59 protein-coding genes and 5 pseudogenes (2 of these 64 cut by a window edge) are annotated in these 54,319 nt (G+C 63.1%); 19 read left to right on the plus strand and 45 right to left on the minus strand.

What is annotated here, in order from left to right; genetic code table 11:
• Both CAG00_RS16765 and CAG00_RS16770 read left to right on the plus strand, forming a co-directional pair.
• Positions 1-158: the 3' portion of an SDR family oxidoreductase gene (locus tag CAG00_RS16765; RefSeq protein ID WP_075045213.1), read on the plus strand. Its footprint begins 748 nt before the window's first position; only the last 158 of its 906 coding nucleotides appear in the window; the start codon falls outside the window, past its left edge; it ends in the stop codon at positions 156-158.
• Between the two features lie 72 nt (positions 159-230).
• Positions 231-1,052 carry a Ku protein gene (locus tag CAG00_RS16770; RefSeq protein ID WP_046614175.1) on the plus strand — a complete coding sequence of 274 codons (822 nt, stop codon included), beginning with the start codon at positions 231-233 and terminating at the stop codon, positions 1,050-1,052.
• Positions 1,053-1,217: 165 nt separating this feature from the next.
• On the opposite strand, the gene CAG00_RS16775 is transcribed toward CAG00_RS16770, so the two are convergent.
• From CAG00_RS16775 to ligD, 5 genes are read right to left on the minus strand one after another with little or no spacing between them, the layout of a single operon-like run.
• Positions 1,218-1,877, minus strand: a complete 660-nt coding sequence (locus CAG00_RS16775) for a glycosyltransferase family 2 protein (protein ID WP_085664833.1) — start codon at positions 1,875-1,877, stop codon at positions 1,218-1,220.
• Positions 1,874-2,473, minus strand: a complete 600-nt coding sequence (locus CAG00_RS16780; RefSeq protein WP_025339086.1) for a bifunctional 2-polyprenyl-6-hydroxyphenol methylase/3-demethylubiquinol 3-O-methyltransferase UbiG — start codon at positions 2,471-2,473, stop codon at positions 1,874-1,876. The genes CAG00_RS16775 and CAG00_RS16780 overlap by 4 nt, the downstream gene beginning before the upstream one ends.
• 11 nt (positions 2,474-2,484) lie before the next feature.
• Complete coding sequence (locus tag CAG00_RS16785; protein WP_085664834.1) at positions 2,485-3,240, minus strand: PIG-L deacetylase family protein; 756 nt, start codon at positions 3,238-3,240, stop codon at positions 2,485-2,487.
• Entirely contained in the window at positions 3,237-4,280 is a 1,044-nt protein-coding gene (locus CAG00_RS16790; RefSeq protein ID WP_085664835.1) for an acyl-CoA dehydrogenase family protein, read from the minus strand. Before CAG00_RS16790 ends, CAG00_RS16785 begins: the two co-directional genes overlap by 4 nt.
• Positions 4,281-4,340: 60 nt before the next feature.
• Positions 4,341-6,833, minus strand: a complete 2,493-nt coding sequence (gene ligD, locus CAG00_RS16795) for a DNA ligase D (RefSeq protein ID WP_085664836.1) — start codon at positions 6,831-6,833, stop codon at positions 4,341-4,343.
• Positions 6,834-6,961: 128 nt separating this feature from the next.
• Here ligD and CAG00_RS16800 point away from each other — a divergent pair, with 128 nt between their 5' ends.
• A complete protein-coding gene (locus CAG00_RS16800) occupies positions 6,962-7,426 on the plus strand; it encodes a phosphotransferase system, HPr-related protein (protein ID WP_085589667.1) in 465 nt (154 codons plus the stop codon).
• Entirely contained in the window at positions 7,423-7,647 is a 225-nt protein-coding gene (locus tag CAG00_RS16805) for a metallothionein (protein WP_085664837.1), read from the plus strand. Before CAG00_RS16800 ends, CAG00_RS16805 begins: the two co-directional genes overlap by 4 nt.
• Before the next feature lie 193 nt (positions 7,648-7,840).
• Here CAG00_RS16805 and CAG00_RS16810 read toward each other — a convergent pair whose 3' ends face one another.
• Genes CAG00_RS16810 through CAG00_RS16830 form a run of 5 tightly spaced genes read right to left on the minus strand, consistent with a single transcriptional unit; the run spans position 7,841 to position 12,149 of the window.
• Positions 7,841-8,269 (minus strand): hypothetical protein, encoded by a 429-nt coding sequence (locus tag CAG00_RS16810; RefSeq protein ID WP_085664838.1) that lies wholly within the window; start codon positions 8,267-8,269, stop codon positions 7,841-7,843.
• A 34-nt stretch (positions 8,270-8,303) separates the two neighbouring features.
• The gene (locus CAG00_RS16815; RefSeq protein ID WP_085664839.1) at positions 8,304-9,251 is read right to left on the minus strand and encodes a lysylphosphatidylglycerol synthase domain-containing protein; all 948 of its coding nucleotides are present in this window, start codon (positions 9,249-9,251) and stop codon (positions 8,304-8,306) included.
• Complete coding sequence (clsB, locus tag CAG00_RS16820) at positions 9,251-10,453, minus strand: cardiolipin synthase ClsB (protein WP_085664840.1); 1,203 nt, start codon at positions 10,451-10,453, stop codon at positions 9,251-9,253. Before clsB ends, CAG00_RS16815 begins: the two co-directional genes overlap by 1 nt.
• Positions 10,450-11,235: an endonuclease/exonuclease/phosphatase family protein gene (locus tag CAG00_RS16825; protein ID WP_085615733.1), complete on the minus strand. Its 786-nt coding sequence runs from the start codon at positions 11,233-11,235 to the stop codon at positions 10,450-10,452. Before CAG00_RS16825 ends, clsB begins: the two co-directional genes overlap by 4 nt.
• Positions 11,232-12,149 carry a DUF72 domain-containing protein gene (locus CAG00_RS16830; RefSeq protein WP_085664841.1) on the minus strand — a complete coding sequence of 306 codons (918 nt, stop codon included), beginning with the start codon at positions 12,147-12,149 and terminating at the stop codon, positions 11,232-11,234. Before CAG00_RS16830 ends, CAG00_RS16825 begins: the two co-directional genes overlap by 4 nt.
• 166 nt (positions 12,150-12,315) lie before the next feature.
• Here CAG00_RS16830 and CAG00_RS16835 point away from each other — a divergent pair, with 166 nt between their 5' ends.
• Both CAG00_RS16835 and CAG00_RS16840 read left to right on the plus strand, forming a co-directional pair.
• Positions 12,316-12,690 (plus strand): low affinity iron permease family protein, encoded by a 375-nt coding sequence (locus CAG00_RS16835; protein ID WP_025339097.1) that lies wholly within the window; start codon positions 12,316-12,318, stop codon positions 12,688-12,690.
• 22 nt (positions 12,691-12,712) lie between these two features.
• A complete protein-coding gene (locus tag CAG00_RS16840; RefSeq protein WP_025339098.1) occupies positions 12,713-13,264 on the plus strand; it encodes an ATP-dependent Clp protease proteolytic subunit in 552 nt (183 codons plus the stop codon).
• Between the two features lie 108 nt (positions 13,265-13,372).
• On the opposite strand, the gene CAG00_RS16845 is transcribed toward CAG00_RS16840, so the two are convergent.
• Complete coding sequence (locus tag CAG00_RS16845) at positions 13,373-13,771, minus strand: NUDIX hydrolase (protein ID WP_085664842.1); 399 nt, start codon at positions 13,769-13,771, stop codon at positions 13,373-13,375.
• A gap of 81 nt (positions 13,772-13,852) precedes the next feature.
• Positions 13,853-17,635 carry a CheR family methyltransferase gene (locus tag CAG00_RS16850; protein WP_085664889.1) on the minus strand — a complete coding sequence of 1,261 codons (3,783 nt, stop codon included), beginning with the start codon at positions 17,633-17,635 and terminating at the stop codon, positions 13,853-13,855.
• Positions 17,636-17,910: 275 nt separating this feature from the next.
• Here CAG00_RS16850 and CAG00_RS16855 point away from each other — a divergent pair, with 275 nt between their 5' ends.
• Together CAG00_RS16855 and CAG00_RS16860 are read left to right on the plus strand one after the other, a co-directional pair.
• Entirely contained in the window at positions 17,911-18,120 is a 210-nt protein-coding gene (locus CAG00_RS16855; protein WP_003259459.1) for a general stress protein, read from the plus strand.
• A 168-nt stretch (positions 18,121-18,288) separates the two neighbouring features.
• A complete protein-coding gene (locus CAG00_RS16860; RefSeq protein WP_025339101.1) occupies positions 18,289-18,546 on the plus strand; it encodes a DUF6555 family protein in 258 nt (85 codons plus the stop codon).
• Positions 18,547-18,802: 256 nt separating this feature from the next.
• Here the strand turns inward: CAG00_RS16860 and CAG00_RS28840 are convergent, their stop codons facing one another.
• The 16 genes and pseudogenes from CAG00_RS28840 to paaF all read right to left on the minus strand — a co-directional run bounded on the left by CAG00_RS28840 (position 18,803) and on the right by paaF (position 34,721).
• Positions 18,803-18,973, minus strand: a complete 171-nt coding sequence (locus tag CAG00_RS28840) for a hypothetical protein (protein WP_158090796.1) — start codon at positions 18,971-18,973, stop codon at positions 18,803-18,805.
• Positions 18,974-19,129: 156 nt separating this feature from the next.
• Complete coding sequence (paaZ, locus tag CAG00_RS16870) at positions 19,130-21,181, minus strand: phenylacetic acid degradation bifunctional protein PaaZ (protein ID WP_085664844.1); 2,052 nt, start codon at positions 21,179-21,181, stop codon at positions 19,130-19,132.
• Between the two features lie 29 nt (positions 21,182-21,210).
• A complete protein-coding gene (locus tag CAG00_RS16875) occupies positions 21,211-22,443 on the minus strand; it encodes an OprD family porin (RefSeq protein WP_085664845.1) in 1,233 nt (410 codons plus the stop codon).
• 40 nt (positions 22,444-22,483) lie between these two features.
• Positions 22,484-24,052, minus strand: a pseudogene (locus CAG00_RS16880) (cation acetate symporter); the annotation flags it as partial.
• Complete coding sequence (locus CAG00_RS16885) at positions 24,043-24,351, minus strand: DUF485 domain-containing protein (RefSeq protein WP_004376242.1); 309 nt, start codon at positions 24,349-24,351, stop codon at positions 24,043-24,045. The gene CAG00_RS16885 and the pseudogene CAG00_RS16880, both read right to left, overlap by 10 nt.
• A 229-nt stretch (positions 24,352-24,580) precedes the next feature.
• Positions 24,581-25,657, minus strand: coding sequence for a 1,2-phenylacetyl-CoA epoxidase subunit PaaE (gene paaE / locus CAG00_RS16890; protein ID WP_085664846.1), 1,077 nt, complete (start codon positions 25,655-25,657; stop codon positions 24,581-24,583).
• A gap of 15 nt (positions 25,658-25,672) precedes the next feature.
• A complete protein-coding gene (paaD, locus tag CAG00_RS16895; protein WP_085664847.1) occupies positions 25,673-26,206 on the minus strand; it encodes a 1,2-phenylacetyl-CoA epoxidase subunit PaaD in 534 nt (177 codons plus the stop codon).
• A complete protein-coding gene (gene paaC / locus CAG00_RS16900) occupies positions 26,193-26,951 on the minus strand; it encodes a 1,2-phenylacetyl-CoA epoxidase subunit PaaC (RefSeq protein WP_085664848.1) in 759 nt (252 codons plus the stop codon). The genes paaD and paaC overlap by 14 nt, the downstream gene beginning before the upstream one ends.
• An 8-nt stretch (positions 26,952-26,959) precedes the next feature.
• Complete coding sequence (gene paaB / locus CAG00_RS16905; protein ID WP_013972614.1) at positions 26,960-27,241, minus strand: 1,2-phenylacetyl-CoA epoxidase subunit PaaB; 282 nt, start codon at positions 27,239-27,241, stop codon at positions 26,960-26,962.
• 25 nt (positions 27,242-27,266) lie between these two features.
• On the minus strand, positions 27,267-28,256 hold the full coding sequence (gene paaA, locus CAG00_RS16910) for a 1,2-phenylacetyl-CoA epoxidase subunit PaaA (RefSeq protein ID WP_025339109.1): 990 nt from the start codon (positions 28,254-28,256) through the stop codon (positions 27,267-27,269).
• A gap of 258 nt (positions 28,257-28,514) precedes the next feature.
• Entirely contained in the window at positions 28,515-29,834 is a 1,320-nt protein-coding gene (gene paaK / locus CAG00_RS16915) for a phenylacetate--CoA ligase PaaK (RefSeq protein ID WP_075045233.1), read from the minus strand.
• Positions 29,835-29,955: 121 nt separating this feature from the next.
• On the minus strand, positions 29,956-31,176 hold the full coding sequence (pcaF, locus tag CAG00_RS16920; RefSeq protein WP_085664849.1) for a 3-oxoadipyl-CoA thiolase: 1,221 nt from the start codon (positions 31,174-31,176) through the stop codon (positions 29,956-29,958).
• Positions 31,169-31,609, minus strand: coding sequence for a hydroxyphenylacetyl-CoA thioesterase PaaI (gene paaI / locus CAG00_RS16925; protein WP_013972610.1), 441 nt, complete (start codon positions 31,607-31,609; stop codon positions 31,169-31,171). Before paaI ends, pcaF begins: the two co-directional genes overlap by 8 nt.
• On the minus strand, positions 31,602-33,119 hold the full coding sequence (gene paaH, locus CAG00_RS16930) for a 3-hydroxyacyl-CoA dehydrogenase PaaH (RefSeq protein ID WP_085664850.1): 1,518 nt from the start codon (positions 33,117-33,119) through the stop codon (positions 31,602-31,604). The genes paaI and paaH overlap by 8 nt, the downstream gene beginning before the upstream one ends.
• 2 nt (positions 33,120-33,121) lie before the next feature.
• Positions 33,122-33,913, minus strand: coding sequence for a 2-(1,2-epoxy-1,2-dihydrophenyl)acetyl-CoA isomerase PaaG (gene paaG, locus CAG00_RS16935; RefSeq protein WP_085664851.1), 792 nt, complete (start codon positions 33,911-33,913; stop codon positions 33,122-33,124).
• A 34-nt stretch (positions 33,914-33,947) separates the two neighbouring features.
• Positions 33,948-34,721: a 2,3-dehydroadipyl-CoA hydratase PaaF gene (paaF, locus tag CAG00_RS16940; RefSeq protein ID WP_085664852.1), complete on the minus strand. Its 774-nt coding sequence runs from the start codon at positions 34,719-34,721 to the stop codon at positions 33,948-33,950.
• Positions 34,722-35,075: 354 nt separating this feature from the next.
• Between paaF and paaY the strand changes: the two genes are divergently transcribed.
• Both paaY and paaX read left to right on the plus strand, forming a co-directional pair.
• Entirely contained in the window at positions 35,076-35,675 is a 600-nt protein-coding gene (gene paaY / locus CAG00_RS16945; protein ID WP_038409635.1) for a phenylacetic acid degradation protein PaaY, read from the plus strand.
• 77 nt (positions 35,676-35,752) lie between these two features.
• Positions 35,753-36,676 carry a phenylacetic acid degradation operon negative regulatory protein PaaX gene (gene paaX, locus CAG00_RS16950; protein WP_075045237.1) on the plus strand — a complete coding sequence of 308 codons (924 nt, stop codon included), beginning with the start codon at positions 35,753-35,755 and terminating at the stop codon, positions 36,674-36,676.
• A gap of 871 nt (positions 36,677-37,547) precedes the next feature.
• On the opposite strand, the gene arfB is transcribed toward paaX, so the two are convergent.
• The 3 genes from arfB to CAG00_RS16965 all read right to left on the minus strand — a co-directional run bounded on the left by arfB (position 37,548) and on the right by CAG00_RS16965 (position 39,344).
• Positions 37,548-37,961 (minus strand): alternative ribosome rescue aminoacyl-tRNA hydrolase ArfB, encoded by a 414-nt coding sequence (gene arfB / locus CAG00_RS16955; protein WP_085664890.1) that lies wholly within the window; start codon positions 37,959-37,961, stop codon positions 37,548-37,550.
• A gap of 154 nt (positions 37,962-38,115) precedes the next feature.
• On the minus strand, positions 38,116-38,385 hold the full coding sequence (locus CAG00_RS16960; protein WP_063914697.1) for a DUF3077 domain-containing protein: 270 nt from the start codon (positions 38,383-38,385) through the stop codon (positions 38,116-38,118).
• Between the two features lie 536 nt (positions 38,386-38,921).
• Positions 38,922-39,344: a hypothetical protein gene (locus CAG00_RS16965; protein ID WP_085664854.1), complete on the minus strand. Its 423-nt coding sequence runs from the start codon at positions 39,342-39,344 to the stop codon at positions 38,922-38,924.
• 218 nt (positions 39,345-39,562) lie between these two features.
• Between CAG00_RS16965 and CAG00_RS16970 the strand changes: the two genes are divergently transcribed.
• Positions 39,563-40,489, plus strand: a complete 927-nt coding sequence (locus CAG00_RS16970; RefSeq protein WP_023663224.1) for a LysR family transcriptional regulator — start codon at positions 39,563-39,565, stop codon at positions 40,487-40,489.
• 20 nt (positions 40,490-40,509) lie between these two features.
• Here CAG00_RS16970 and CAG00_RS16975 read toward each other — a convergent pair whose 3' ends face one another.
• Positions 40,510-40,971: a Rid family hydrolase gene (locus tag CAG00_RS16975; protein ID WP_085664855.1), complete on the minus strand. Its 462-nt coding sequence runs from the start codon at positions 40,969-40,971 to the stop codon at positions 40,510-40,512.
• 263 nt (positions 40,972-41,234) lie between these two features.
• Between CAG00_RS16975 and CAG00_RS16980 the strand changes: the two genes are divergently transcribed.
• Entirely contained in the window at positions 41,235-41,921 is a 687-nt protein-coding gene (locus tag CAG00_RS16980; protein WP_003258732.1) for a hydrolase, read from the plus strand.
• A gap of 173 nt (positions 41,922-42,094) precedes the next feature.
• On the plus strand, positions 42,095-42,499 hold the full coding sequence (locus CAG00_RS16985; protein ID WP_085664856.1) for a helix-turn-helix domain-containing protein: 405 nt from the start codon (positions 42,095-42,097) through the stop codon (positions 42,497-42,499).
• 16 nt (positions 42,500-42,515) lie between these two features.
• Here CAG00_RS16985 and CAG00_RS29105 read toward each other — a convergent pair.
• Positions 42,516-42,872 (minus strand): annotated as a pseudogene (locus CAG00_RS29105) (MFS transporter); the annotation flags it as partial.
• Between CAG00_RS29105 and CAG00_RS16995 the strand changes: the two are divergent.
• Positions 42,869-43,744 (plus strand): annotated as a pseudogene (locus CAG00_RS16995) (AraC family transcriptional regulator N-terminal domain-containing protein); the annotation flags it as partial. The pseudogenes CAG00_RS29105 and CAG00_RS16995 overlap by 4 nt on opposite strands.
• A gap of 260 nt (positions 43,745-44,004) precedes the next feature.
• On the opposite strand, the pseudogene CAG00_RS29110 reads toward CAG00_RS16995, so the two are convergent.
• Positions 44,005-44,194 (minus strand): annotated as a pseudogene (locus CAG00_RS29110) (Lrp/AsnC family transcriptional regulator); the annotation flags it as partial.
• A gap of 145 nt (positions 44,195-44,339) precedes the next feature.
• On the opposite strand from CAG00_RS29110, the gene CAG00_RS17010 reads away from it, so the two are divergent.
• From CAG00_RS17010 to CAG00_RS17020, 3 genes are all read left to right on the plus strand, one after another.
• Positions 44,340-44,654, plus strand: coding sequence for a hypothetical protein (locus tag CAG00_RS17010; protein WP_075045255.1), 315 nt, complete (start codon positions 44,340-44,342; stop codon positions 44,652-44,654).
• A gap of 66 nt (positions 44,655-44,720) precedes the next feature.
• The gene (locus CAG00_RS17015) at positions 44,721-45,098 is read left to right on the plus strand and encodes an NUDIX domain-containing protein (protein WP_085664858.1); all 378 of its coding nucleotides are present in this window, start codon (positions 44,721-44,723) and stop codon (positions 45,096-45,098) included.
• A gap of 112 nt (positions 45,099-45,210) precedes the next feature.
• Complete coding sequence (locus tag CAG00_RS17020) at positions 45,211-46,218, plus strand: zinc-binding alcohol dehydrogenase family protein (RefSeq protein ID WP_085664859.1); 1,008 nt, start codon at positions 45,211-45,213, stop codon at positions 46,216-46,218.
• A 49-nt stretch (positions 46,219-46,267) separates the two neighbouring features.
• Here CAG00_RS17020 and CAG00_RS17025 read toward each other — a convergent pair whose 3' ends face one another.
• Complete coding sequence (locus CAG00_RS17025) at positions 46,268-47,251, minus strand: LysR family transcriptional regulator (protein WP_085664860.1); 984 nt, start codon at positions 47,249-47,251, stop codon at positions 46,268-46,270.
• Positions 47,252-47,365: 114 nt separating this feature from the next.
• Between CAG00_RS17025 and CAG00_RS17030 the strand changes: the two genes are divergently transcribed.
• On the plus strand, positions 47,366-47,782 hold the full coding sequence (locus tag CAG00_RS17030) for a low affinity iron permease family protein (protein ID WP_085664891.1): 417 nt from the start codon (positions 47,366-47,368) through the stop codon (positions 47,780-47,782).
• Between the two features lie 156 nt (positions 47,783-47,938).
• On the opposite strand, the pseudogene CAG00_RS28845 reads toward CAG00_RS17030, so the two are convergent.
• The 10 genes and pseudogenes from CAG00_RS28845 to CAG00_RS17080 all read right to left on the minus strand — a co-directional run.
• Positions 47,939-48,088: pseudogene (locus CAG00_RS28845) on the minus strand (M42 family peptidase); the annotation flags it as partial.
• Positions 48,089-48,190: 102 nt separating this feature from the next.
• A complete protein-coding gene (locus CAG00_RS17040; protein ID WP_085664862.1) occupies positions 48,191-48,997 on the minus strand; it encodes a DUF3618 domain-containing protein in 807 nt (268 codons plus the stop codon).
• Positions 48,994-49,422, minus strand: coding sequence for a phage holin family protein (locus tag CAG00_RS17045; protein WP_085664863.1), 429 nt, complete (start codon positions 49,420-49,422; stop codon positions 48,994-48,996). Before CAG00_RS17045 ends, CAG00_RS17040 begins: the two co-directional genes overlap by 4 nt.
• Positions 49,422-50,009, minus strand: a complete 588-nt coding sequence (locus tag CAG00_RS17050) for a hypothetical protein (RefSeq protein ID WP_085664864.1) — start codon at positions 50,007-50,009, stop codon at positions 49,422-49,424. Before CAG00_RS17050 ends, CAG00_RS17045 begins: the two co-directional genes overlap by 1 nt.
• A gap of 240 nt (positions 50,010-50,249) precedes the next feature.
• Positions 50,250-50,774 carry a hypothetical protein gene (locus CAG00_RS17055; protein WP_025339189.1) on the minus strand — a complete coding sequence of 175 codons (525 nt, stop codon included), beginning with the start codon at positions 50,772-50,774 and terminating at the stop codon, positions 50,250-50,252.
• A gap of 107 nt (positions 50,775-50,881) precedes the next feature.
• Positions 50,882-51,178 (minus strand): DUF6555 family protein, encoded by a 297-nt coding sequence (locus CAG00_RS17060; RefSeq protein ID WP_025339190.1) that lies wholly within the window; start codon positions 51,176-51,178, stop codon positions 50,882-50,884.
• Between the two features lie 112 nt (positions 51,179-51,290).
• The gene (locus CAG00_RS17065; RefSeq protein ID WP_085664865.1) at positions 51,291-52,004 is read right to left on the minus strand and encodes a DUF72 domain-containing protein; all 714 of its coding nucleotides are present in this window, start codon (positions 52,002-52,004) and stop codon (positions 51,291-51,293) included.
• A complete protein-coding gene (locus CAG00_RS17070; protein WP_085664866.1) occupies positions 52,005-52,301 on the minus strand; it encodes a hypothetical protein in 297 nt (98 codons plus the stop codon).
• 18 nt (positions 52,302-52,319) lie between these two features.
• Positions 52,320-52,538: a hypothetical protein gene (locus CAG00_RS17075; protein ID WP_003258752.1), complete on the minus strand. Its 219-nt coding sequence runs from the start codon at positions 52,536-52,538 to the stop codon at positions 52,320-52,322.
• Between the two features lie 117 nt (positions 52,539-52,655).
• Positions 52,656-52,898 (minus strand): hypothetical protein, encoded by a 243-nt coding sequence (locus tag CAG00_RS17080; RefSeq protein ID WP_371915768.1) that lies wholly within the window; start codon positions 52,896-52,898, stop codon positions 52,656-52,658.
• Between the two features lie 148 nt (positions 52,899-53,046).
• On the opposite strand from CAG00_RS17080, the gene CAG00_RS17085 reads away from it, so the two are divergent.
• Positions 53,047-54,319, plus strand: the 5' portion of a protein-coding gene (locus CAG00_RS17085; protein ID WP_085664867.1) for a thiamine pyrophosphate-requiring protein. It continues 515 nt past the right edge of the window; 1,273 of the gene's 1,788 nt are visible here — the first part of the coding sequence; its start codon is at positions 53,047-53,049; its stop codon lies beyond the right edge, outside the window.

The following is a 54,319-nucleotide window of genomic DNA, read 5'->3' on the forward strand; positions in this document are numbered from 1 at the left end:
CACCGGAGAAAATCCCCGACTTCGGCGCGCATACACCGATGAAGCGACCGGGGCAGCCCGCCGAATGTGCGCCGGTGTATGTGTTGCTGGCCAGCCAGGAGTCCAGCTACATCACCGGCGAGGTGTTCGGCGTGACCGGCGGCAACCCGCTGCCGTAGGGCGGGGCGGCTAAACCTTCGCCGCCCGTTGCAGTCGATTCAGGTATTGGCAGGCAACCTGGGAGCACCTCAATGGCTAGGGCAATCTGGAAAGGCGCCATCAGTTTCGGCCTCGTGCACATCCCCGTGGCCCTCAACACCGCGGTGCGCACCGAGCGGGTCGATTTCGACTGGCTCGACAAGCGCAGCATGGAACCGGTCGGCTACAAGCGGGTGAACAAGGTCACCGGCAAGGAAATCGACAAGGACAACATCGTCAAGGGCGTCGAGTTCGAGAAGGGCCGCTACGTGGTGATCAGCGAGGAGGAAATCCGCAAGGCCCGGCCCGAGGCGACCCAGACGATCGATATCTTTTCCTTCGTGGAGGCTGGCGAGATCCCGCTGCAGCACTTCGACACGCCGTACTACCTTACCCCCGACCGCCGTGGCGGCAAGGTGTACGCCTTGCTGCGCGAAACCCTGGCAAAAACCGGCAAGGTGGCGCTGGCCACGGTGGTGCTGCACACCCGACAGCACCTGGCGCTGTTGCGCCCGCTGGATGATGCGCTGGTGATGATCACCCTGCGCTGGCCCGAAGAAGTGCGCGGGCTGGAAACGCTGGAACTGGACAGCAGCGTCACCGAGGCCAAGGTGGACAAGCGCGAACTGGACATGGCCAAGCGGTTGGTGGAAGACATGAGCGGGCCCTGGAAGCCCGCGGATTACCACGATGCCTTCCGCCAGACCATCATGGACCTGGTGGAAGAGAAGGCCAGCAAGGGCAAGATCGAGACTGTGGAGAAGGGCGAGGCGACGGAAGCGGGGAAAAGCGCGGACATCCTCGACCTCACCGAACTGCTCAAGCGCAGCCTCGGTGGCAAGAAGCCGGCGAAGAAGACACGCAAGGCGTCGTGAAAGGAATCGTCACCGCAAGCCAGCTCGCATGGAACTGAACATAACGCGGCCCCCTGTGGGAGCGGCTTTAGCCGCGAACACCGGCGCAGCCGGTGCCATGCACCGCGTTGAATTCTTCGCGGCTAAAGCCGCTCCCACAGGGATCGCGCCGCTTGGGAACCAGGATCAGACCTGTGTCTGCAACCCCGCCAGATAATCACCAAACCCTTCGCGCGCGCGGCTGTCGCGCCGGCTGCTGGTGGCCACGCTATGCCTGGCGGTCCATACGATCTGCGCCCCACTGGCCTGCAGGTCGTTGACCAGTCGCACATCCTCATGTGCCGCCAGGGGCTGGAAGCCGCCCACCCGATCATAGGCGTCGGCACACACACCCAGATTGGCCCCATGCACATGCCGATGCCCCTCACGTGCCTGGTAACGGCTGTGGTACAGCTTGCGCAAGGCCGCTGTCTGCCAGGGTTGCCAGTACTCGACATGCACCGTGCCGCACACCACCTCGGCCCTGCAGGCCAGTTGCGACAGCAGCCAGTGCTCTGGCACCCGGCTGTCGGCATCGGTGCAGGCCAGCCACTGCGCGCCGCGCTCGACCATGTATGCCGCGCCCACCCGGCGGGCCATACCGACGTTGCCGGCATCCACCGTCAGCACCTGTACACCGAAACGCCTTGCCACGGCGGCGCTGCCATCGCTGCAGCGGTCCAGCACCACCAGCACCTCCACCTGGTGCCCCGCCTGCTGCGCCTGCAGGGCGGCAGCCAGTACTGCCCGCAGGCAGCGCCCAAGGCGCCGGGCCTCGTTGTGGGCCGGGATCACCACGGCAATCATGGGCAGGTCTCGTCGAGGTCGACCACGCTGGGCTGAGAGGCCCAGTACTCCAGCACGAAGTCCGCCTCGTCATGCTGGAACTGCAGATACAGCGGCAGGTGCCGGGCCAGCATGCGGTGCACTTCACGCCCGTCCTGCGGGCAGCCGGCGATGGGATGCTTCCAGTGGCAGGCCAGCAGCCCACCGTCGTAGGTCAGGCTGGCCACCGACTGTTCGATCACCTGCAACCAGTCGGTCGGGTCGAGGTAGTAACCCACCTCGCTCAGCACGATCAGGTCGAAATGCCCATGCGGCCAGTCCGAGGGCAGCCGCGCCAGTTCCACCGAGACATTGCTCAGTCCAGCCAAGCGTTCACCGGCCAGCGCTACCGCAGTAGGGTCCAGGTCCTGGCACAACAGGTTGGCACAACGCTCGGCCAGCAACGCGCTCAGCTCTCCATTGGCACAAGCCGGCTCGAACACGCGCTGGTAGCACTGGCGCGGCAGGCTGGCCATGACCAGCTCGCGCTTGCGCTTTTCGTACCAGCGGGTGCGAAAGGCCCAAGGGTCTTCACTGGTGGCGTACAGGTCGGCGAAATACTGTGGGTCGAGGCTCATGACAACTCCATTTACAGGAACACCAGTTCGAAAGGTTGCAGCAGGCAATCCAGCAAGTTCGGCGGCAGTACGGGCGGGCGCTGGCCATCCGGCTCCAGCTGGCTGACATGGGCGGCCAGGGCCTTGCGCTTGCGGGCCAGGCTGGCCTCGTCCAGCTGGATGCGGTGGGCCCGCGGCCAAGGCAGGCGCGGGTCGTCCGGTTGCGCCCAGTGCCAGGCCCACACGGGTACCTCCAGGCATTGCACCTTGCGCATCCGGGCCGCCTGCGCCGCAGCCCGGCCCACTGCCTCGTGGTCACAGTGACCATCGCCGCTCCAGGTGGCCATCAGCAGGTCGTCAGGCCTGAGCAACTGGCTCAGGTGGTTGAGCAGAAATGCCTCGTCACGTGGCAACGCGCCGTCCTTGAGGTGGAGCCGCCGCCAGTCCATGCGGCCGAGGTCGAGGTCAAGCTGTTGCAGCGCATGGCGGCTTTCCAGCGGCCTTTGCCGGCGCAGGCGGTGTTCGCTCCAGTGGGTAGAACCGGGGTGGCTGGCTTCACCATCGGTGGCGGAGATCAGCACCAGGTCGTCTTCCCGGCCATGAAAGCCCGCCAGCAGCCCGCCGGCCATGAGAATTTCATCATCGGGGTGCGGAGCCAGCAGTACCAGGCGGCGGCCTGGCGGGCACAGCTGCTGCGGGGTGATCCAGGTGGCCCTGGCCAGGTGCGCGGCCTGCTGCCAGGCCGCCCACGGCGTACCGCTGTTCGCCTGGATCAGGTTCTGCCTCATAGCTGCCAGACTCCCGCCGGCCGTTGTGCCAACTGCTCGCCGAGCGCCGCCAGGTCGCGCTCGGCATGGCTCTGGCGCAGGAACACCGGCAAGTCGGCGCTCAGCCGGGCAAAGTGGTTGTCGCGGCAGAAAGGCGTGGCGCCCAGCGCCCGGCCAACGTGGTGGATCACCTGCTCCACGGCCTGTTCCACCTGGGCGCGGGTGCGGCGCACTTCGAAGCTGGCGTCCGCGCCTGGCTGGCGGTCGATCCACGCCGCGCATTCGCGCAGTGCCGCCCTGGCGCCGTACAAGGCTGCATCGACCGCGCCCAGGTGAGCATCGGCATGTGGGTCGGGGCGGGGGTTGCGGCAGTGTTCGCGCAGGTAGTCTGCCAGGGCTTCGGCGGCGCCGTACCAGCAGGCCGCAATGCCAGCGCCGCCGTGCCAGAACCCGGGGCGTGACAGGTATTGCCCAGGGCGGCCGATGGCGATGCCGGGGGTATGGTTGAATTCGACTTCGACACTGGCGGTGGTGGCCATGCCGATGGCCTGCCAGCGGTCTATGGCAAGGCCCTGGCTGGGATGGGACAGTTCGATGGCCACCAGCTGGGGCTGGTCGTGCTGGTCCCAGGCCGTGACCAGCGCCCGGTCGATCTGCAGTGCGCCCGAACACCAGGCCTTGCGACCCTCCAGGCGGACCTGGTCGCCATCACGGGCCACGATGCAGGCGCGGGCATCCGGCGGTTCGGCGGCCCACACGCCCCATATACCCTCGGCAGCGTGGTGTGCCGCAGCGCATTCGGCAAGGATCGCCAACGCGTCGGTGTGGCCCTCGTACAGCTTGGCCAAGGCCAGGTCACAGCCTGCCACCCGAGCCAGGGTTTGCCAGCGCCGTAGCGTATTGCCCTGGCCGGGCAGGGGCAGCAGGTCGAGGTGGTCGGCTTGCAGTGCCTGGATCAGCTGCGGCAACTGGGTATCCAGATTGAGCGGTTGCTGCCGCTCGCTGAAGGCTCGCAGCAGGCGATCGAGGTTGGTCAGGTCAAAATCCTGGACGATGCTCATGGGCTTGGCTCCTTGGTGAGGCACTGCGGGCGTAGGCGTAGCGCTGGAGGCAAGCCGCCATCAGGCCAGCCCCAGCTGCTTGCGCATGCCCACGGTGATCGATTGCCTTGTCTTGCCATACTCCGCCCAGGGGTCGTCCACCTCGCCCAGGCGTTCAAGCACGTTGCCGATGTTCCACTGGTTGGCGCCCTTGAGTTGCGGCAGTTCCTCGCGCCAGATCGGCACGGATACCGGCAGGCCTTCGCGGGCGCGCAGGGTATAGGCGCAGGCGGTGGTCGCGCCCTTGCCGTTGCGCAGGTAGTCGATGAAGATGCGCCCGATGCGATTCTTGGGCCCGGATACGGCACTGAGCCTGTCGGGGAACAGCCTGGCCAGGTAATCGACGATGCCGTGGCTGAACGCCTTGACTTCATCCCAGCTGGCCCGCCGGGTCAGGGGTACGACCAGGTGCATGCCTTTGCCGCCACTGGTCTTGAGAAACACCTTCAAGCCCAGTTCATCCAGCAGCGTCAGGGCCAGCTGGGTCGCTTCGAGCATGGCCTTCCAGGGCAGCGCCGGGTCCGGGTCGAGGTCGAGGACGAAGCGGTCGGGCTTGTCGAAGTCCTTGTCGGTGGCGTTCCAGGTGTGCAGCTCGATCATGTTCATCTGCACGGCACCCAGCAAGGTGTCGGCGCGGTTGACGACCATCGCCGCCTGGCCGGCCTCGGCCTTGTCGTAGCTGAGCACGTTGGGCAGATGCAGTTGGCCGGCGTTCTTCTGGAAGAACAGCTCCCCGGCCAGGCCATCCGGCGCGCGCACCAGCGCCACCGGGCGGTGCTCGAGCTGGGGCAGTATCCATTGGCTGACAGCGGCGTAGTACTCGGCGACCTCACGCTTGGTAACGCCGCTGGTGGCGTCGACAACCCGCTCGGGGTGGGTCAGGCGCAGCTCGCCCAAGGCCTCGGGGGCCTTGGCCTGCTTGCGCTTGGGCAGGGTCTTGGCGGGCATGCTGCGCTCCAGGTCGATGGCGGTAGCCGGTTTGTCATCACGCAGGCCGTGAAACACCGAGTGGCGCACGATGCCGTCACGGGTCATCTGGGCGTAGGCGACTTCGGCCAGCAGTTGCGGTTTCAGCCAGTGCACGCCCCGGGCTTCGGCCCCGGTGGGCGGGTTGGGCAGGGCCGGCCTGGCGGTTTCCAACGGTTTCAGCCGGGCATGAATGCTGGCCAGCGTGGTTGCACTGAAGCCGGTGCCAACCTTGCCGGCATAGCGCAACTCGCCGCTGTCGTTGTCGTGCAAGGCCAGCAGCAGGGCGCCGAAACCGCTGCGGCTGCCTTTGGGGTCGGTGTAGCCGACGATCACGAACTCCTGGCGCTGCTTGCACTTGAGCTTGATCCAGTCGGGGCTGCGGCGGCCGCTGTAGGGGCTGTCGACGCGCTTGCCGATCAGGCCTTCGAGTTGCAGCCGGCAGGCGCTGTCGAGCAGGGATTCGACGGGCTGGTCAAAGTCGGCGGAGTACTTGAGTACGTCCGATTCGTTGTGTTCCAGCAACTGCTGCAAAGTGTTGCGCCGGTCCTGCAGCGGTAACTGACGCAGGTCCTGGCCGCCCAGGAAGGGCAGGTCGAACAGGTAATAGGTGATGTGCTCGTCATGCTCGGTGTCGAAAGCGTTCTGCAGCGCCTGGAAGTCCGCCGCGCCGTCTTCGCCGGCCACCACCACCTCGCCATCGAACCAGGCCGAATCGAGGCCCAGCGCACGCAAGGCGGCAACCTGCCTGGGCATCTTGCCGCTCCAGTCATGGCCATTGCGGGTGAACAGGCGCACGTCATCACCGTCGATGCGGGCAAGGATGCGGTAACCGTCGAACTTGACCTCGTAGCGCCAGTCGCCACTGGGCGGGGAGTCGACCAAGGTCGCCAGTTGTGGCTGCAGCTGTGCCGGCAACGGCACCTTCCGGCCTTTGCTGGCGGTTTTGCGACGTGGCGCGGCGGCCTTTTTTGCTGCCGGCTTGCGCGGCACCAGCGTGCGGTCGCTGAGCACGCTGTCGGGCTGGGCGTCGACGATGCTGTAGTCGGCTTCGCTGCGCGCCTGGCTGTCGTGCGACTTGACCAGCATCCACTGCTCCTTCTTGCCGGCCAGGTGGGTGCGGAACAGGTTCCATACACCGCCGAGCTTTTCGCCTTGCAGGCGAAAACGCAGCTTGCCCTTGGCATAGGCCTCACGCGCATCGCCTTCGGGCTCCCAGATGCCCCGGTCCCACACGATCACGTCGCCCGCGCCGTAATGGCCTTCGGGGATATGGCCTTCGAAGTCGGCGTAGTCCAGCGGGTGGTCCTCCACGTGCACGGCCAGGCGGCGCACCTTGGGGTCCAGCGACGGCCCTTTGGGGATGGCCCAGCTTTTCAGCGTGCCATCGAGCTCCAGGCGGAAGTCGTAGTGCAGGTGGCTGGCATCGTGCTTCTGGATGCAGAACTGCAGCGCGTGGGCCCGCTTGCCACGGCTGCGCTTGCCGCTGGGCTCGGGCGTGGCATTGAAGTCGCGCTTGCGCGCATATTCCTGCAGGGGCTTGGCCATGGCGGGCTCCGGGCGGTTCGCAGTCTCTAATCTGGGAGGCAGCGGCCCGGGCGGGAGTTCAAAAAAACTCTGAATCTTCCAGCAGCTGGTGCAGTCGACCGAATGAAGCCACCTGACGGAGAACGCACATGGCCCGAGCAGATGAACCGAAGCCGTATACCCCCACTGAAATCGACGACACCGAAGACCGCATGGGCAGCGTGCATGAACTGGACTTCGACGAGCGCCTGGATGAACGCGAGGGGCGTGTGGGTGACGAGCGACCGGCCGCGGACGTGGCCCGCGAGTTCCCACCGCGGCGCGTGGCCGAAAGCGGCATGACCGGCGGCGAGGCGTTGAGCGACAGCCTGCACGAGGACAACGTCACTTACGACGACCTGAGCCCGGACACCTTGCTGGATGAAACCGGTGCCCGCGACCCGCATGAACCGGGCGGCAGCGGCGGCCCTGCAGACAAGACCCTGAGGCGGGTAGAGGCCAACGAGATTGGCGGCGGCATAGGCCTGGACGAAGCCGAACTGGCCCGCTCCGCGCCGCTGGATGGAGAGCCCTGGGCCGATGATGTGATCGATGACGAGGAGAGCAAGCCATGAACGAGGTACGTTGTGCCTGTGCGCATTGTTCCTGCACCGTGGATGCCAATGCCTTGCAGCTCGAAGGCAAGGTGTATTGCTGCGAGGCCTGTGCCAGCGGGCATCACAATGGCGAGCGGTGCCGGATGCCTGATTGCCACTGTGGTGAAAAGACCGGGGAAAGCGCGGTGGACAATGCGCTGGACGAAACTTTTCCGGCGAGTGACCCGATTTCACCCTGAAACATCGCCGTCTCATAGGTTCTGCATAGGTCTATGGGGCTGTGATGATCCTGTAGGAGCGGCCTTGCGTCGCGAAAGGGCCGCAAAGCGGCCCCGGCAAATTTCCGTGCGAAGCTGAAATCTTGGGGCCGCGCTGCGGCCCTTTCGCGACACAAGGCCGCTCCTACACAAAGCAGCGCGCAGGCCCGCAGAATCAGTGAGTCTGCCAGATGCCGTTGCTACGCTCGCAATCGGTGCGGGCCTGGCCCAGGCTGGGGGTGTCGTAGTAGTAGGTGATCACCCGTGCATCCTTGGGCAACGCCGGCTTGTCACCGCCAGCTGCCTTGGGGTTGGCCAATGCCTCCTGGGTCAACGGCGCGATGCAACTGCCGACGCTGCCATCCGCACAACGCGCGACCTTGTGCTTTTCGCTGTTGAGCATGTCCTTGCTCTCGTTGCTGCATGACCAGTTGATCGCTTCGGCGGGCAGGTTGCTGTAGCTGTAGCAGCTGTGCCGCTCCACCGGCGTTACCGCCTCGCTGGAGGAGCGGGTGAGCACATTGCAGGCTTCGGCCAGGACTTGGCCGCTGGCCAGGCTCGCCACCATCAGTATCAACATCGGCTTCAAGACAGCGCCACGCATTTGCCACCTCCCGGGCCACTGGCCCTCGATAGGTCTAGGCAGGCTTGTCGCGCCGGCGCATGGCCTTGGCGCGTTTCTCCAGGATCAGGTAGGTCAGCACCGCCAGCAACAGCGGCACCAGGTAGTACAGCGTGCGGTAACCCAGCAGGGCCGCCACCAGTGTGCCTTGGGCAAGCTGCCCATGCAGCAGGGCCAGGAACACCGTTTCCAGCACACCCAGCCCGGCCGGGATATGCGCGACCACACCAGCCACGCAACTGATCAGCAGGATGCCAAGTATCGACGGGTAGAAGGCGTCGCCAGGCAGCAACCAGAAGATCAGCAGTGCCATCAGCGCCCAGTTGCTGGCACCCAGTACCACCTGGCACAGCGCCAGGCGCAGCGACGGCAGCGTTACCTCATGGTCGCGCCAGCGCCAGGTGCGTTTTTTGGCGAAACCACAGGCCAGCAGGTAGCCTGCGGCAATCGCCAGCAATACCAGGCCGATCAGTTGCAGGCCGCTGGCGCCGACCGCCCAGTTGGCGGGCAGCTCGACCAGGCGCAAGGCGAACACCGTGCCTGCCAGCAGCATGTAGCCCATCCAGTTGGTCAGCAGGCCCAGGGTGAGGATGCGCGTGATGGTTGCCGTGTCCAGGCCCAGGCGGCTGTAGAGCCGGTAGCGCAAGGCAACGCCACCCACCCAGGTTGTGAAATTGAGGTTGAAGGCATAGCACACGAAGGCAACCGGCAACACTTGGCGGGCCGGCAGGTGGTGGCCGGTGTAGGCCCGGGCCAGCAGGTCGTAGCTGGCGAACGTCAGGTAGCTGCACCCGGCCAGCACCAGGCCGATGGCCAGGGTGCCAGGCTTGTAGGCCAGCAACGACTGGCGCACTTCGTTCCAGTCCAGGTTGCGCGCCAGCAGGTACAACAGCGCAGGGATCAGGATCAGGAATGCCAGGGTGAACAGCCGCTTGCCCCAGATTTGCCAGTGTTTTCGCGCCATCAGGTCTTGCCCTCGTGATAGTCAACCTGTGCCTCGGCCTCCGGCTGCACCGAGCGCAGGTGCTGACGGTGCGCCGGGAACCAACCGGCAATCCGCGGGAAATGGCGGATCACGTGGAAACACACGAATATCAGCGGTGCCCGCCACCAGTAGCCGCGAACCATGCGTTCCAGGGTGACCGGCTTGCATTGTTCGCGGGCCAGCGCCTGCAGGTGCTGGTTGAGCTGCTGGTTGAAGGCGCGGTCACGGATGAACAGGTTGGCTTCAAGGTTGAAGGACAGGCTGAGCGGGTCCAGGTTGCTGGAGCCGACCGTGGCCCACTCATCATCCACCAGCGCCACCTTGCCGTGCAGCGGCCGTTGGCAATACTCGTGAATGGCCACACCGTCGCGCAGCAGGTAGTTGTACAGCAGTCGCGACAGCGCCCGTACCCAGCGCATGTCTGGCTGGCCCTGCAGGATCAGCCGGACCTCCACGCCGCGCCGGGACGCATTGCGCAATTCACGCATCAGCCGGTAGCCCGGGAAGAAATACGCATTGGCCACCACGATGCGCCGCCGGGCACTGCGAAACGCCTGCAGGTAGTGGGCCTCGATATCGGTGCTGCGCACCTTGTTGTCGCGCTCGACCAGCACGGCGGTGCAGGTACCGGCAGGCTCGGTCAATGGCCTTACCGCGCTGGGCGGCTGCAGCACCGGTGACATCAGGCGCTTGCTGGCGGCATGAACCTGTGCCACCACCGGGCCGACGACCTCCACGGCATAGTCCTGCTTGGCCATGGGACCAAAGTCGCCCAAATGGTCGGCGCTGTAGTTGATGCCGCCAATGAAGGCCCGCTCGCCATCGACCACCACGATCTTGCGGTGCAGGCGCCGGAACAGGTTGGTGCGCATGCCCACCAGCCGCGGCTGCGGGTCGAAGGCGTGGAAACTGACTCCGGCATCGGTCATGGCCGCAATGAAAGAGTCGGGCAGGTCGGCCGTGCCGTACCCATCCACGGCCACTTCGACACGCACGCCGCGGCGGGCGGCATCTATCAGCACCTGCTGCAATTGCTGGCCAACCTTGTCATCGAAGATGATGAAGGTCTCCAGCAGGATTTCCTCCCGTGCCTGGCTCATGGCCTCGAACACGCGGGGGTAGTATTGCTCGCCATTGATCAGCAACTGCACGCAGTTGCCGTCTACCCAGGGTCGGTTCACAGTTTGATCTCCGAAGCCAGAGGGGCGTGGTCGGAAAGGTGCGACCACGGGTACTTCGACAGCACCTGGGCCGTGCCGGGCATGGCGTTGCGCAGGTAGATGCGGTCCAGGCGCAACAACGGCAGGCGCGCCGGGAAACTGCGTGCCGGGGTGCCGAAATGCTCGCCGAACGCTTCCACCAGGTGTTCGCACAGCACCGCATCGGCCTTCAGCCGCCAATCGTTGAAATCGCCGGCAACGATCACCGGGGCCTTGGGCGGCAGGCTGCCTAGCAGGTCCAGCAGCAGCTTCACCTGGCGTTGCCGGTGGGCCTCGCGCAAGCCCAGGTGCACGCACACCGCATGCACCTGGTCATGGCCAGGCACTTCCAGCTGGCAATGCAACAGGCCGCGCTGCTCGTTGCCCTGCACCGAGACGTCCAGGTTGTCGAAGCGGCTGATGGGGAATTTCGACAGCAGCGCGTTGCCGTGGTCGCCATGGGGGTATACGGCATTGCGGCCGTAGGCGAACTGCGGCCACATGCTGTCGGCCAGGAACTCGTACTGTGGCGTATCCGGCCAGGCCGGGTGGCGCAGGGCATGCTGCTGGTGGCTGCCGTGCACTTCCTGCAGGAACACCAGGTCGGCGCCGGTGGCGCGCACGGCTTCGCGCAACTCGGGCAGGATGAAGCGCCGGTTGAAGAAGGTGAAGCCCTTGTGCACGTTCAACGTCAGTACATTCAGACTACGTACGGCGGTGATCTTGTCGATGATGCAGTGCGGGGCAGGCAGGGTCCTGTTCACAGGGTCACCTCCGGCACCACGCCAGGCTCGGTCATCAGCTCATGGTCCAGCGACAGCTTCTGCAACAGGCGCCGGGCGTCATAAGGCGCATGGACTTTCTGGTCGTTGTCGAAATAGCAGTAGACGTCACGGGCGGCGCGCCGCGGTGGCGGCCCTGGCACCACCAGCTGGGCATCGTCGGCCTGGCGGCCCTGGCTCCAGTGCTGGATGCGCTGCTTCCAGCGCCGCAGCGCCTGGGCGGTATAGCCACTGCTGTACAGCTCGACATCGCCATGCAGGCGCATGTACACGAAGTCGGCGGTAAGGTCCTCGACATAGGGCCATTTACCGGCACTGTCGGCCACTACCAGCGCTACCCGGTGCTTGCGCAGCAGCTTGATGAAGGCTTCGCACAAAAAGCTTTCGTTGCGGATTTCCACCGCGTGACGCAGCCGTGCGTTGCCCTTGATATCGGTGCTGCCGTTGTCCTTCAGGCGTGGTGCACACCCCTGTGCGCATTCGCGGGCATCCTTGCGGCTGTGCGGCAGCAGTTCGAGAAAGCGGGCGAAGCGGGCCTCGTCGAACTTCATGTTCGGCGGAAACTGCCACAGGAACGGGCCCAGCTTCTTGCCGAGCAGCAGCGGCCCGGAGGCGAAGAAATTGGCCACGGCCTCTTCGATGTCCTCGAGCCGCCGTACATGGGTGATGTAGCGCGGGGCTTTCACCGCGAACACGAACCCAGGCGGCGTTTCGTCATGCCAGCCCTGGTAGCGTTCGGGTGTTTGCAGGCTGTAGAACGAGCCGTTGATTTCAATGCTGTTGACCGCTCGCGAAGCGAACGCCAGTTCGTTGTCCTGGGGCAGGCCCTTCGGGTAGAAATCCTTGCGCCACGGGCCGTAGCGCCAACCGGAGATGCCGATGCGGATATCGCTCACGCTGCCTTCCTCATTGCCGGGTCCTTGTTCGGTCACTCTGAAAGTGCGACCGGTCAACAGCGGCCAGGGTTCAGCACGGTTGACCAACGGAAAAGGCTGATGCCGCGTGGAACTTTGCGGCCCGCGGCGTTTCCACCGCATACCTGCTATGAGGAAGGGCGCCAGGATGAAATTCGACCGTTTCGCCCAATGGCTGGCCAATTGGGCCGGCCGCCCGCTGACTTTTGGCATCGCCTGCCTGCTTATCCTGATCTGGGCAGTGACCGGGCCGCTGTTCGGCTTCAACGACACCTGGCAACTGGTGATCAACACCTCGACCACCATCATCACCTTCCTCATGGTGTTCCTGATCCAGAACACCCAGAACCGCGACAACGACGAACTGCACATCAAGATCGATGAGCTGTTGCGCACCACCCAACAGGCGCACAAGGCGCTGCTGGACCTTGAAGACATGGACCCGGCCGAGCTGCATGCCCTGCGCAAGCAGTACCGGCAGATGGCCGGGCAGGGTGACGATGCGCAGAAACCCAAGGAATGACCTGCCAACCCTGGAGGCAAGCATGGCCAGACATATCGTCCACTTCACCGGGCCTATCAATTCATCCACCTGCGGCAACCTGATCAACACCTGTTCGCGGGCGTTGCAGCAGGGGGCCGAAGTCCTGCAACTGAACATCGCCACCATGGGCGGCGAGTGCAGCTACGGGTTTACCTTGTACAACTTCCTGCGGGCGTTACCGGTCGAGGTGCATACCCACAACCTCGGCACGGTGGAATCCATGGGCAACATCCTGTTCCTGGCCGGGGATCGGCGCACGGCATGCAGTTACAGCAAGTTCCTGTTTCATCCGTTCCACTGGACCTTGCATGGCTCGGTCGACCACTCCCGCATGGCCGAGTATGCGATGAGCCTGGACTATGACCTGCGGCTGTATGCACAGATCGTCGCCGAGCGGACTGAAGGGGCGGACGAGGTGCTGGATGTACCGCGGTATCTGATGGCCTACCCGCGGATACTCGGGCCCCGGGAGGCATTGGCGAACGGGATGATCCATGCCATTGACGAAATGCCGATCGAGGCAGAGGCGTGTCAGTGGAGTGTGCATGCCTAGCGGATTCCTGTGCCGGCCTCTTCGCGGGTGAACCCGCTCCCACAGGTTCGGTGGAATGCCTGTGGGAGCGGGTTCACCCGCGAAAGGGCCGGCACAGGTGAAGAAGGTCTACCTCACTGACGCCGCCGTAGCCCGGTCACAGGCCAGCAACGAGCGGATCAGCAGCTTGATCTCGTCCTTGAGCATGGGCACCTGGTCCGGGTGGGCGAACCGGCAATCGACAATTTCATGCTGCGCCTTGGGATGCGGGGCATCGACGAACTCCGCCTCGAACACATAATGCATGCGCTCTGCCGCTTCATGACGCATCAACAGGGTCAGCGATTCTGCCTGCAACCCGGTTTCCTCAAGCAATTCACGCTCCGCTGCCTGTACCGGCGTCTCGCCGGGCTCTATCTTGCCGCCGGGCAGGGTCCAGGCGGCGTTGGGCTTTCTCACCCACAACCATTTATGGGTTTGTTTGCCATGCCGGCAGATGATGGTGGCGCGATGCTTGACTGGCTTCATTCAGGCTCCTGGGCGAATCCCTAATTCCATGTAGATTCGGCCCCCGGCAGCAATGAACGTTGCGTCTGAAGCGACCAACGGTCAGTAAGGCACCGAGCCGCTCAGCGCCTCGATGGCCTCCACCAGCTCGTCATAGCCCACCGGCTTGCTCAGGTGCCGGTCGAAGCCCGACTGGCGCGACTTGTACTGGTCGGCGCTGGCGCCATAACCGGTCAGGGCGATGGCCGGGGTATGGCGCAGGTGCACGTAGCCACGCAGGGCCTTGATCAACGCATGGCCGTCCATAATCGGCATGCCGATATCGGACAGGATGATGTCGTATTCCTCACCCGCAGCGGCGTCCAGGGCCTCACGTGGCTTGCTGAAGGCATTGACAGTGGCGCTCTCCATTTCCAGCAGCTCCTGCATCACCGCCAGCACCTCTACGGAGTCATCCACCAGCAACACGCGAATTCCGTTCAGGCGGCCCTCGCTCGGCGGCTCCGAGCCCTGCGTATGCTGCTGGGGCTGCGTTTCGCAAAGGGGCAGGGTGACCGTGAAGGTGCAGCCCAGGCCAAGCCCCGCTGATGTGGCGCGGACGGTACCGCCATGGGCCTCGACCAGTTGCCGTACCAGCGACAGGCCGATGCCCAGGCCTTCGCGGCTGTGGCTGGCATGTTGCGGCGCAGCCTGGCTGAACAGGTCGAAGATATGCTCGAGGCTGTCGTGGCTCAGGCCCACTCCATGGTCGATCACCTGCAGGCGGGCGTGGTCCTCGTCGTGGCTCAGCACCAGGCGTATGTCATTGCCCGCCGGGCTGAACTTCAGCGCGTTGTTGAGCAGGTTCCAGATGATCTGCTCCAGGCGGGTAACGTCACCCTCGATCATCACCGGCAGGTTGTCGGCGGGCAGCTCCAGGCGAACTGTGCAGGGGTGTTGCTCGCTGACTACCACGCCATGGATGCCCTGCAGGACGGCAAGCAGGTCCACAGGCTCGGTCTTGAGTTTGAGCTTGCCGGTGCGAATGCGCGCCACATCCAGCAGGTCGTCGATGATCCGCGCCTGGCTGGTTACCGCATCGCAGATAGTACCGACGGCCTTGCTCGCTGCACTGATGTTCCGTAGCGACGGCAGGCGGCGCAGGATTTCGGCATTGAGCTGGATCAGGTTGAGTGGGTGTTTGAGTTCATGAGACATGACGGCGAAGAACTCGTCCTTCATGTGGCTGGTGCTCTGCGTTTCGGCCAGCTGCTTGCTCAGGCGCTCTTCGCCCAGGCGCACGCGCTCCTCGGCGGCATGGCTGCTGCTGATGTCGATGAAGGTCAGCACCGTGCCGTCGATTTTCTGCTCGCTGGAGCGGTAGGGCAGCAGGCGCGCCAGGTACCAGTGATCGCCCTGGCCGCCGATTTCACGCTCGATGATGGCCTCGCCCTGGGCCACGGCGCGGGCATCGTCGGCCAGCGCCGGGTAATCCAGGCGGTGGGTGATGTCGAGCAGGGAACGGCCGGTATCGACCGGCAGCATATTGAACAGGTCGGTGGCGCGCGGGGTGAACCAGCGGATATGCAGGTTGCGGTCGACGAACACCGTGGCGATCTCGGTGCAGGCGATCAGGTTGCTGAGGTAGTCGTTGACCTTGTCGGTTTCCTCGACCTTGTTCTTCAGCTCGTAGTTGACCGTGAGCAGTTCCTCGTTGATCGACTGCAGCTCTTCCTTGCTGGTTTCCAGTTCTTCGCTGGCCGAACGCAACTCCTCGTTGATGGCCTGCATCTCTTCGTTGGAGGCCGTCAGCTCCTCGCTGGAGACCTCTGACTGCTCGATGGTTTCCTGCAGTTGCAGGCGGGTACGCTGCAGTTCGCGCTCGAGGTTGTGCAAGACCATACTGTCGGTCTGGCGGATGACACCAGGCATCGGCAGGGACGGATCAGGCGCGCGCTCCTCGAATACCACCAGCAGGCAATCGCTGGCGCTGAGGTCGTCCTTGTACGGCTGCACGGTGATCTCCACCTGCAGTTTGCCCATGGTTTCCGCCAGGTCGACAGGGCGCGAGGTCACCGCCTCGGTCCCCTGACGCGCCTGGAACAAGGTGCTGCGCAGGGCCAGGCGCAGGGGCGGTAGCACCAGGTTGAGCAGGCTGCGGCTCGGTTCGCCACCGGCCACTTGCAGGAAACGCCCCACGCCTTCGCTCATGTGCAGGATATTGCCGTCGATATCGACGATCAGGCTGGGCGGCATGCGGCGCGCCAGGGCGCGGTAGTGCAGGTCGGCGAACGATGGCTTGCGCCCCGGCTTGGCCTTGGCCAGCGTCTCCAGGGGCATGCTGGTGGCAGATGTGCCGGCCAGCTGACGGCCGGAACGGCGGCCGGTATTGCTGGCATCGAGTGCGCGGAAAATGCGGTTGCGCTTGTCCACCGGGGCGAACAGTTCACTGGCCATGTCGGCCGACTCGGACGACCCGAGGAACAGGTAGCCACCCGGGCGCAGGGCGAAGTGGAACATCTGCAGGATGTCACGCTGCACCTCGCGGTCCAGGTAGATCAGCAGGTTGCGGCAGACAATCAGGTCGATCTGCGAGAACGGTGGGTCCGACAGCAGGTTATGCCGGGCGAACAGCACCTTCTCGCGAACCTCTTTGCGCACCCGGTAATGCTGGTCTTCCTTGAGAAAGAACTGGCGCAGCCGGCTGGGCGGCACGTCGGTGACGATCGCTTCGGGGTAGGAGCCACTGCGGGCGATGCCGATGGCGCGTTCGTCCAGGTCGGTGGCGAACACCTGTACCTTGTGCGAGCGCTGCTCCAGTGCCAGCTGCTCGCAAACCAGCATGGCCAGGCTGTACGCCTCTTCGCCGGTGGAGCAGCCGGCCGACCACACGCGTATCTCGTCCGCGCCCTCGGCCGGGTCGCGTTCGCAGGCCAGTTGCGGCAGCACATGGCGCTCCAGGGCTTCGAAGGCTTCGCGGTCGCGGAAGAAATTGGTCACGCCAATCAGCATGTCGGCCAGCAACGCCCGGGATTCCGCGGGGTGCTGTTCCAGGTAATGCAGGTAGGCCGCCAGGTCTGCCTGGCCGGTCACATGCAGGCGGCGCTCGATGCGCCGCAGCACCGTGGCGCGCTTGTAGTGCTGGAAGTCGTGGCCGGTATTGCTGCGCAATTGCAACAGGATCTCTTCGAGCATCGGCTCGCTGGCCTGGGCATCGCCGGCACGGGTGCCCAAGGCCGGTGGCAGGGTGTCGTCCTCGATTTCCGGGAGCCGGACCTGGCGGGCATTGCGCCATAGCTCCAGCAGCTTCTGCGGCATTTCTGCCGCCGGCAGCACCAGGTCGACCATGCCGGTCTCGATGGCGGCGCGGGGCATGCTGTCGTACTGGGCGTCGTCCGGGTTTTGCGCCAAGGTCACGCCGCCTTGCTCCTTGATCCGCGAAAGGCCCACGGCGCCGTCGGCACCGGTACCGGACAACACCACGCAGAAGGCGTGGTCCTTGTGCACGTCAGCCAGGTCACGGAAGAACAGGTCGATGGCCACGTGGTCGCCACGGCGCCGGTTGGCCGGGGTCACGCGCAGGTAGCCATCGTTGGTGGACAGGCGATTGGCCGGTGAAATTACGTAGATGTGGTTGCGCTCGATGGGCACCGGCTCGGTCACCTGGCGCACCGGCATTTGCGTGGTCTCCTGGATGATGCGGTCGGCGACGCTCTGGTGGTCGGGGGACAGGTGCAGGACCACGACGAAGGCCATGCCGCAGTCGCTGGGCATTTGCCGGAACAGCGTACAGATCGCTTCCAGGCCGCCTGCCGATGCACCGATGCCCACCACCGGGAAATCCAGGTGGCTGGGGCTGAGCGCCGGGTTCTGGGGCGAGGCAGGTTGCTTGGGGGACGACTTCATGGACGGAGCCTTGTGCAGACCGGAACGTTCCGCCCGCAGCAGCATCATCGGGCGTGTGTGTGGCGGGATTATAGGCCGTCGCCATGTTGTTGAGACCTCCGCAGGCACAGGAAAGTGCGACCCGCTTGCTTCCGTCACGCAAACCTTTTGCCGACCCATGTTTGGTGCCACTGGTCAGTTGCCGGCAAAACCATTGAGCAGACTGTGTGATCGGCGGTTCGGAACCAAGGCATGGCAAACATCCATGCGACCCATCCATCGCAAGGAGAAACCACATGGCGCAGGATCAAGAGCGCACCAGCCAGCGCGGCGGCACCAAGGAAACCAACCCAGGCAATTTCGCCAACGACCGGGAACGGGCCTCCCGTGCGGGGCACAAAGGCGGGCAGGCTTCTGGCGGCAACTTCGCCAATGACCGCCAACGGGCATCGGAGGCCGGTCGCAAGGGCGGCCAGAACAGCCACGGCGGGGGCCGCCAGCAGTAAGTTGAAGGGGTTGCTGGACACCCGGTACCTCAGGTGCCGGGTGGTGGCCAGACCTTGCGTACCGAGGCATCAATAGCCGTTGATACTTCTTGTTCGACAATTTTTTGAATCTTCCGGCCGTGCCCCGATCAATCAGGTGTCATCCATGGAGAAGAGGAGGCCCCTGCGATGCCTAGCCCACAGCTGTACATCATCGATTACCAACTGCATGGCCAGCCGCGCAGTTTCATCATCCGTCTGGAGACGCTGGACAATGCCGAGGCCTGGCATTGGGCAAGTTGCGATGCGGGCATCGGCATCATTCCCAAGTTCGGCCGGGAGAAGATCAGGAAAGTCAGCAGGCCGATGGCCGAGCGCTATGGGATTACCGCGGTGAGCTGGCGGGTATCCGGCGGCAAGCCGAACCAGTCTGCGGCGACAATGTGATACCCCCGACTGCACAATCCGTGCGGGAACAGATGTCCTGCTCAAATTCTAAAAGTTGGCACGATCCTCTGTGGGAGCGGCTTTAGCCGCGAACACCGGCGCAGCCGGTGCCATGCACCGCGTTGGATTCTTCGCGGCTAAAGCCGCTCCCACAGGGTACGAGGATCGCTTGCGAATTCCGTTATCTGTGCGACAGCGCGGCCCAAGGGGTTGGCCAATCTCCCACACGGGATCGCGCAGACCGTCTGCATGACGGTCAGGCACCGGACTCGGGGTCGCTGGCCGGTACGCCCGGGCGGTTCTCTTCGTCATCTGTCACATTGGGGTCGGCATCCGGGTCATCTGCCCGGTCATTGCGCCGGTCCGGCTCGAGCTCTGGCCAGTCATCCTGTGCGCTACCGCCACCCATCGCAGTAAAGTCTTTCATCTCGCAACCCTCGCTCTCGATGAAAAAAGGGCCCGCGATCAGGCGGGCCCAATACAGGAGTGAGAGGCGAAGCCATTGACCACCCCTCATTGAATGAGAGCGGTAACAGCCAGGGGAGGTCGGTTGGATATCCACCGCCCCTGACCAACGGCACTGTCAGGGCTGTTTCAGCACCAGGGTGAGAATGTCGTAGCTGGCGACCAGCTCGCCCAGCTGGTTGGTCACCTCCACATCCCACGCCACCACGCCCTGGGGCTGGCCCAGCGGGCTGGTCTTGCCCTGGTCGATCTTGCGCTTGCAGGTCAGGCGCGCCTGGATGGTGTCGCCGATGCCCACCGGGTTGATGAAGCGCAGGGTATCCAGGCCGTAGTTGGCCAGTACCGGGCCTGCACCCGGGGAGACGAACAGCCCGGCCGCTGCCGACAACACGAAATAGCCGTGGGCGATGCGCTTGCCGAACTGCGATTGCTTGGCGGCGATCTCGTCGAAGTGCATGTAGAAATGGTCACCCGACAGGCAGCCGAAGTTGACCAGGTCGGCTTCGGTCACGGTGCGCCGGTGGGTGAGCAGCGACTCGCCGATGCGCAACTGCTCGAAATAGCGGCGGAACGGGTGCACTTCGGTTTCGATCACTTCGCCACCGCGCACGTATTCGCCGGTTACCGCCGTGAGCATGCTCGGCGAACCCTGTACAGCGGCACGTTGCAGGTAGTGCTTGACGGCACGCAGGCCACCCAGCTCTTCACCACCACCAGCGCGGCCCGGGCCGCCATGCTTGAGCTGCGGCAATGGCGAGCCATGGCCCGTGGATTCCTTGGCTGCCTCGCTGTCGAGTACCAGCAGGCGGCCATGCCAGGCGGCAGCCACCGGGATGGCCTTGGCTGCCACGCTGCGGTCGGCGGTGACCAAGGTCGCCACCAGGCTGCCTTTGCCCCGAGCGGCCAGCGCCAGGGCTTCATCGAGGTCGTCATAGGCCATCAGCGTGCTGACCGGGCCGAACGCTTCGATATCGTGGGCACCGCCTTCGGCATGCGGGTCACGGGCCTGCAGCAGGGTCGGGGCAAAGAACGCGCCCTCGGCCACGCCCTCGCCACGCGGCGCAAAGCCATCGCTGGCGCCGAACAGCTGGTCGCAGCTCTGCAGCAGGCTGCGCACCCGCTCGGCCACATCGTGCTGCTGGTCGTGGGAGGCCAGGGCGCCCATGCGCACACCCTCCACCGACGGGTCACCGACCACCACCTTGGCCAGCCGCTCGCGCAGGCGCGTGGCAACGGCGTCGATGTGCCTGGCCGGTACGATGGCGCGGCGGATGGCGGTGCATTTCTGCCCGGCCTTGGTGGTCATTTCGCGGGCCACCTCCTTGATGTACAGGTCGAACTCTTCGCTGTCCGGGGTCACGTCCGGGCCGAGGATGGCGCAGTTCAGCGAATCGGCTTCGGCGGTGAACGGCACCGAGTTGCGTACCAGGTTCGGCGTGACGCGCAACTTGGCGGCGGTGTCGGCGGAACCTGTGAAGGTCACCACGTCCTGGCCTTGCAGGCGGTCGAGCAGGTCGCCGGTGCTGCCGATCACCAGTTGCAGGCTGCCTTCGGGCAACAGGCCGGATGCATTCATCAGGCGCACCACGGCCTCGGTCAGGTAGCTGGTCGAGGTCGCCGGCTTGACGATGCATGGCATGCCGGCCAGGAAGGTCGGGGCGAACTTCTCCAGCATGCCCCAGATGGGGAAGTTGAAGGCGTTGATGTGCACCGCCACGCCGGCGCGCGGCACCAGGATGTGGCTGCCGGCGAAATGGCCTTGCTTGCCCAGCGGGATGGCCGGGCCTTCGTGCACCAGGTTGCCCGACGGCAGCTCACGGCTGCCGATACCCGCATAGGAGAACAGCGTGGCGTTGCCGCCTTCGATGTCGATCCAGCTGTCGGCACGGGTGGCGCCGCTGTGGTGGGACAGGGCGTAGAGCTGCTCCTTGCGTTCGGCCAGGTACAGGGCCAGTGCCTTCAGGCGGGCAGCGCGTTGCTGGAAGTCCATGGCCATCAGCGCGGCCAGGCCACGGGCGCGGGCAAAGTCCACGGCTTCGGCGAAGTCCGGACGCTCTTCGTGGCTGTAGGCCAAGACGTGGCCGTCCAGGGCGCTACGCAGGGCCTGGGCGCCGTGCTGGCCAAGCCAGCGGCCGGCGATGAAGCTTTGCAAGGTAGGGGCGGCAGACATGCTGTTCTCCAATGTAGAGGGTGGCGCTGTTACCACAGCGCCACGGTGTAGCCGATGATCAGGCGGTTTTCGTCCACGGCGTTGGTCAGGCCATTGCCGGAACGGAAGGTGACGTTGCGCCAGCGCAGGCTGACGTCCTTGAACGGGCCGCTCTGGATGACATAGGTGATGTCGGTGTCGCGCTCACGCTCACGGCCATTGCTGACGGTGGCGGTTTCGGCGTGGCGGCCATCGGTGTAGCGGGTCATGAAGCTCAGGCCGGGGATACCCATGGCGACGAAGTCGTAGTCGTAGCGCACCTGCCACGAGTCCAGCCCGGCGCGGGTGAAGGTGTTGTAGGTGACCAGGTTGACGGTGAACGGGTCGCCGCCGTTCACGAACGGGAAGGCACTGTCGCCGGACATCTGCTGCCAGGCGGCGGTGAACTTGTGGGCCCGTACGCCGAGGGTGACCATGGCGTTGAAGTTGCGGTTGTCGATGTTGCCGGCACGCTCGGCGCCGTCGTTGCGGCTGTCGAAGTAGCGCAGGTCGGTGCGCAGGCTCAGGCCTTCGCCCAGTGGGCGGGTATCGATCAGGCCGACGAACTGCTGGCGGTAGATGTCCTCGAGCTTGGCGTAGTAGTAGCTGACGCTGGTTTGCGGGGTGATGGCGTAGCTACCGCCGCCGAAGTCCAGGTGGTCGCTGCTGGCGACGCCGTAGCCGATGTCGTCGCGGCCCGAGGAATCACGCAGGTTGGCCTTGGTCAGGCGGCCGGCGTTGAAGGTCAGGCCGGCCAGGTCCTGGCTGGTGAGCAGGCCACCCTGGAAGGTGGAGGCCAGCAGGCGGGTATCGTTGTACACCACCACCGGCAGGATCGGTTGCAAGGTCCCCAGGCGCAGGGTGCTCTTGGCCACCCGCACCTTGCCGGTCAGGCCCAGTTCGCTGTAGTCATCGACCGGTTCATGGCTGTTCGGGCCGAAAGGCAGCAGGCCGGTATTGCGGCGGTCGCGGCTGGAGTCGAGCTTGATGCCCAGTTGGCCCATGGCGTCGACACCAAAGCCGACCGGGCCTTCGGTGAAGCCCGACTCCAGCTTGGCGGTAAAGCCCTGGCCCCATTCCTCGGCCTTGGCCTGCGGTGCGTTGCTCTGGCGGAAGTCGCGGTTGAGGTAGTGGTTGCGCAGCTCCAGCCGGGCGTGGCTGTCGCCGATGAAGTCTGCCATCGCCGGCATCGGCAGGGCGAGGGTCGCCAGCCAGGCGGCCGAAATGAAGTGCGTACGGTTCATTGTTGTTGTTTTACCCGACATGGTTGTTCTTCCCTGAGAGTCAGTGCTTGCTGGCGCCGGCAGCGCCGATTCCGGTCATGGAACGGATGAACTGCGCCAGGTAGCGGCCACGTTCCTGGCTGGCGCGTTCGGAACTGTCAGTGACCGAGAACACCCAGGCGCCGAGGAAGGCCAGGCTCATGGAGAACAGCGCCGGGTTGCTGTAGGGGAACAGCGCCTTTTCGTGATGCAGTACGTTGACCCACACCGCCGGGCCCAGCACCACCAGCAGCACCGCCGAAACCAGGCCGGCCATGCTGCCGCACACCGCGCCGCGGGTGGTCAGGCCTTTCCAGAACATCGAAAGCAGCAGCACTGGGAAGTTGACCGAGGCGGCCACCGCCAGCACCAGGCCGGAGAGGAAGGCGATGTTCTGCGACTCGAACATCAGGCCGAGGATGACCGCCAGCAAGCCGATCAGCAGGGTGGCGATACGCGACACGCGCATTTCCTCCTGCTCGCTGGCCTTGCCCTGGCGCACCACGCAGGCATACAGGTCGTGGGAAACGGCCGATGCACCGGACAGCGCCAGGCCGGCGACCACCGCCAGGATGGTGGCGAAGGCCACGGCGGAGATGAAACCGAGGAACAGGTTGCCACCCACGGCCTGGGCCAGGTGCACGGCGACCATGTTGCCGCCGCCGATGATCGCGCCGGTGGCGTCACGGTAGGACGGCTCGGTGCCGACCATGACGATGGCACCAAAGCCGATGACGATCAGCAGCAGGTAGAAGTAGCCGATGAACCCGGTGGCATAGAACACGCTCTTGCGCGCTTCCTTGGCATCGCTGACGGTGAAGAAGCGCATCAGGATATGCGGCAGGCCGGCGGTACCGAACATCATGCCCAGGCCCAGGGAAATGGCGTCCACCGGGTTGGACAGCAAGCCGCCCGGGGCCATGATCGCCTGGCCCTTGGCATGCACGGCCACGGCGCTGGCAAACATCGCCTCGGTGCTGAAGCCGAAATGCTTGAGCACCATGAAGGCCATGAAGCTGGTGCCCGACAGCAGCATCACCGCCTTGATGATCTGCACCCAGGTGGTGGCGAGCATGCCGCCGAAGGTGACGTAGGCGACCATCAGCACGCCGACCAGCATCACCGCGTACAGGTAGCTGATGCCGAACAGCAGTTCGATCAGCTTGCCGGCACCGACCATCTGCGCCACCAGGTACATCAGCGCCACCACCAGGGTGCCGAAGGCCGAGGTCAGGCGCACCGGGGTTTGTGCCAGGCGGTAGCTGACCACGTCGGCGAAGGTGTACTTGCCCAGGTTGCGCAGGCGTTCGGCGATCAGGAACAGGATGATCGGCCAGCCGGCCAGTACGCCCAGGGCATACAGCAGGCCGTCGTAGCCGTTCATGAACATCATTGCCGAAATGCCCAGGAACGACGCGGCGCTGATCATGTCGCCGGCGATCGCCAGGCCGTTCTGCATGCCGGTCAGGCCCCCGCCGGCGGTGTAGAAGTCGCTGGCCGAGCGGGTGCGCATGGCAGCCCAGCGGGTGACCAGCAGGGTGAAGCAGACGAACACCATGAACATCGAGATGGCGGTCCAGTTCATTGTGCGCACTCCTGCTTGACCTTGTCGTTGAGCGGGTCGAGCACGTTGTTGGCGCGGTGCACGTAGATACCGGTCAGGGCGAAGGACAGCAGCACCATCAGCACGCCCACCAGCATGCCGACGGTGGTGACGCCACCACTGAGGGACTGGCCGAGGGTGCTGGGGGAGAACGCCACCAGCAGGACGAAGCCGTAGTAGATCACCAGCATGGCCAGGGTCAGGCTGCCGTTGAGGCGGCGTTTGCGCTGCACCAGGTGCTGGAAGTCGGGGTGGTTGGCGATGCTTTCGATGCGTTCGGGTGTCATGGGTTGCGATCTCTGGGTGTTGTAATTGTTTTGTTGAGGTCACGCGGGTGTTGCATTGCAATGCTGTTGGTGCGGCCTTTGTAGGAGCGGCCTTGTGTCGCGAAAGGGCTGCGCAGCAGCCCCGGCAATCCATGATCAGGGCCAGGATCCTGGGGCCGCGTTGCGGCCCTTTCGCGACACAAGGCCGCTCCTACAGAGACCGCGTCAGCAGCCCGAGAGGGGCTTGGGCCTACAGCTGGTCGAAATCGAGCACTACCTTGTCGCTCACCGGGTAGGTCTGGCATGACAGCACGTACCCGGCCGCCACTTCGTAGTCCTCCAGGGCATGGTTGCTGTCCATCTCCACTTCGCCCTCGATTACCCGGCACTTGCAGGTCGAGCACACGCCGGCCTTGCACGAGTACGGCAGTTCGGCGCCGATGGCGTTGCCGGCGTCCAGCACGTTCTGGGTGTTGCGTGGCAGGTCGAAGGTGAGGGCGCGGCCGTCGCTGATCACGGTGATGTGGCTGAGCGCCGAGTCCACCTGGCGCGCCGCCTCGCGGGCTTCACGACGGGCTTCGCTGCCGGCGGCGGCGAACAGCTCGAAATGGATGCGTTCCTTGGCCAGGCCATTGGCCCGCAGGCTGTCGCGCACCGTCTCGGTCATCGCCTGCGGGCCGCAGATGAATGCGGCATCCAGGCTGGCAACGTCCATCCAGCGCGAGAACAGCTGGCCGCACTTGTCGGCATCGATGCGGCCGTTGTACAGGTCGACATCCTGCTGCTCGCGGCTGAACACGAAAATCAGGTTCAGGCGGTCGAGGTAACGGTTCTTCAGGTCTTCCAGCTTGTCGCGGAACAGCGCGCCAGAGCTGGAGCGGTTGCCGTACAGCAGGGTGAAGCGGCTGTGTGGCTCGCTGGCCAGGGTAGTGGCGATGATCGACAGGATCGGGGTGATGCCGCTGCCGGCAGCCACGCCCAGGTAGTTGCCCTGGCGGGCCGGTTCCAGTGGTACGAAGAAGCTGCCCGACGGCGGCATCACTTCCAGTTGCTGGCCGGCCTTGAGCACGTCATTGGCAAATGCCGAGAAGCGCCCGCCAGGCACGCGCTTTACCGCCACACGCAGTTCGCCGTCCTGCACGGCACTGCAGATGGAGTAGGAACGGCGGACTTCTTCGTTGTCCAGCTGGGTACGCATGACCAGGTACTGGCCCTGGGTGAAACGGAACTGCGCCTGCAGGTGCTCGGGCACGTCGAAGGCAATCGACACCGCATCGCGGGTCTCGTTGCGCACTTGCTTGATGGTCAGGCTGTGAAACTGGCTCATGGCGTTCTCCACGGCTCAAATGCATTTGAAATAGTCGAACGGCTCCAGGCACTCGCGGCAGCGGTAAAGCGCCTTGCAAGCCGTGGAACCGAACTGGCTGAGCAATTCGGTATGGGCGCTGCCGCACTGCGGGCAGCACACCTGCGGCGCCTCGCCGAGCAGGCTGCGTTTGCTGGCGCTGCCCTGTGGCGGGGCGATGCCGTAGGCGCGCAGGCGCTCGCGGCCCAGTTCGCTGATCCAGTCGGTGCTCCAGGCCGGGGTCAGCCGGCGCTCCAGAGCCGGGGCGGGGAAACCGGCCTGTTCCAGCGCCTGTCGGATATCCCCTTCGATCACCTCGGTGGCCGGGCAGCCGGAGTAAGTCGGGGTGACGACCAGGTGCAGGTGCCCGGCGTGCCAGCCGAGGTCGCGCACGATCCCCAGGTCGACCACGCTGACCACCGGCACTTCCGGGTCCATGACCTGGGCCAGTACCGCCCAGGCCCGGGCCAGGTCGTCGCCGCGTGGCGCGCGGGCGCCACGGTCGCCGGCAATCAGCTCACCAGGTTGCATCGGGATACGCCCTTGGCAGGAACTGCATCTCGGCCAGCAGCAGGCCGAGGTGCTCGGTGTGCAGGCCTTTGCGACCGTCCAGGTAAAAGTGGCTGGCGGCCTTGGGCAGTGGCAGCTCGACCGAAGCGAAGGTCTCGCCAACCTGCTTGAGCCAGGCCGCGCCGACGGCAGCGGGGTCGGCGGCGATACCCGCCTGTGCCAGGTGCACTTCATTGTCGCTACCGGCAGCCAGCTCGACGGTGAAGCGCCACAGTGCCGGGATGGCCGCGAGCATGCGCTGGCGGCTTTCTTCGGTGCCACCGCCCAGGCGTTGCACCCACTCGCTGGAGCGGCGCAGGTGGTAGGTGACTTCCTTCAGGGCCTTGGCGGCGATACCGGCGATACGCTCGTCGTTCGAGCCGACCAGGCCCTGAAGCATGGCGAAATGCCAGGCGTCATAGAAGAACTGTTTGGTCATGGTCACGGCGAAGTCGCCGTTGGGCTGCTCGACCAGCAACAGGTTGCGATAGGCGCGCTCGTCACGGCGGAAGGCCAGGGCGTCGGCGTCACGGCCATCATCGAGCAGCTCGGCGGCGTACTCCAGCCAGTTGCGCGCCTGGCCTACCAGGTCGAGGCCGACGTTCATCAGGGCCAGTTCTTCTTCGATGGCCGGGGCGCGGCCACACCATTCGCAGAGGCGCTGGCCCTGCACCAGGGCACTGTCGCCGAGCAGCAGCAGGTAGGGGACAAGGGTTTCGTTGTGCATGGCCAACCTCACATGTGTCCGACTTCGTCGGGCAGTTCGTAGAAGCTGGCATGGCGGTAGACCTTGTCGTCCGCCGGGGCGAACAGCGGGTCTTTCTCGTCCGGGGAAGAGGCGGTGATCAGTGCCGAGGGCACCACCCACAGGCTCACGCCTTCGCTGCGGCGGGTGTACAGCTCGCGGGCGTTTTCGATGGCCATGGCAGCATCGGCGGCGTGCACGCTGCCGACATGCTTGTGGTTAAGGCCGTGCTTGCTGCGCACGAACACTTCGTAGAGGGTCCAGACAGACATTTTCGATCTCCGCATCAATCGCCGCTCAGGCGGCGTTCTTGTTCTGTTGCTTGCGCGCGTAGGCCACGGCGGCCTCGCGTACCCAGGCACCGTCCTCGATGGCCTTGCGCCGGGTGGCGACACGTTCCTGGTTGCACGGGCCATTACCCTTGATCACTTCGTAGAACTCGTCCCACTGGATTTCGCCGAAGTCGTAGTGGCCGCGCTCGGCGTTCCACTTCAGCTCGGGGTCGGGGGCGGTGCAGCCGAGCAGTTCGAGCTGCGGCACGGTCTGGTCGATGAAGCGCTGGCGCAGCTCATCGTTGGTCTGGCGCTTGATCTTCCAGGCCATGGACTGGGCGCTGTTGGGGGAGTGCTCGTCGCTGGGGCCGAACATCATCAGTGCCGGCCACCACAGGCGGTCGATCGCGTCCTGGACCATGTCGCGCTGGGCCTGGGTGCCGTGGCGCATCATGGTCAGGAGGATTTCGTAGCCCTGGCGCTGGTGGAAGCTCTCTTCCTTGCAGATGCGGATCATCGCGCGCGAATACGGGCCGTAGGAGGTGCGCTGCAGCACCACCTGGTTGACGATGGCGGCGCCGTCCACCAGCCATCCCACTGCGCCCATGTCGGCCCAGCTGAGGGTGGGGTAGTTGAAGATGCTCGAGTACTTGGCCTTGCCACTGTGCAGCTTGGCGATTTCTTCGTCACGGTCGGCGCCCAGGGTTTCCATGGCGCTGTACAGGTACAGGCCGTGGCCGGCTTCGTCCTGGATCTTGGCCATCAGCTGCAGCTTGCGCTTGAGGCTGGGGGCACGGGTGACCCAGTTGCCTTCGGGCAGCATGCCGACGATTTCCGAGTGGGCGTGCTGGGAGATCTGCCGGATCAGGGTCTGGCGGTAGGCCTCGGGCATCCAGTTCTTGGCTTCGATCTTGATTTCGGCGTCGATCTTTTCCTGGAAGTTGCGCTCCTCGGGCGACATCTCTTCCAGCGACTTGACGCGCTTGACTCCGGTTTCCACTAGCTGTGCGTACATGTGTTCCGACTCCTGCTAAGGCATGAGTCATTTGTAAGCGATACAAAACATAACGTCAAACAGTTTTATGTGTATCGAATAAGATTTGTGTATCACATTGGCGGCCCTTTCGCGGGTAAACCCGCTCCCACAGGTCATGTGCAGCCCCCAGGCATCATGCAATTCCTGTGGGAGCGGGTTTACCCGCGAAGAGGCCAGCCGAAAAAATGCAAAAAAAAGCCCCGGACGATGCCGGGGCCGAAAAGGCAGCCGAATGAATCAGCTGGCCAACCGTTTGTCGAACACGTGGCAGGCCTTGCCCTCGGAACGCTTGAGCGTGCCGCAGGGCTGCAGGCGCACCTGGGTGCTGATGCCGATGTAGGTCTTGATCTGCTTGGTCAGCTCCCCGGTCAACAGCTTGCGCTGGCCTTCATCGAGGTGCTGGCATTCCGCACGCAGTTCCACATGCACCTCGACGCTGTCCAGGTTGCCATTGCGATACAGATGAATCTCATAAAGCTCAGAAAGCTGTTTTATTTTTAGCACCTGCTCCTCGATCTGGGTCGGGAACACGTTGACCCCGCGGATGATCAGCATGTCATCGCTGCGGCCGGTGATCTTGCCGATCCGCCGCATCGGCCTGGCGGTACCGGGCAGCAGGCGAGTGAGGTCGCGGGTGCGGTAGCGCACCATGGGCAACGCTTCCTTGCTCAGCGAGGTGAACACCAGTTCGCCCAGTTGGCCGTCCGGTAGCACCGCACCGGTGACCGGGTCGATGATCTCGGGGTAGAAATGGTCCTCCCAGATGGTCGGGCCATCCTTGGTCTCTATGCATTCCATCGCCACCCCAGGCCCCATGATTTCCGACAGGCCATAAATGTCGAGGGCATCGATGCCCAGCCGTTGCTCGATAGAGCGGCGCAGCTCGTCGGTCCACGGCTCGGCGCCGAATATGCCCAGGCGCAGCTTGAGGTCTTGCGGGTCGATGCCCTGGCGCTCGATCTCGTCGGCCAGGTTGAGCATGTAGGAGGGGGTGACCATGATAATGTCGGGCTGGAAGTCGCGAATCAGCTGCACCTGCTTCTCGGTCTGGCCACCGGACATGGGGATTACCGTGCAGCCCAGGCGCTCGGCACCGTAATGCGCGCCAAGCCCGCCGGTGAACAGGCCGTAGCCGTAGGAGACATGCACCTTGTCCCCCTTGCGCCCACCCGCGGCACGGATCGAGCGGGCGACCACGTTGGCCCAGGTGTCGATGTCGTTCTGGGTGTAGCCCACCACCGTCGGCTTGCCAGTGGTGCCACTGGAGGCGTGCAGGCGCACCACCTCTTGCTGGGGTACGGCGAACATGCCGTAGGGGTAGTTGTCGCGCAGGTCGTTCTTGCCGGTGAAGGGGAACTTCGCCAGGTCTTCCAGGCACTTGAGGTCGTCGGGGTGGGCGCCGCACTCGGCGAAGCGCTGGCGGTACAGCGGCACGTTGTCGTAGGCGTGCTTCAGGCTCCAGCGCAGGCGCTCCAGCTGGTGCTGGCGCAGGGCGTCGACACTGGCGGTTTCCATCGGGTCCAACAGGGCACGATCGGCATCATGGTACATGTTCATGGCTTCACTCGAATTGTTCTTGTACGCCGCGCGGTACCGGTTGCAGGCCGCGCGGTGAGTGTCATGGAAGCAGCATATACGGCTGCGTTCGGTTCGGTAACAAGCCGATGGTCTGAGCCGCTCAGAGGCGTTCGATGACCATCGCGATGCCTTGGCCAACGCCGATGCACATGGTGCACAGGGCGTAGCGTCCGGCGGTTTCTTCCAGCTCGTGCAACGCGGTGGTGACCAGGCGTGCACCGCTCATGCCCAACGGGTGGCCGAGGGCGATGGCACCGCCGTTGCGGTTGACCCGCTCGTCGTCGTCAGCCAGGCCGAGCTCGCGCAGTACCGCAAGGCCTTGGGCGGCAAAGGCCTCGTTGAGCTCGATGACGTCCAGGTCGGCCAGCGACAACCCGGTAAGCTCCAACACCTTGCGGGTAGCCGGCAGCGGGCCGATGCCCATCAGGCGTGGTTCGACCCCGGCCACCGCCATGCCGACGATTCGGCCGCGAGCCTTCAGGCCATGACGGCGGGCGGCGGTGCTGCTGGCGAGCAGCAGGGCGCAGGCACCATCGTTGACCCCGGAAGCATTGCCAGCGGTGACGCTACCGCCCTCACGGAACGGGGTACCCAGCCTGGCCAGTTGCTCCAGGGTGGTGTCGCCGCGGGGATGTTCGTCGTGCTCGACCACTTTGGCCGGGCCTTTGCGCTGCGGGATCTCGACCGGCACGATTTCCCGTGCCAGGCGCCCGCGTGCCTGGGCGGCGGCGGCCTTGTGCTGGCTGCGCAGGGCAAAGGCGTCCTGGTCGGCGCGGGAAATACCAAACTGCTGCGCAACGTTCTCGGCCGTTTCCGGCATCGAGTCGGTGCCGAAGGCCGCCTTCATCAGCGGGTTGACGAAACGCCAGCCGATGGTGGTGTCGAACAGTTCGGCCGCACGGCCGAACGCCTGCTCCGACTTGCCCATGACGAACGGCGCGCGTGACATCGACTCCACGCCGCCGGCCAGCATCAGCCCGGCTTCGCCGCAGCGCAGGGCGCGGGCTGCATTGCCGATGGCGTCCAGGCCGGAGCCACACAAGCGGTTGATGGTGGTGCCCGGCACTTCGATCGGCAGCCCGGCCAGCAAGCTGGCCATGTGCGCGACGTTGCGGTTGTCCTCGCCAGCCTGGTTGGCACAGCCGAGGATGACGTCGTCAATGGCTTTCCAGTCCAGTTCGGGGTGGCGCTGGATCAGGGCCTTGAGCGGGATGGCGGCCAGGTCATCGGCGCGCACGCCGCTCAAGGCGCCGGCATAACGGCCGATGGGGGTGCGCACGGCGTCGATGATCAAGGCATCGGCCAGGGTGTGTTCAGTCATCTTGGGTCTCCTGCGCCAGCACGGTGCCGCGCACTTTGTAGGATTTGCCATGGAACATCGCCACCAGCTCACCGCGCTGGTTCTCGATGCGGACGTGGTACAGCCCGGTGCGGCCCTTGCGGCTGACCTCGCTGGCGCGGGCAGTAAGCACGTCATCGCGCAGCGCCGGGGCCAGGTAGTCGATGCTGCAGCCCAGGGCGACGGTGGCCTGGTCGTGACTGTTGCAGGCGAAGGCAAACGCCGAGTCGGCCAGGGCGAACAGGAAGCCGCCATGGCAGGTTCCATGCCCCTGGATCATGTCGGCGCGTACCGGCATGCGCAGGCATGCCTGGCCCGGGCCGGCTTCCAGCAGACGGATGCCCAGGCCCTGGGTGGCCTGGTCGCGGGCGTACATGGCCTCGGCACAGGCTTGTGCCAGTTCGACTTCAGTCATGCAGGGTGCCTCCTTTGGCTTCGCAGCGGCGTAACAGCAGGGAAGGGCGGTAACGGCTCTCGCCGTAGCTGCGCTGCAGGTTGTCGAGCACGCGCAGGGTGTGGGGGATGCCGATGTTCGCGGCCCAGGCCAGCGGGCCGCAGGGGTAGTTGACGCCGGCGCGCATGGCCAGGTCGATGTCGGCGGCGCTGCCGACACCTTGCAACACGGCATCGGCGGCCTCGTTGGCGAGCATCGCCACGGTGCGCAGTACCACCAGGCCGGGCAGGTCGGCGACCGCCGTTACCTTCAGGCCGGCACGCCGCAGCAAGGCCACCGCCTGGTCACGAGCGTTGTCGCTGGTGTCGGCCGACCAGCTGATGGCGAGGCGGGTGGCGGTGGTGTAGTCCAGGGCCAGGTCGAGCAGCACCAGGTTGCGCAGGCCGTCTTCCCGGGCGCGCTGGCTGGCCAGGCGGCCATCGGACAGCGCCAGGGTGGCATCGCCCACTTGGATCAGGCTGCTGCCGGCGCGCTGGGTCACGGCGACGCCGCTCTGGCGCAGGCGTTCTACCAGCGGCTGCATCACCCCCAGGTCGCCTTCGACGACGCAGGCATCGACGATGGCGGGGCTGTGCAGTTCGGCTGGCTGCGGGCGTTCGGCGCCTTCGGCATAGCTATAGAAGCCTTGGCCGGTCTTGCGCCCGAGGCGTCCTGCGTCCACCAGTTCTTTTTGCACCAGCGAAGGCTGGAAGCGGAAGTCGCCGTAGAACGCATCGAAGACCGAACAGGTAACGGCGTAATTGACGTCGTGGCCGATCAGGTCGGTGAGTTCGAACGCGCCCATGCGGAAACCGCCGGCATCACGCAGCAGCGCATCGAGGCTGGCGCAATCGGCTGCGCCTTCCTGCAGCAGACGCAGGCTTTCAGCGTAGAACGGCCGCGCCACACGGTTGACGATGAAGCCCGGCGTGGAGCGCGTGTGCACCGGCTGCTTGCCCCAGGCCTGGGCGGTGGCATGAATGCATGCGGCAACGGCCGGGGCGGTGGCCAGGCCCGAGACCACTTCGACCAGGGCCATCAGCGGCGCAGGGTTGAAGAAGTGCATGCCAACCACCTGGTGCGGGCGTTGCAGCCCGGCGGCGAGGCTGGTGATGGACAGCGACGAGGTGTTGCTGGCGAGGATGCAGTCGGTGGCGCACAAGGCTTCCAGCTGGCTGAACAGCGCCTGCTTGACCTGCAGGTTCTCGACGATGGCCTCGATCACCAGGCGGGCATCGGCCAGGGCTTCAAGGGCGTCTACCGGGCACAGCCGGGCGCTGATGGCTTCCCGTTCGGCAGCCTGCAATTTGCCTTTTTCCACCAGGCGGGCAAGTTGCCGGTCTATGCCGGCCACCGCCTGGGCTGCAGCGCCCGGGCGGTTGTCGTAGAGCTTTACCGGGTGGCCGGCCTGGGCCGCAACCTGGGCGATGCCTGCGCCCATGGCGCCTGCACCGATCACCGCCACCTGGGCATTGCTTGCGAGTGCGCTCATGATCAACGCCCCTTGAATGCCGGCGTGCGCTTGTTCATGAAGGCACTCACGCCTTCGCGATAGTCCTCGCTGCGCCCGGCCAGGCGTTGCAGGTCGCGCTCCAGCTCCAGCTGTTCATCGAAACCGTTGTCGAAACTGGCATTCAGGCTGCGCTTGATCAGGGCCAGGCCGTAAGTGGGCTGGGTGGCGAGCTGGCGGGCGAGGGTGAGGGCTTCGTCGCGCAGCGCGGCATCGTCCACCACGCGGTGGATCAGCCCCCATTGCTGGGCCTGTTCGGCGCCCAGGCGCTCGCCCAGCATGGCCAGGGCCTTGGCCCGTGCCATGCCGACCAGGCGCGGCAGCAGCCAGGTGCCGCCGGAGTCGGGTACCAGGCCGATCTTGCAGAAGGCCTGGATGAAGCTGGCCGAGCGGGCCGCCAGCACCAGGTCGCAGGCCAGCGGGATGTTGGCACCGGCGCCGGCAGCCACGCCGTTCACCGCACAGATCACCGGCAGCGGCAGGTCGCGCAGGGTGCGCACCAGCGGGTTGTAGAACTTGTCGATCGATTCGCCCAGGTCCGGCACCTCGGCGCCCGGGGCGACGTTGCGGTCGGACAGGTCCTGGCCGGCGCAGAAACCCCGGCCTTCGGCAGTCAGCAACAACACCCGTACTTCGCTGCTCTGGCGTACTTGCTTGAGTGCCTCGCGCACTTCCAGGTGCATGGCGGTATTGAAGCTGTTCAGCTGCTCGGGGCGATTCAACGAGAGGAGGGCGACGCCGTCCTCGATGGAAAACAGGATGTGCTGGAAAGTCATGACAGACTCGCTCCGTCAGTCGAGGGAAAGATGATCAGCGGCCCTGGAAGCGGGCCTGGCGTTTTTCCTGGAAGGCACGGATGCCTTCGTCGCGGTCGGCGGTGCCGGCCAGCAAGGTGAAGGCATGGCGTTCGAAGCGCAGGCCGCTGCCCAGGTCGGTATCGCCGGCCTTGAGCAGCGCTTCCTTGGCCAGGCGCACCGCCAGCGGGGCCTTGGCGGCGATGCTGCGGGCGATGTGCAGGGCGCGTTCTACGGTGAGTTCCGGCTGAGTGATTTCGCTGACCAGCCCGGCCTGCAAGGCATGTCGGGCGGTGATGGCTTCGCCGGTCAGCACCATTTGCATGGCCAGCGGCTTGCCTACTGCCCGCAGCAGGCGCTGGGTGCCGCCGGCGCCGGGGATGATGCCGAGGTTGATTTCCGGCTGGCCGAAACGGGCGTCGCTGCCGGCGATGACGATGTCGGCACACATCACCAGTTCGCAGCCGCCACCCAGGGCGTAGCCGTTGACGGCGGCGATCAGTGGCTTGGCGAAGGCGGCGATGCTTTGCCAGTGGGCCACCCGGGGGTCGTTGAGGATGCCGACCAGGTCGCGCTCGGCCATCTCGCGGATATCGGCGCCTGCGGCGAATGCCTTGCGGCTGCCGGTGAGCACCACCGCGCGGATCTGTTCGTCTCGCCCGGCCGCTTCCAGCGCAGCGGCCAGCTCTGCCAGTAGCTCGGTGCACAGGGCGTTGAGCGCCTCGGGCCGTTGCAGGGTAATGAGCTGGACGCCCTGTTCGGGCGCCTGCACATCGAGATATCGCGGCATGTCGGGTTCCTCTGGCTGCACGCACGGCACATCGTGGGGCCGGCATTTCTTGGAATTGTTTGCAGGGGCGTGATGCGAGGATCACGTCCAGGTGGAACCAGTATATGCATTACGCGATACAACTATGCAACATTCAAAATTGTTTAATGTATCTCTTTTTGCGGAGTGACAACTGTCTCAGCAAAGGGTTTCATGATGTTGAATCGCTTCATCACCTTGTATTTAACGCATAATGCTGAATTTAAGGGAGCGCGATGACCCCAGCAAAAGCGATACACGACCATGCTGATTGACGCACAACAAGATTGTGATACAAGATCAAGGCGCATTTGAAATCATTTCAGGAGCTTTGCCATGCCTTGCTATCGACTGGACGGCCTGACGCCCGTGGTTCATCCGACAGCCTACGTGCACCCCAGCGCCGTGCTGATTGGTGATGTCATCGTCGGCCCTCGTTGCTACGTCGGCCCGCTGGCATCACTAAGGGGGGATTTCGGCCGAATCGTGCTGGAGGAGGGTGCCAACCTGCAGGACACCTGCGTGATGCATGGTTTCCCGGGTGGCGATACGGTGGTCGAACGCAACGGGCATGTTGGGCATGGCGCCGTGCTGCACGGCTGTCGCGTGGGCGAAGACGCCTTGATCGGCATGAACGCGGTGGTGATGGATGGTGCCCATGTGGCACCGCGCTGCATCGTCGCGGCCACGGCATTCGTCAAGGCGGGCTTCGAATGTGCGGCACAAAGCCTGGTGATGGGCTCGCCAGCCCAGGTCAAGCGCCCACTGACCGAACAGGAACTGGCCTGGAAGCAACGTGGCACGGCGGAGTACCAGCACCTGGCGCAACGCTGCATGAACAGCATGGTCGAATGCCCGCCACTGACCGAGGTCGAGCCCGAGCGCCCACGCATGGAAGACACCGGCGTCAGGCCCAAAGGCCAGGCATCGGCATGAGCCAGACAGCGTCACGCAATGGTCAGGCGGCCCGCCGCGCAGGTATAGTCGGTGCTTTAACCGCGCACAGTTCGCCCATGAGCAATCTCGCCCCACTGAACAACCTGATCACCCGCTTCCAGGAGCAGACGCCGATCCGCGCCAGTTCCCTGATCATCACTTTGTACGGCGACGCCATCGAACCCCACGGCGGAACCGTCTGGCTGGGTAGCCTGATCAATCTGCTGGAGCCGATCGGCATCAACGAGCGCCTGATCCGCACATCGATCTTCCGCCTTACCAAGGAAGGCTGGCTCACCGCCGAAAAGGTTGGCCGCCGCAGTTACTACAGCCTGACAGGTACCGGCCGCCGGCGGTTCGAGAAAGCCTTCAAACGGGTCTACAGCCCCAGCCAACCAGCCTGGGACGGTGCCTGGACACTGGTTTTGCTCTCGCAACTGGAGGCCGGCAAGCGCAAGGCTTTGCGTGAAGAGTTGGAGTGGCAGGGCTTCGGGGCCATGGCGCCGAACCTGCTGGGCTGCCCACGGGCAGACCGCGCCGATCTGGCCGCCACCTTGCGTGACCTGGAGGCGAGCGACGACAGCATCGTCTTCGAAACCCACACCCAGGAAGTGCTGGCATCCAAGGCCATGCGCGCCCAGGTGCGGGAAAGCTGGCGTATCGACGAACTGGGGCAGCAATACAGCGAGTTCATCCAGCTGTTCAGGCCGCTATGGCAAGGTTTGAAAGAGCAGCAACAGCTCGATGCGCAGGATTGCTTCCTGGCACGTACGCTGCTGATTCACGAATACCGCCGGCTGCTGCTGCGCGACCCGCAACTGCCGGACGAGCTGCTGCCTGGGGATTGGGAGGGAAGGGCCGCGCGGCAGTTGTGCCGTAACCTCTATCGGCTGGTGTTTGCCAAGGCGGAAGAATGGCTGAATGCAGCGCTGGAGACGGCTGATGGGCCGTTGCCGGATGTGAATGAAGGTTTTTACAGGCGTTTTGGCGGGCTTGTTTGAGGATTGGGTGCAGAGGCGGGTTCTATATAACTACGCTAAATGAATATTTAGTGTAGTTATACCTTATTGGCATATACAGCATGACAAATAGGGGGTATGTCTGGCCCTCAGGTATCGCGCGGTCCTCATGTATCTTTTGTCGCTTGTACTGATCACATCGCTTGCAGGGCAGCACCCACAGGGATGGTTCGTGGCTTGAGGTCTGCGAGAGATGTAAACAACTGTCTTCTCAATCCTGCGGGCCCTTGTAGGAGCGGCCTTGTGTCGCGATGGGCTGCGCAGCAGCCCCCAAGGTTTCAAAGCAGACGCATAATTGCTGGGGCTGCCTTGCAGCCCATCGCGACACAAGGCCGCTCCTACAATTGACCGCGTTAACCGATCGACCGGGAGTTGGGTTGCCGGCGATGGGCAGCGTGGCAACCTCAATGGCGCTGGCTGACAGGCGCTAGTCGTCAGTGTGGTCATGCATGCGCCGGATTTGTCCTGGTAAACAAGGTCGAGGGTGACCGTACCAGGTTTCTTTCAAGCACTCAGGGTACAGGTGCAAATGGCTGGCCTGATGTCCAAGTCGCGGTAGCCAACAGTCAAAAGGCAAGGCTAACGCATCCAGCACCAAAGTCGGCGAAGCGGGCGATGGATCAGGACGGATTATCTCGACCAGGGAGCTTTCCCTGGTCCCAAAGTGCCTCACTCGTGGTCTGGTGACCAAATATAGACTAGCGCATAATGAGTATTATGTTAAATGACGTATTTGGATTTGCCCGTCCGTATTCTGTCCCCATTCGTCTATCAAGCCCCCACGCTTCCACAAGCTCGCAAAACCACGCCGCCATGATCTCACTGGCTTGAGACATCTCATTTTGTGCAGAACCTAGAACTCCACCTTGCCCCGACCCGCCTTGACAGTGCTGCGCCTGGCTTTCCCTTCGAGGCGACGGGTCTTCGAGCCAAGGGTCGGCTTGGTGGGACGGCGTTTCTTCTCGGTCTTGCCGGCATTGATGATCAACTCGGCAAGACGCGCCAGTGCGTCAGCGCGGTTCTGCTCCTGTGTGCGGTATTGTTGTGCCTTGATGATCAACACGCCGTCGCCGGTGATGCGACTGTCACGCAGCGCCAACAGCCGCTCCTTGTAAAACTCGGGCAGCGACGAGGCGGGAATGTCGAAGCGCAGGTGCACGGCGCTGGACACCTTGTTGACATTTTGCCCACCTGCGCCTTGCGCGCGGATGTAGGTCAGTTCGATGTCGGCATCTGGCAGATGCAGATTATTGGAGATGGTCAGCATGGCATGGCCCTTGTAATTCCCCTCCATTATCACAGCCTTCGCCGCTCACCCACAGAACAAAATACGGTTGACCTCAACCACACTGATCGAGGCACCCCACTCCGCCATTGTGAATGGCGGCCGCGTTTCGCGGACCGCCACGGGTGGAGTGAACTCAGCGCATCATACCCAGCTCGGCATCGTCCATCAGCGCCTTGGCCAATGCGCTCAGGTAATGCGCAGCCCAGATCATCATCGGCTTTTCATCCATCAACCCGACAATCGTCAGTTCCCGCACGTACCCCATCAATTCCGAAGCCTGCTCCCGAGCGCTTTTGCAAGGAATGCCGGCTTCGATGCGAAACAACGGATGGGTCTGGTTTTCACCTTGGTAGAACGTGGTCTTGCCTACGGTGGTTTTCTCGTTCGATTCGTCAGTAGTCATGGGTCCATCTCCCTAATCGTCTAGCGCCTGGCGGACAACTTCGCGGGTGATCAGCCCAGCCCAGGCAATACCTGGTTTGGGCTCAGTGCAGCGTTCACGGTTCGTTCGGCAACTGTACCTGGACGTAGTACGTGGCCTGGATGAGGGTGTCTTCGAGGGAGTGGAGGCTTTGGGGTGGATCGGGGACCATCTTCAACATTCCTATATCTCCAAATGGGCTGCACCGATCCCGCTGTCAAACAGGTTGGGTGGCAGCTGTGTGTGGGTTGACAGACCGGCGGACATAGGAAGTTCCGGCGCACGCAAGCGTGCCCCACACGCAGCCGCCATTAACAGCGCTGCAGACCTACATACCATTACGGCCTGTCAAAGCCGTGTCACTGATGAGCAGCGACAGGCCCAGACTAGAGCCCTGCCAGGGCACCCGCAACGGAAAATAGGCGGCAACAGTATCTTTGGGAAATGCCCTACAAGAAAGCGAAAAAATCTGATTTTTCGAGGCTAGTTGTAATCAATGAACAACGAACGATTCACCATCACATCAGGCAATAGAATTCCGTAACCTCTGCCACAATCTCTCCCTTCGCATCATAAAGCCTCGCCTCTGGCGTCATGGCCATGGAGCGGGCCTCGAGCACGTAGCGCTGTCCAGCCTTGAAATGCTCGTAGTCTATGGTCAGGTAGCATTGCCTTACCGTGGTACCTCCCATCAGGCTGATGCCACCGCCACCATTTACTTCGTAGTCGAACCTGACGACCAATTCATGGCTGCCGGGGCTGACCTCAAAGAAGCGCCCGTCGCGCAGGCGTTGTTTATCCAGGCGTTCGGCCAACAGCACACGGTCATTCGGGAATGGCGTCGAGAGATCGACCCAAGCCATCTGTGGGTTGGCAGTGGGCATCGGCGCCTGGCAACCCGCAAATGCAGCGATCGCGAACAACAGTGTCAACTTGCGCATGGGTAGTTCCCCAAAGGCTCCTGGGCTCACTCTTCAGGATAACGCCGACAAGTGTCGATGTGCGCATGAAGGGACGACCGAAGCCCCCTCCTTCGCCTTCATGCTGATACTTGGTTCACGCAGCCCCTTCTCGTATGATCGTCGCAATCTGATCTGGAACGGATTTCGTGAAGTCGTTACCTGGAAATGTCCCAATTACCCCGGTTGCCCCCAAGGACGTGAAATGGAACGTGGGCGAGGCTGCCAACCAGCTCTCTTGGGACGACCTGCGGATCATCAAAACGCTCAGTGAGTGTGGCAATCGCGCTGCCACAGCCAAGAAGCTCGGCATCAACGTGTCCACCGTCTCCCGCAGAGTCTCCCAGGTTGAAAAAACACTTGGCGTAGCCTTGTTCGATCACCGCAAATCAGGCTATCTGCTCACCATCGAGGGCGCGGAATTGCGTGCCCTCGCCGAGCGCGTGGAGCTGGACATCGTCAGCGTGACGCGGCGTGTCTCACGTGCCGGCCAGGGGCCACTCGGAAAGCTTCGTATCACCACCAGCGACTCACTGCTGCTTTACTTCCTCACCCCCATCATCGCGGACTTCAAGGCCCTCAATGAAGGCATCACGATCGAGGTGCTGGTGGGCAACGAATCACTGAGCCTTGCGCGAGACGAATCGGATATTGCGGTTCGGGCGACCAGGAAACCCGCCGAAAGCCTGGTGGGCCGCAAACTGGCCACAATCGCCTGGGCTCCCTACGGCAGCAGCAACCACACATCGCCTACTCCTCTGTTCACGGAAGGCCAGGCATGGGTTTCCTATTCCGCGGCGCTACGCGGGCTCAAGGCAACGAGCTATGTCGAAAACAGGGTCGCTGCCGAGTGCATCTCGTACCGCACCGATTCGGTTGCGGCGGCAAGTGCTGCAATCGCGGCAGGCCTGGGGGTGGGGTTTTTGCCCTGCATGCTGGGTGATATCACGCCAGGGCTTGAACGCGTCGGCCCGGTGGTGCCGGAGCTGCAGGATGAGCTGTGGCTGCTGACGCACCAGGACATCCGCAAATCGTGGCGGGTCAAAGCATTCATGACGTTCTGTGCAGCTGCCGTTGCCAACCAGAAGCCGTTGATCGAGGGCCAACTGGTACTCCCGGTCACGTAGAGCGAAACCGGGAGTGCGGGTCACTCAGCGTGTGAGCCAAGTACCGCTTTGCAGGCGATTTCGATCAGCTGTGGGCGCTGGGCAAGCCTCGAGACGCCGATGATGTTGCTGGCGCATTGAGGCCGCTCCGTGCCGTAGGCGGCCTTGCGCACCTTGCCGACCACGGCAAAGGCCGCGTCCATGTCCAGTACGTAGAGCGTCTCTTCCACGACATCTTCAAGCGTTGCGCCATACAGCGCGAGCAGCTTGGCGATATTGTCGTAGGCGGCGCGCATCTGATCCCCCATCGAAGAGTAATCACAGGGCCTGCCGTCACGATCCAAGGGGGCCGGCGCGATCAGGCTGCCTTCTTCGTCATGATTGAACTGGCCCGATACGTAGATCTCATCCCCTACCCGCCGTGCCTGCGGATACCCGTAAGAATTCTCCCACGGAACGCCCCAATAGGCGGTTAGTCTGTTGAGTGGTTGTGAAGCTGCCATCGCTTTCTCCTGGCGTAAACCGGATCAGGTAGATCCGCGTTTGCGTGCGAATCCTAGCAGCAGGATGAACAAGCGAATGGCGCATTAATGCGCTCCTGAGAGCGCAAAGGTGCGCCACCGCTTCGCTCTGCGATTCGCTATCTTGTGCTCGGACTCAAGCAACGGGCATCACTGAGGACGTCATCCAGTGCCTCAGCACAGTCTGCACAAAGCAGGCGCCGTGACTTGTGCGATGACCATCATCCAGCTGACAGGGAACAAGAATGAACAATCCAAAAACTGAAGTACTGACCCCATTCAACAGCCAACTGATCTTCATCGATCAGCAGCCACAGATGGCCTTCGGCGTTCAGAGCATCGATCGCCAGACCCTGAAAAACAACACCGTGGGCCTGGCCAAGGCAGCCAGGATCTTCAATGTGCCCACCACCATCACGACGGTCGAGACTGAAAGCTTCTCTGGGCACACCTACCCCGAACTGCTCGCCGTCTTCCCCGACGCTCCGCTGCTGGAGCGAACCTCCATGAACTCCTGGGATGACCAGAAGGTGCGTGACGCGCTCAAGAAAAACGGGCGCAACAAGATCATCGTTTCCGGCCTGTGGACGGAGGTGTGCAACACCACCTTCGCGTTGTCGGCGATGAACGATGCCGGCTATGAAATCTACATGGTTGCCGACGCCTCCGGTGGCACCACCAAGGAAGCCCACGACTACGCCATGCAGCGCATGATTCAGGCAGGCGTGATTCCGGTGACCTGGCAACAAGTGCTGCTGGAGTGGCAGCGCGACTGGAAAAACCGCGACACCTACGATGCCGTCATGGAACTGGTGAAAGAACACTCCGGCGCCTACGGCATGGGTGTCGACTATGCCTACACCATGGTGCACAAAGCACCAGAGCGCGTTCAGCACGGCCCAACCCTGGCCCCGGTTGCTGCCGCTGTCTGACCATTGCCAGCCCCTGCATCCAGGGGCTGTTCATTGACCCGCTGATGGGTACGCCGGCTGGCTGAGCCAGGCCATCGAATCGAGCGTTATCGTCTGTAGCCCGCCCGAGGCTGCAGTGGCCTGCTCTGCCCACTCGAAACGTGCGTGCCCACTTCATTGATTAATGGATTTGTATGAACAGCGATCACTGCACTGTGCTGGCGACTGTCGCACTGAAAACGACCGGGCTCCTCAAGCCCTGGCAAGTCACGACTGCCAAGAGGTTGATGCTGGAGAACCTGGACACCGGCATAACTGTTACGGAACTCGCCCAAGCCTGCTCGCTGTCGCGTAGCCATTTCACACGAATGTTCAGGGATACCCTGCATGTGCCCCCGCAGCAGTGGATGCGTGAACAACGGTTGCGCAAAAGCAAGGAACTACTGGGGGGCTCGGGAATGATGCTCGCTGAGATCGCACTGGAGTGCGGTTTCTGCGATCAGTCCCACTTCTGTCGCACATTCGTGAAGGCCGAGGGTATGTCGCCGCAGGCTTGGCAGCGACAGGCGTCCATGCTGACTGCGCCTTTGCTCAATTAGGGAGCACATTTGTACCCTATCGATGCCGCCCTACCCTCATGGTCAAGGCAGTCGCTACCAAGAGCATCATTCCACTGGCGATGAAGCTCGCCTGGTACCCAACGCCGTCATAAAGCACCCCACCTAAGGTCGCACCTACAGTAATCGCCAGTTGTATCACCGCGACCATCAGGCCTCCCCCGGCCTCGGCGTCCTCGGGCAGCATCCTGGCCAGCCAGGTGAACCAGCCCACTGGCGCACAAGTGGCAATCAAGCCCCAGCCACCAAGCAGCACCGCCGTCGGGACGACCCAGGAGCCTGTCGAAATCACAGCGAATGCGATGAAGGCCATTAGCAGTGGAATACCGGTCAGCACTCTGAACAGATGCCGATTTCGCGACACGCATCGCGGACCTCAGCGTCTACCGACGCAACGCACCGGCCCCACCGGTCACCTGCATCGTCGAGCCAAGCATCGTGCTGGTCGTGCAGGGCGCCAAGGAAATGGTCATCGGCGGCGACGTGTTCCCTTATGACTCGACCCGGTTCCTGGTCACCTCGCTGAACATCCCCGCCCATTCGGCAGTGACGATGGCCAGCGAAGGCGCACCTTGCCTGGGCCTGGTGTTCAAGCTCGACCTGCGCACACTGGCAGAGTTGATCGCGCAAGACGGCCGCCTGCCGGCGGGCAGCCAGTCTGTTCACACAAGCGCCGGCGTGGGTTTGCTAAGCCCGAAGCTGCTGGAGAGCTTCAGCCGACTGATCCAGCTTTTGGAAGAGCCTGATGCGATACCCGTGCTCTGGCCGCTGATTCAGCGAGAAATCCACTATCGGTTGCTACAGAGCGACCAGGCCCCCCTGCTCCGCTACATCGCCTCGGTCGGCAGCAAGGGGCATCGAATCGCCAAGGCCATCGACTGGCTGAAGCTGAACTATGCCGCGCCGTTGCGGGTAGATGAATTGGCCTCTCGGGTGCAGATGGGGCTTTCAACCTTCCATCAGCACTTCCGCCGGCTCACCGCGATGAGCCCGCTGCAGTATCAGAAATGGTTGAGGTTGAACGAGGCAAAACGGCTGATGCTCAATGAACACCTGGATGCTGCCACGGCAGCCTTCAAGGTCGGCTATGAAAGCCCTTCGCAGTTCAGTCGCGAATATGGGCGGCAGTTCGGTACGCCGCCGAAACGCGATATTTCGGAGTTACGCCTGGGTGCAGAAAGAATGGAACAGGGCGACTGCCTTCCTTGGCCTTTGACTACGAAATAGCGACCTCTGGTGCCTTGGGATACACAGCGCGTTGGCTTCTTCGCGGGCATGCCCGCTCCCACAGAGACCGCGCCTGTCTTGCATCAATCTTCCGGCCTGCGCGGGTCCTTGTAGGAGCGGCCTTGTGTCGCGAAAGGGCTGCGAAGCAGCCCCGGCAATTGGTGCATCTGCGCTGAAACCCTGGGGCTGCCTTGCAGCCCTCTCGCGACACAAGGCCGCTCCTACAACAGCTGACCGCGTTGCGCTGCCATGGCTTTCTGTCAGGCATCGACAGCCTGCTGCAGCCCTCCTCCCAGCCGATTTCTTCACCGTACGCACCACCAACGTCGAGGAATAAGTGCGAATCGGAATATCCCGGTAAGTGTCGAGAAACCGGTAGATATAGTCGGTGTACTCGGTGGCATCGCGAAACTTGGCAACCATCACGAAGTAGAACTCGCCTTCAGATAGGTTCCTGGCCGCACACCAACATTTCGCACCCTTGAAATTAATGCGTTTAGTCAGCTTGCCAAATATTCCTTGCACACCGCGGGAACGGGCCTCGGTCATAACAGTACACACAGACCTTCCTGTGTCTGACCTGAGGTAAGCAATCATGGCAAACAATCAAGACAAGGGTGGCAACCAAGGCAATGCTGACACCGGCATGGGTAACAACACTGCCGGCACCGGCCAGCAAGGCGGCCAGGGTTCGGGCGGCCGGATGCCCGGCCAACAGCAGCAAGGTGGCAGCCAATCCGGCCAGAAACCTGAGGACAAGATGAACAAGGACTGGGAACGTTCCCGTGACACAGGGAGTCAAGGCGGCCAACGTACGACCGACAAGCAGAACCAGAACCTGACAGACAAGGACCGCATGGGCGGCCAGCAAAACCAGGCAGATGATCAACAGTGGGATAAAGATCGCTGATCATCCGCAGCCGGCATCAGGGTGAGTTTTGCCCTGATGCCACCTCCAACGTACGGGAGGCTCCTGATGAACAACTCCAGAGAACGGCATTCGACGGTCATTTGCCTGCAAGCAGGACGCATCCTTTTCGTGCGCAAGCAAAGCGCTGAATGGTCGTTGCCAGGCGGGAAAATAGATCCGGGCGAGCATCATCTGGACGCTGCGCAGCGCGAGCTGATGGAGGAGACTTGCCTACCCTTCAATGGTGCTCGATTCCTCAACCACTACGTGCTCGCAGGCGAGGAACATTACCTTTATCAGCTGCCTGTCGAACCTGGCGCAAAACCTACCGCAAATCACGAGATCGTGGAGTGCCGCTGGTTTACAGCGCCTGAACTTCACGAAGTGCAGGTCAAGCCGTCCAACATCCAACTGCTTGAACGAGAGCACCTGCTCCCTGTGTAGAGGTACCCGATTATCAGCGAAACGCGGAAAGTGTTCCGGCAACAACCTGGTTTTTCAGGGGGCTCGACGCGATTAACCTGCCACCACTGCTCACCTGAAAGGTCACATCCCAATGAAAGCAATCGTCTATGACACCCCCGGCCTCCCGATCCAGGATTCCCGATCGTTGTACGAGCACGATCTGCCCAATCCCATACCCGGTGCCAGGGACCTGTTGGTGGAAATCAAAGCCATCGCGGTAAACCCTGTCGACACCAAGGTCAGAGCCAGCCGCAGCGGTGACCACCCTCAAGTGTTGGGATGGGATGCCGTGGGGATCGTTCGCGAAGTCGGCGCCGAGGTGTCGTTGTTCCAGCCTGGCGACGAAGTGTTCTATGCCGGCGCAATCGATCGCCCGGGCAGTTACAGCGAATATCACCTGGTCGACGAGCGAATCGTCGGGCACAAGCCTCGTAGTCTGGACAATGCCAGCGCCGCAGCCTTGCCGCTCACATCCATCACCGCCTGGGAATTGCTGTTCGACCGCCTGGGTGTGGAGGAAAATGGCGGCGCTGGCAAGAGCCTGCTGATCATCGGTGCCGGCGGCGGTGTTGGTTCGATCCTGGTACAGCTTGCACGCAAGCTTACCCAGCTCAAGGTGATCGGTACCGCGTCACGCCCTGAAACCCAGGCCTGGGTCAGCGAACTCGGGGCACATCATGTCATCGACCATTCGGCATCCTTTGCCCTGCAACTGGAACAACTTCAGTTCAACTCGGTGGATTACGTCATCAGCCTGACCCACACCGATGCGTACCTCGCGCAGATCGTCGAAGTGCTGCGCCCACAGGGCAAGCTCGCGCTGATCGATGACCCTCAGCATCTCGATATCGTGCCGTTCAAGCGCAAATCGCTGTCGGTGCACTGGGAGCTCATGTTCACTCGCTCGCTGTACCAGACCGAGGACATGATCAAACAGCACCACCTGCTGGAAAAGGTATCGGCGCTGGTCGACGAGGGGGTCATCAAGACCACCGTCGGCGAGCACTTCGGCAGCATCAGTGCCAGCAACCTCAAACGCGCCCATGCCCTGATCGAAAGCGGCAAGGCAAAAGGCAAGATCGTTCTGGAAGGCTTCTGATCACTCGCCCGGTCAACACAACGAAGGCGGGGCCATGAGCCCCGTCACCTTATCCATCAGCAGCGATGAGCTGCTCGAAACGCTCCGCCAGAAACGCTCTGAGCACCTGCACAGCAGGTGTGAGCGATGTTCGATGAGCGCACACCAGCTGCAACGGCGCAGGTTGACCGTAATCGCCGGGAAACAACTCGATCAGCCGCCCGGCACGTATGTCCGCCAGCACGTCCAGCCTGGATTTGTAAACGACCCCCAATCCGTCAACACCCCAACGCCGAACGATATCGGCGTCATCGCTCACGCGGTCGCCTGTGACTTGCACGGTCTTGACGCCATCGGGCAAATGGAAGCTCCATCGCTCGTAGGTTTGCTCGCCCATCACATACCGCAGGCAATTATGCCTGCCCAGATCTTCCAAGGCCCCTGGTGCCCCATGTCGTGCCAGGTAATGTGGCGAGGCGCAGACCGTTCTGCGATTTCCAGGGGCAAGCATCAGTGAAACAAGGCTGGAATCTGCCAGCTGCCCATATCGGATAGTCGCATCCAGTTGCTGGCCGACAAGGTCGGCCACCTGATCGCTGATCCGCAGTTGCAGCATCACCTTGGGGTGCAATCGCTGGAAATCGTCCAACCAGGGCAGCAGCAGATTCCTGCCAATATCCGAGGGCATGGACAGGCGAAGTGTACCCGCGATCTCATCTCGCCCCTCGGTCAGCGCCAGCTCACCGTTGTCCAGTGCCTCCAAGGCCTGACGGGCATGAGGCAGATATCGCTCGCCATCAGCCGAAAGCCGCAAACGCCTCGTGGAACGCACGAACAACCTGGCACCCAGGCAGTTTTCCAGGCGCTGGACTGCGCCGCTGGCCAAGGCCGGTGAAATATCCAACAACCTGGCCGCTGCCGAGAAGCTGCCGGCAGAGGCTGTTGTGACGAAGACCTGAAGATCATCAACCCGAACTGTTTTCTTCACTGTGGAAAATTCTTGACCTGGCGCGAGGATCAAAGCGTAGCGGCAATGCTGATACCTGCCCAGCATTGGCTTGCAGGAATTGCAGCGCGCCAGGTGTATCCCGTCATCCAGGCGAAAAAGCAAAAAAGATTTCAGCGCACCGCTGCGGTCAGAATCGTAGATAGCAGTGGAGATAACACCATGAAATTCGCGCTTTTCTGCCAATGGCTCGCCAAGCACGCTGGTAAACCCAGTACCTTCCTCATCGCCGTGGTGCTCATCACCCTGTGGGCTGCCTCCGGGCCCTGGTTTCACTACAACGACACCTGGCAACTGATCGTCAACACATCGACGACCATCATCACTTTCCTGATGGTCTTTCTGATTCAGAACACCCAGAACCGTGACAACGACATCATCCACGTGAAGCTCGACGAACTGATCCGCGCTACAAAGTCCGCAGAGCAATCGGTACTAGGTCTCGAATCACTCGACAACCGAGAGATCCATCAACTTCGCAAGGAGTATCAGGCGATGGGCCGAAACTGCGAAACGGCCCCACAGTCGCCTCACGAACAGCAGGCAGACGATGCCGCTCGGGACAACCTGCAGCGCTAGAGGTCAATTATGGTCGTTCGTTGCGTGCTGTTCGTCCTGGCAGCCCAGCAGAAATTCAGCCAAGTTTTCAGCACAGGCTGAAATGCCGTCCAGGAGCACCATCTCAAAACCATGGGTATTCTCTGTAGGGATCGCGATACAGGCAAGCCCGGCGCGAATGCCCCCCACCACGTTGCCGGCGGCATCGGTGTGCGTGTCATCGCAATAACTGCCGAGCTCTCGAAGGCAAATAGCCCGCACCTCATCCTCTTGCCCTCCGGGGCCACGGGCATTGAGGAGTTCGGTCAACAACGCGTCGATCTTCAAAGCAGAGCCTCCCTGATTCAAGCTGCAAGCAATTGTCCGGCACACAGATAGCCGCCGGCCCTCTGCCGGGGCAGTTGGGCCGACGACGAAGATGCCGCAGGATCAGGAATTGAAGCCCAACCCTGAGGAAAGGTCGGAGTCTCCAGGCCTGCGCTCTGCCTGTGTCGACGCTTTACCACTTGCCTGATCGAGCGACTCTTCGACCGACGCCTTCACCTCGCGACCCTTGGCCTTGAGTGTGTCGGTCAAGCGATCGCTGCTGGCGCCCATCAGCTGGTCTTCCTTGCGGGTACTGGGTAGCGCCGCCCCCAATGCCGCACCCAGTGCTATCCCCAAAGCGGCCAATACCAGCGGTTGCTCCTGAAGCAGATGATCGAACTGGCCTTTCAGAGCCGTGGCCTGGTCTGCGGCCTTGTGTGCCGAATGGCGCAGGGTATCTGCGGAAGCCCCCACGGAGTCGCGGGCGCCGCTGCCGAGTTCGCTGGCCCGATCGCGCATGTCATGGGCTTTCATGCGCACCTTCTGGCTGGCGTCGTGCACTGCCTCCCCCGCCTGCGCGAAAGCGCCCTTCACCGTGTCCACCGCGTCACCGAGCTTTTCGCCCAACCCCGGGCCCTGGTGCGCAGGCCCGGGGTTGAAGGGGCGGTTCTGGTTCAGGCCCAGCCAGGCCAGGCCCAGTACCGTCAGGGTAGCGGGTACGGGGTTGTTCTTGAGGGTGGTGCCCAGGTTCTGGAAGAACTCGCCGCCATTGCCTTTGGCATAGGCCAGGACTCGGTCGACCATCTGGCCCGGGCTCAGGCGCTGTTCGAGGGCGTCCACCAGATCGCTGATGTGCTCGCGCTTGGCGTTGATTTCCTGCTCGAGCAAGTCAGGGTCTTTGTGCGCTTCATGTTCGAAGGAAGTGGTCATGGCAGTTTCCTCTTCAGCGTGTCCTTGTCCTGCTGCATGGCATGCAAGGTGCGGTCAGGGGCCAGGTGCGTGGGTTCGAACTGTTTCTTGCCCGACTGCAACATGATGAACCCGATCACCAAGGTGACCGCGCCCACGATCAAGGCTGCCAGCCAAGGCTCGACCACCATCGCCAGGGCGTAGACTGCCGCCAGCAACAGGATGACGAAGCCCGCCAGCATAACGATCGCTCCCGCCGCCACCGCAGCCGTGCCGGCCTTCAGGGTGGCGAGGTTCTGCTGCAGCTCTGCCTTGGCCAGGGCCAGCTCTTTGGTGAACAGGTCCGGTACTTCCCGCATCAGTTGGCGCAACAAACCGCCAACACCGACGGCGTCGTCTTCCACCGTGTGCAGGCCTGGGGTGGTATGCAAGGGGTCTTTGTTCATCATTCACCTCCTTTGAGTGGATCGCGCTCGAACGGGCTGCCACTGACCGGCGTGCCTGCACCAGGGCCGACTGGGTCGACGGGGGTGAAAGGTTCACGGGTAGATACGTCGCTACCACGATCAGGCACTGACTGCGCGTGGCGGGACTGTTCCCAATCATCGGACGACGCAGGGGTGGTGGACTCATGGCTGGTGCTGGCTCGCATGAAACGCGACACGGCAAACCCGATGGCGACGCTACCGGCCAGGAAGAGCGCCGGGTTGCTCCTGGCCAACTGAGCACCACGCTGCAGCAGGCTTTCGGCACTTTCATGGCGTACCTGCTCGGCAAACTCACCCACGCACTCTGCTGCCTGGTTCAAGTACTGCGACAGTCCGAGACTGTCGTTGCCTTGCAGCGCAGCAGCAGCCGAACGCGCCCCTTCCTCGAGCGAATCAAGCTGATCGGCTGCGTTATCGCGGTAGTGTTCGAACTGCTCGCTGCCTTTGTGCCTGGCCTCGCCAAGCAGCGCACCGGCGTCATCGATCAAGGCATGTTCCTGGGTGCTGCCGGGTGGAGAGGTCGAGCTTTGATTGGTCTTGTCCATCGTTTCGCCCTCGAAGCGGATAGTTGGGTGGATGCCGTCTTTAATGGGGCATTCATTCGAGGGACGCAGGTGAGGCGGCAGGAGTTCAGCGTTTGTGATCTATGACATTTGCTTGGAGGCCCAGAGAAAATGGCGCAATCAAACCTGGTTGTTGGTACCGGAGCAAAGGCTTTGAAGGTGGCGGTAATCAAAGTCGACAACGATTGGAGCACCGCGTTGTCTCGGGGGCAGCCGCGCTGCTCAGGCCAGCTGGATGAATACCGCGTAAATACCGAGAATCATCCAGAAGACCAGGAATATCCAAGGTGTACGCAGCGAAAACAACAACGACTTGCGGTGCCCGGCCAGGGAGGTTTCCGCCTCGCTGAACAGTGGCGATTCGTCATATGCCAGACCCATCAGTGGCTCGCTGCGCAGAAGGTGGCTCTGTTTCAATTGCCAGTGCTCGATGATCTTGTAGGCCGCGCGAATGCCCGGCCAGGCATTGAGTGAACTCAACACGCCCAGCAATGCGAGAAACGGCGGAACCACCAGCGTGAACATCTCGCCCCAGCTCTGATTGAGGTTACCCATCGACGATACGAAGGCGATCACCAGAAACGACTGCGCGGCAAGATAGGCGTCAGTGCGGTTGGCGAGGATGCTGGTCTCGTACTGGATTTCACGGCGGTAGAAATCAAGGCGCTCTTTTGGCGAACCGAACATGCGGGCGTTCCGCTCGCTGATCTCGTGTTCAGGGGTGCCTGGAGTGATGATTCGCGGCACGTACTGGCTCCTGAAAGTGAGAATGATGGTGCCTCGAAACTTGAGAAGCGAACCCATGAGTGAAGGCCTGCCTGAAGATTTCAGGCAGGTCCTGGTCACAACAAGCTTCAGGTACCGCCGGTACCGCTATTGGAGAATTTCTTTACATCAATGGTCGGTGCGACGAACTCCGGCCCGTCGCCCGATACCCGCCAGCGCACATTGTTGATGCCGTAGCGCTCAGCCATCGGCCGGCTGACCTTCTTGATCTTGTGCTGGCCGAACCGCGGGATGATACCCACGCCGGCATCGCAACTTGCCCAGTGCCAGGCTTCGGCGTTGTCCATACGCTCGAGCCGGATGATGAAGGTGCGAAATTCCCCATGAAGCTCGTACTCGATCACATACAACTGCTGTCCAGCCATTGCACTCTCCTTCACCAATTCAGACTAATGGAGCGAGCAACGTGTAAAAAGATTCATTAATTTTGACTGGTTGGTCATCGCTCTTTTCCATCGCCATGTTTCCATCACGTCCTCAGCGCAAATGCCGCTCCAAAGCCAGTGCATCGGCTATCGCAGCACCGGAGGCGGTGTTGTCGAAAATGCACCAGGTGGGCACTCCGGCGGCAAGGCTGTGCTGCAAGCGTTCAGCCAGACGCTGCAGATATTCGTCGGGATACTCGCTGTGGTAGATCTTCGGTTCGCCATGCAGGCGCCAGTAGACCAGCCCTGGCCAACCACCCGGTTGCGCATCGGTAACGAAACGCGACGGGCTTGCGGCAACCTGGGCGATGCGCAAATCGACCAGCATCGGCTGCGCCGATTGCCAGCTGGCGTGCCTGGGCTCCAGCGCTACCGGCCCGTCATACCGTTGCCGCAGGCTTTCGAAGAAACGTCGCGCATGCTCGGGGTCATGGCCAAGCGATGGCGGCAGTTGTACCAGCAGGCAACCCAGGCGGTCGCCCAACTGCCCGCATTGAGCAAGAAACCTGTCCAGCGCGTCCTCACACCCGCAGAGCCGCTGCTCATGGCTGATGGCCTTGGGCACCTTCACCGCAAAGCGGAAATGCTCAGGCACGGACGCAGCCCAACGGGCGTAGGTTTCGGGGCGATGGGGTCGGTAGAAGGAACTGTTGATTTCCACCGCATTGAAGCGGCTGGCGTAGCGTTGCAGGTGGCTGCCGGGCTGCGCAAATGCCTCGGCGTAACGGCTCGGCAGGCTCCAGCCAGCGCAACCCAGATAAATCATTCAACTACCTGCTGGTTCGCCACGCAACGCCTCGCCCTCAGCCGCGACGCGCCGGGCATACCCCACACCCCACAGCAGCGCCCGCCTCATGGTTTCCCCTGCGCGCTGGTCGTAGATCCGTTCGCACAGCACGGAACCGTCGGTGCGATAGACACCGATGAACAACTGCGTGGCGCCTGTGCGTGACAAGCGCGTCTGCACTTCCAGGCAGGTGCCGGTGCCGAGCGTTTCCTCATGGGTTTGATGGTGCAGGATCGGGTCGCACCACCGTCTGTAGGTTTCACCTCTTCGTTTCATCTGCCAGCCCTCACCTTTTCATGGCTGCTGATAATGCCCCGGCGAAGTGCCTGGCTCATGGTCGTGCTCCAGACGCTGCACCTGCACGTCAGTGAAAGATGACGCTTCGTTGCGGTGCATGCCTTGCAGGTAATCGCGCGCCGCTTCGCGGCTCAGGTCCTCCTGGTCGCTGCGCAACTCGCAGGTGCCGGGTTGGTTGTCGAGGATGTAGCTGATCAGGTACAGGTACTTGGCCATCGCTGTAACTCCTGCTGGCTGAGTGAAATCGGGCGACTCAGCTCGATTGATCCTGGCTTGAGTGCAGCCGTTCAGCAGCGACGACGACCGGCTCAGAAACTCAGCGCCAGGCCGTCATCAGGGCGCCACGCGTGCCGTTGAACGGGTCTTGTGCGGGGTCGGGCACGGAAGCGATTCGCGCCAGCGCCTGCTGGTGCGCTGCGCTTTCTTGAACAGCGCCTCGAAGGCACTGGCGCAGTCTTGCGACGGGTTGAGTTGCAAGCGGTACAGCAATACCGGGAAACGGCTGTTCGGCGTTGCACCGTCGTCCTTGAAATGCAAGGTCTGCACGGTGGCATCCGCAGTGTCTGTCGCATTCATGTCGAGCATCCTGATCCTGTTGTCCGTTCACTTGCGAACCCGATGGCTCATGCAAGGTTCCAGTCGGTAGACCAGTGCGCACACGCTTGAAACTTTCCCGATCCGAGCCAAGTCCAGACCCCTATCGGTCACAGGACGGGAGAAGACAATGACCAGCACGGTAGGCGACTTTCTGGTGGAGCGCTTGTATCAATGGGGGGTGCGGCGCATCTTCGGTTACCCCGGCGACGGCATCAACGGGGTATTCGGGGCGTTGAGCCGGGCCGAGGGCAAGATCCAGTTCATCCAGGCACGCCACGAGGAAATGGCAGCCTTCATGGCCAGCGCCCATGCCAAGTTCACCGGCGAATTGGGCGTGTGCATCGCCACCTCCGGCCCCGGCGCTTCACATCTGCTTACCGGCCTGTATGACGCGCGCATGGATCACCAGCCGGTGCTGGCCATCGTCGGTCAGCAGGCGCGAGCAGCGCTTGGCGGGCATTACCAGCAGGAGCTGGACCTGCTGTCGATGTTCAAGGACGTCGCAGGTGCCTTCGTCCAGCAGGCTTCGACCCCGGAACAGGTGCGCCACTTGCTCGATCGCGCTGTACGTACCGCAGTCGGCGAACGCCGGGTCACCGCCATCATCCTGCCCAACGACCTGCAGGACCTGCCCTACCACGAACCACCGAAAGCCCATGGCACGGTGCATTCCGGCATCGGCTACAGCAGGCCCAAGGTGGTGCCTTTCGAGCAGGACCTGCAACGTGCCGCCGAGGTACTCAACGCTGGACGAAAAGTGGCGATCCTGGTCGGAGCCGGTGCACTGCAAGCCACCGAACAGGTGATCGCGGTAGCTGAAACGCTTGGTGCAGGCGTGGCCAAGGCGCTGCTGGGCAAGGCCGTAGTGCCAGACGACCTGCCCTGGGTCACCGGCGCCATCGGGCTGCTAGGTACCGAACCGAGTTATCGGTTGATGAGCGAATGCGACACCTTGATGATGATCGGTTCCGGCTTCCCCTACGCCGAGTTCCTGCCTGAGGAAGGCCAGGCCCGTGGCGTGCAGATCGATTTGCAGCCAGACATGCTCAGCCTGCGCTACCCCATGGAGGTCAACCTGGTCGGCGACGCCAGCGAAACGCTGCGGGCACTGCTGCCATTGCTCGAACACAAGACCGAGCGCCGTTGGCGCGACAAGGTCGAAGGCTGGCGCGCAGACTGGGACAAGACCCTGCAGAAACGCGCCTTGGTCAAGGCCGACCCGATCAACCCCCAGCGCGTGGTGCACGAACTCTCCCCTCGCCTGCCCGACCACGCCATCGTCACCAGCGACTCCGGGTCCTGCGCCAACTGGTTTGCCCGCGACCTGCAGATACGCCAGGGCATGCAGTGTTCGTTGTCCGGTGGCCTGGCCAGCATGGGTGCGGCGGTACCCTATGCCA

Source organism: Pseudomonas sp. B5(2017), from assembly GCF_002112825.1.
Taxonomy (GTDB): domain Bacteria; phylum Pseudomonadota; class Gammaproteobacteria; order Pseudomonadales; family Pseudomonadaceae; genus Aquipseudomonas; species Aquipseudomonas putida_Z.

Coding starts and splice junctions, on each gene's coding strand:
- CAG00_RS16770 (WP_046614175.1), top strand. CDS start 231: ATGGCTAGGGCAATCTGGAAAGGCGCCATCAGTTTCGGCCTCGTGCAC.
- CAG00_RS16775 (WP_085664833.1), bottom strand. CDS start 1,877: ATGATTGCCGTGGTGATCCCGGCCCACAACGAGGCCCGGCGCCTTGGG.
- CAG00_RS16780 (WP_025339086.1), bottom strand. CDS start 2,473: ATGAGCCTCGACCCACAGTATTTCGCCGACCTGTACGCCACCAGTGAA.
- CAG00_RS16785 (WP_085664834.1), bottom strand. CDS start 3,240: ATGAGGCAGAACCTGATCCAGGCGAACAGCGGTACGCCGTGGGCGGCC.
- CAG00_RS16790 (WP_085664835.1), bottom strand. CDS start 4,280: ATGAGCATCGTCCAGGATTTTGACCTGACCAACCTCGATCGCCTGCTG.
- ligD (WP_085664836.1), bottom strand. CDS start 6,833: ATGGCCAAGCCCCTGCAGGAATATGCGCGCAAGCGCGACTTCAATGCC.
- CAG00_RS16800 (WP_085589667.1), top strand. CDS start 6,962: ATGGCCCGAGCAGATGAACCGAAGCCGTATACCCCCACTGAAATCGAC.
- CAG00_RS16805 (WP_085664837.1), top strand. CDS start 7,423: ATGAACGAGGTACGTTGTGCCTGTGCGCATTGTTCCTGCACCGTGGAT.
- CAG00_RS16810 (WP_085664838.1), bottom strand. CDS start 8,269: ATGCGTGGCGCTGTCTTGAAGCCGATGTTGATACTGATGGTGGCGAGC.
- CAG00_RS16815 (WP_085664839.1), bottom strand. CDS start 9,251: ATGGCGCGAAAACACTGGCAAATCTGGGGCAAGCGGCTGTTCACCCTG.
- CAG00_RS16835 (WP_025339097.1), top strand. CDS start 12,316: ATGAAATTCGACCGTTTCGCCCAATGGCTGGCCAATTGGGCCGGCCGC.
- CAG00_RS16840 (WP_025339098.1), top strand. CDS start 12,713: ATGGCCAGACATATCGTCCACTTCACCGGGCCTATCAATTCATCCACC.
- CAG00_RS16845 (WP_085664842.1), bottom strand. CDS start 13,771: ATGAAGCCAGTCAAGCATCGCGCCACCATCATCTGCCGGCATGGCAAA.
- CAG00_RS16850 (WP_085664889.1), bottom strand. CDS start 17,635: ATGAAGTCGTCCCCCAAGCAACCTGCCTCGCCCCAGAACCCGGCGCTC.
- CAG00_RS16855 (WP_003259459.1), top strand. CDS start 17,911: ATGGCGCAGGATCAAGAGCGCACCAGCCAGCGCGGCGGCACCAAGGAA.
- CAG00_RS16860 (WP_025339101.1), top strand. CDS start 18,289: ATGCCTAGCCCACAGCTGTACATCATCGATTACCAACTGCATGGCCAG.
- CAG00_RS28840 (WP_158090796.1), bottom strand. CDS start 18,973: ATGAAAGACTTTACTGCGATGGGTGGCGGTAGCGCACAGGATGACTGG.
- paaZ (WP_085664844.1), bottom strand. CDS start 21,181: ATGTCTGCCGCCCCTACCTTGCAAAGCTTCATCGCCGGCCGCTGGCTT.
- CAG00_RS16875 (WP_085664845.1), bottom strand. CDS start 22,443: ATGAACCGTACGCACTTCATTTCGGCCGCCTGGCTGGCGACCCTCGCC.
- CAG00_RS16885 (WP_004376242.1), bottom strand. CDS start 24,351: ATGACACCCGAACGCATCGAAAGCATCGCCAACCACCCCGACTTCCAG.
- paaE (WP_085664846.1), bottom strand. CDS start 25,657: ATGAGCCAGTTTCACAGCCTGACCATCAAGCAAGTGCGCAACGAGACC.
- paaD (WP_085664847.1), bottom strand. CDS start 26,206: ATGCAACCTGGTGAGCTGATTGCCGGCGACCGTGGCGCCCGCGCGCCA.
- paaC (WP_085664848.1), bottom strand. CDS start 26,951: ATGCACAACGAAACCCTTGTCCCCTACCTGCTGCTGCTCGGCGACAGT.
- paaB (WP_013972614.1), bottom strand. CDS start 27,241: ATGTCTGTCTGGACCCTCTACGAAGTGTTCGTGCGCAGCAAGCACGGC.
- paaA (WP_025339109.1), bottom strand. CDS start 28,256: ATGTACGCACAGCTAGTGGAAACCGGAGTCAAGCGCGTCAAGTCGCTG.
- paaK (WP_075045233.1), bottom strand. CDS start 29,834: ATGAACATGTACCATGATGCCGATCGTGCCCTGTTGGACCCGATGGAA.
- pcaF (WP_085664849.1), bottom strand. CDS start 31,176: ATGACTGAACACACCCTGGCCGATGCCTTGATCATCGACGCCGTGCGC.
- paaI (WP_013972610.1), bottom strand. CDS start 31,609: ATGACTGAAGTCGAACTGGCACAAGCCTGTGCCGAGGCCATGTACGCC.
- paaH (WP_085664850.1), bottom strand. CDS start 33,119: ATGAGCGCACTCGCAAGCAATGCCCAGGTGGCGGTGATCGGTGCAGGC.
- paaG (WP_085664851.1), bottom strand. CDS start 33,913: ATGACTTTCCAGCACATCCTGTTTTCCATCGAGGACGGCGTCGCCCTC.
- paaF (WP_085664852.1), bottom strand. CDS start 34,721: ATGCCGCGATATCTCGATGTGCAGGCGCCCGAACAGGGCGTCCAGCTC.
- paaY (WP_038409635.1), top strand. CDS start 35,076: ATGCCTTGCTATCGACTGGACGGCCTGACGCCCGTGGTTCATCCGACA.
- paaX (WP_075045237.1), top strand. CDS start 35,753: ATGAGCAATCTCGCCCCACTGAACAACCTGATCACCCGCTTCCAGGAG.
- arfB (WP_085664890.1), bottom strand. CDS start 37,961: ATGCTGACCATCTCCAATAATCTGCATCTGCCAGATGCCGACATCGAA.
- CAG00_RS16960 (WP_063914697.1), bottom strand. CDS start 38,385: ATGACTACTGACGAATCGAACGAGAAAACCACCGTAGGCAAGACCACG.
- CAG00_RS16965 (WP_085664854.1), bottom strand. CDS start 39,344: ATGCGCAAGTTGACACTGTTGTTCGCGATCGCTGCATTTGCGGGTTGC.
- CAG00_RS16975 (WP_085664855.1), bottom strand. CDS start 40,971: ATGGCAGCTTCACAACCACTCAACAGACTAACCGCCTATTGGGGCGTT.
- CAG00_RS16980 (WP_003258732.1), top strand. CDS start 41,235: ATGAACAATCCAAAAACTGAAGTACTGACCCCATTCAACAGCCAACTG.
- CAG00_RS16985 (WP_085664856.1), top strand. CDS start 42,095: ATGAACAGCGATCACTGCACTGTGCTGGCGACTGTCGCACTGAAAACG.
- CAG00_RS17010 (WP_075045255.1), top strand. CDS start 44,340: ATGGCAAACAATCAAGACAAGGGTGGCAACCAAGGCAATGCTGACACC.
- CAG00_RS17015 (WP_085664858.1), top strand. CDS start 44,721: ATGAACAACTCCAGAGAACGGCATTCGACGGTCATTTGCCTGCAAGCA.
- CAG00_RS17020 (WP_085664859.1), top strand. CDS start 45,211: ATGAAAGCAATCGTCTATGACACCCCCGGCCTCCCGATCCAGGATTCC.
- CAG00_RS17025 (WP_085664860.1), bottom strand. CDS start 47,251: ATGCTGGGCAGGTATCAGCATTGCCGCTACGCTTTGATCCTCGCGCCA.
- CAG00_RS17030 (WP_085664891.1), top strand. CDS start 47,366: ATGAAATTCGCGCTTTTCTGCCAATGGCTCGCCAAGCACGCTGGTAAA.
- CAG00_RS17040 (WP_085664862.1), bottom strand. CDS start 48,997: ATGACCACTTCCTTCGAACATGAAGCGCACAAAGACCCTGACTTGCTC.
- CAG00_RS17045 (WP_085664863.1), bottom strand. CDS start 49,422: ATGAACAAAGACCCCTTGCATACCACCCCAGGCCTGCACACGGTGGAA.
- CAG00_RS17050 (WP_085664864.1), bottom strand. CDS start 50,009: ATGGACAAGACCAATCAAAGCTCGACCTCTCCACCCGGCAGCACCCAG.
- CAG00_RS17060 (WP_025339190.1), bottom strand. CDS start 51,178: ATGGCTGGACAGCAGTTGTATGTGATCGAGTACGAGCTTCATGGGGAA.
- CAG00_RS17065 (WP_085664865.1), bottom strand. CDS start 52,004: ATGATTTATCTGGGTTGCGCTGGCTGGAGCCTGCCGAGCCGTTACGCC.
- CAG00_RS17070 (WP_085664866.1), bottom strand. CDS start 52,301: ATGAAACGAAGAGGTGAAACCTACAGACGGTGGTGCGACCCGATCCTG.
- CAG00_RS17075 (WP_003258752.1), bottom strand. CDS start 52,538: ATGGCCAAGTACCTGTACCTGATCAGCTACATCCTCGACAACCAACCC.
- CAG00_RS17080 (WP_371915768.1), bottom strand. CDS start 52,898: ATGAATGCGACAGACACTGCGGATGCCACCGTGCAGACCTTGCATTTC.